This window comes from Kitasatospora sp. NPDC101235 (assembly GCF_044767505.1).
Lineage (GTDB): Bacteria > Actinomycetota > Actinomycetes > Streptomycetales > Streptomycetaceae > Kitasatospora.
The window spans coordinates 102474-159644 of the sequence record NZ_JBIWNZ010000003.1 but is presented as its reverse complement, the minus strand read 5'-3'; the positions used below and the strand labels follow the sequence as shown (position 1 = coordinate 159644).

At 74.1% G+C, this 57171-nt stretch carries 44 protein-coding genes and 1 pseudogene (1 of these 45 cut by a window edge); 32 read left to right on the top strand and 13 right to left on the bottom strand.

Translation table 11 applies throughout. The features are described 5' to 3' along the window. Both ACIRRH_RS06780 and ACIRRH_RS06775 read right to left on the bottom strand, forming a co-directional pair. Positions 1-1120 carry the 5' portion of an SAM-dependent methyltransferase gene (locus ACIRRH_RS06780; RefSeq protein ID WP_403062770.1) on the bottom strand. Its footprint begins 77 nt before the window's first position, so the window shows 1120 of its 1197 coding nt (coding positions 1-1120); its start codon is at positions 1118-1120; its stop codon lies beyond the left edge, outside the window. A gap of 112 nt (positions 1121-1232) precedes the next feature. Further along, positions 1233-1568 (bottom strand): hypothetical protein, encoded by a 336-nt coding sequence (locus ACIRRH_RS06775; protein ID WP_403062767.1) that lies wholly within the window; start codon positions 1566-1568, stop codon positions 1233-1235. A 252-nt stretch (positions 1569-1820) separates the two neighbouring features. Here ACIRRH_RS06775 and groES point away from each other — a divergent pair, with 252 nt between their 5' ends. The 3 genes from groES to ACIRRH_RS06760 all read left to right on the top strand — a co-directional run bounded on the left by groES (position 1821) and on the right by ACIRRH_RS06760 (position 5007). Then, positions 1821-2126 (top strand): co-chaperone GroES, encoded by a 306-nt coding sequence (gene groES / locus ACIRRH_RS06770; protein WP_014136232.1) that lies wholly within the window; start codon positions 1821-1823, stop codon positions 2124-2126. A gap of 116 nt (positions 2127-2242) precedes the next feature. Then, positions 2243-3874, top strand: a complete 1632-nt coding sequence (gene groL, locus ACIRRH_RS06765; RefSeq protein WP_224281825.1) for a chaperonin GroEL — start codon at positions 2243-2245, stop codon at positions 3872-3874. 134 nt (positions 3875-4008) lie between these two features. After that, on the top strand, positions 4009-5007 hold the full coding sequence (locus tag ACIRRH_RS06760) for a LysR family transcriptional regulator (RefSeq protein WP_224281824.1): 999 nt from the start codon (positions 4009-4011) through the stop codon (positions 5005-5007). Between the two features lie 99 nt (positions 5008-5106). On the opposite strand, the gene ACIRRH_RS06755 is transcribed toward ACIRRH_RS06760, so the two are convergent. Continuing rightward, positions 5107-5433: a WhiB family transcriptional regulator gene (locus ACIRRH_RS06755; RefSeq protein ID WP_049654358.1), complete on the bottom strand. Its 327-nt coding sequence runs from the start codon at positions 5431-5433 to the stop codon at positions 5107-5109. Positions 5434-5998: 565 nt separating this feature from the next. Between ACIRRH_RS06755 and ACIRRH_RS06750 the strand changes: the two genes are divergently transcribed. From ACIRRH_RS06750 to ACIRRH_RS06735, 4 genes are all read left to right on the top strand, one after another. Further along, positions 5999-6610 (top strand): response regulator transcription factor, encoded by a 612-nt coding sequence (locus tag ACIRRH_RS06750; RefSeq protein ID WP_014136228.1) that lies wholly within the window; start codon positions 5999-6001, stop codon positions 6608-6610. Positions 6611-6948: 338 nt separating this feature from the next. Then, complete coding sequence (gene shbA / locus ACIRRH_RS06745) at positions 6949-7665, top strand: RNA polymerase sigma factor ShbA (protein WP_363380997.1); 717 nt, start codon at positions 6949-6951, stop codon at positions 7663-7665. Positions 7666-7938: 273 nt separating this feature from the next. Continuing rightward, entirely contained in the window at positions 7939-9441 is a 1503-nt protein-coding gene (gene guaB / locus ACIRRH_RS06740) for an IMP dehydrogenase (protein WP_403062761.1), read from the top strand. Positions 9442-9599: 158 nt separating this feature from the next. Continuing rightward, positions 9600-10727, top strand: a complete 1128-nt coding sequence (locus ACIRRH_RS06735) for a GuaB3 family IMP dehydrogenase-related protein (RefSeq protein ID WP_403062758.1) — start codon at positions 9600-9602, stop codon at positions 10725-10727. 97 nt (positions 10728-10824) lie between these two features. Here ACIRRH_RS06735 and ACIRRH_RS06730 read toward each other — a convergent pair whose 3' ends face one another. Continuing rightward, entirely contained in the window at positions 10825-11388 is a 564-nt protein-coding gene (locus ACIRRH_RS06730) for a hypothetical protein (protein WP_403062755.1), read from the bottom strand. Between the two features lie 253 nt (positions 11389-11641). Between ACIRRH_RS06730 and ACIRRH_RS06725 the strand changes: the two genes are divergently transcribed. Beyond that, positions 11642-13528, top strand: coding sequence for a serine/threonine-protein kinase (locus ACIRRH_RS06725; RefSeq protein ID WP_403062752.1), 1887 nt, complete (start codon positions 11642-11644; stop codon positions 13526-13528). Between the two features lies 1 nt (position 13529). Here the strand turns inward: ACIRRH_RS06725 and ACIRRH_RS06720 are convergent, their stop codons facing one another. Continuing rightward, on the bottom strand, positions 13530-14063 hold the full coding sequence (locus tag ACIRRH_RS06720) for an SHOCT domain-containing protein (protein WP_403062749.1): 534 nt from the start codon (positions 14061-14063) through the stop codon (positions 13530-13532). A 58-nt stretch (positions 14064-14121) separates the two neighbouring features. Between ACIRRH_RS06720 and ACIRRH_RS06715 the strand changes: the two genes are divergently transcribed. The 8 genes and pseudogenes from ACIRRH_RS06715 (at position 14122) to ACIRRH_RS06680 (ending at position 26822) form a co-directional block, all read left to right on the top strand. Further along, positions 14122-15261 (top strand): protein kinase, encoded by a 1140-nt coding sequence (locus ACIRRH_RS06715; RefSeq protein ID WP_403062746.1) that lies wholly within the window; start codon positions 14122-14124, stop codon positions 15259-15261. 161 nt (positions 15262-15422) lie between these two features. After that, positions 15423-17189, top strand: coding sequence for a protein kinase (locus tag ACIRRH_RS06710; RefSeq protein WP_403062743.1), 1767 nt, complete (start codon positions 15423-15425; stop codon positions 17187-17189). Between the two features lie 96 nt (positions 17190-17285). Further along, positions 17286-18917: a succinic semialdehyde dehydrogenase gene (locus ACIRRH_RS06705; RefSeq protein WP_403062740.1), complete on the top strand. Its 1632-nt coding sequence runs from the start codon at positions 17286-17288 to the stop codon at positions 18915-18917. A gap of 90 nt (positions 18918-19007) precedes the next feature. Beyond that, on the top strand, positions 19008-20840 hold the full coding sequence (locus tag ACIRRH_RS06700) for a GMC oxidoreductase (protein WP_403062737.1): 1833 nt from the start codon (positions 19008-19010) through the stop codon (positions 20838-20840). A gap of 120 nt (positions 20841-20960) precedes the next feature. Continuing rightward, positions 20961-22949: a hypothetical protein gene (locus tag ACIRRH_RS06695; protein WP_403062734.1), complete on the top strand. Its 1989-nt coding sequence runs from the start codon at positions 20961-20963 to the stop codon at positions 22947-22949. Positions 22950-23950: 1001 nt separating this feature from the next. After that, positions 23951-25546, top strand: coding sequence for a glutamine-hydrolyzing GMP synthase (guaA, locus tag ACIRRH_RS06690; protein ID WP_224284305.1), 1596 nt, complete (start codon positions 23951-23953; stop codon positions 25544-25546). Positions 25547-25757: 211 nt separating this feature from the next. Continuing rightward, positions 25758-26300: pseudogene (locus tag ACIRRH_RS06685) on the top strand (DoxX family membrane protein); the annotation flags it as partial. 33 nt (positions 26301-26333) lie between these two features. Further along, positions 26334-26822: a Rieske 2Fe-2S domain-containing protein gene (locus ACIRRH_RS06680; RefSeq protein ID WP_403063667.1), complete on the top strand. Its 489-nt coding sequence runs from the start codon at positions 26334-26336 to the stop codon at positions 26820-26822. Between the two features lie 46 nt (positions 26823-26868). On the opposite strand, the gene ACIRRH_RS06675 is transcribed toward ACIRRH_RS06680, so the two are convergent. After that, positions 26869-27078, bottom strand: a complete 210-nt coding sequence (locus ACIRRH_RS06675; protein ID WP_403062731.1) for a hypothetical protein — start codon at positions 27076-27078, stop codon at positions 26869-26871. Beyond that, positions 27075-28529, bottom strand: coding sequence for a PspC domain-containing protein (locus ACIRRH_RS06670; protein ID WP_403062728.1), 1455 nt, complete (start codon positions 28527-28529; stop codon positions 27075-27077). Before ACIRRH_RS06670 ends, ACIRRH_RS06675 begins: the two co-directional genes overlap by 4 nt. A 263-nt stretch (positions 28530-28792) precedes the next feature. Between ACIRRH_RS06670 and ACIRRH_RS06665 the strand changes: the two genes are divergently transcribed. The 4 genes from ACIRRH_RS06665 to pcrA all read left to right on the top strand — a co-directional run bounded on the left by ACIRRH_RS06665 (position 28793) and on the right by pcrA (position 34261). Further along, entirely contained in the window at positions 28793-30127 is a 1335-nt protein-coding gene (locus tag ACIRRH_RS06665) for a PspC domain-containing protein (protein WP_403063664.1), read from the top strand. Then, on the top strand, positions 30120-30797 hold the full coding sequence (locus ACIRRH_RS06660; RefSeq protein ID WP_403062725.1) for a LuxR C-terminal-related transcriptional regulator: 678 nt from the start codon (positions 30120-30122) through the stop codon (positions 30795-30797). The genes ACIRRH_RS06665 and ACIRRH_RS06660 overlap by 8 nt, the downstream gene beginning before the upstream one ends. 229 nt (positions 30798-31026) lie before the next feature. Next, positions 31027-31572: a hypothetical protein gene (locus tag ACIRRH_RS06655; protein ID WP_403062722.1), complete on the top strand. Its 546-nt coding sequence runs from the start codon at positions 31027-31029 to the stop codon at positions 31570-31572. A gap of 76 nt (positions 31573-31648) precedes the next feature. Further along, positions 31649-34261, top strand: coding sequence for a DNA helicase PcrA (gene pcrA / locus ACIRRH_RS06650; RefSeq protein ID WP_403062719.1), 2613 nt, complete (start codon positions 31649-31651; stop codon positions 34259-34261). A gap of 4 nt (positions 34262-34265) precedes the next feature. Here the strand turns inward: pcrA and ACIRRH_RS06645 are convergent, their stop codons facing one another. Further along, positions 34266-35072 (bottom strand): M23 family metallopeptidase, encoded by an 807-nt coding sequence (locus tag ACIRRH_RS06645; RefSeq protein WP_403062716.1) that lies wholly within the window; start codon positions 35070-35072, stop codon positions 34266-34268. A 320-nt stretch (positions 35073-35392) separates the two neighbouring features. On the opposite strand from ACIRRH_RS06645, the gene ACIRRH_RS06640 reads away from it, so the two are divergent. After that, positions 35393-35797, top strand: a complete 405-nt coding sequence (locus ACIRRH_RS06640; protein ID WP_224285525.1) for a cobalamin B12-binding domain-containing protein — start codon at positions 35393-35395, stop codon at positions 35795-35797. Positions 35798-35890: 93 nt separating this feature from the next. Here the strand turns inward: ACIRRH_RS06640 and ACIRRH_RS06635 are convergent, their stop codons facing one another. Then, positions 35891-37480: a DUF5691 domain-containing protein gene (locus tag ACIRRH_RS06635; protein WP_403062713.1), complete on the bottom strand. Its 1590-nt coding sequence runs from the start codon at positions 37478-37480 to the stop codon at positions 35891-35893. A 197-nt stretch (positions 37481-37677) separates the two neighbouring features. After that, positions 37678-38970, bottom strand: coding sequence for an SWIM zinc finger family protein (locus ACIRRH_RS06630; RefSeq protein ID WP_403062710.1), 1293 nt, complete (start codon positions 38968-38970; stop codon positions 37678-37680). Positions 38971-39159: 189 nt separating this feature from the next. Between ACIRRH_RS06630 and ACIRRH_RS06625 the strand changes: the two genes are divergently transcribed. The 5 genes from ACIRRH_RS06625 to sucD all read left to right on the top strand — a co-directional run bounded on the left by ACIRRH_RS06625 (position 39160) and on the right by sucD (position 46244). Beyond that, a complete protein-coding gene (locus tag ACIRRH_RS06625) occupies positions 39160-40242 on the top strand; it encodes an AAA family ATPase (protein ID WP_224285279.1) in 1083 nt (360 codons plus the stop codon). After that, positions 40239-42605 carry a DUF5682 family protein gene (locus ACIRRH_RS06620; protein ID WP_403062707.1) on the top strand — a complete coding sequence of 789 codons (2367 nt, stop codon included), beginning with the start codon at positions 40239-40241 and terminating at the stop codon, positions 42603-42605. The genes ACIRRH_RS06625 and ACIRRH_RS06620 overlap by 4 nt, the downstream gene beginning before the upstream one ends. Before the next feature lie 72 nt (positions 42606-42677). Further along, the gene (locus tag ACIRRH_RS06615; RefSeq protein ID WP_403062704.1) at positions 42678-43859 is read left to right on the top strand and encodes a VWA domain-containing protein; all 1182 of its coding nucleotides are present in this window, start codon (positions 42678-42680) and stop codon (positions 43857-43859) included. A 303-nt stretch (positions 43860-44162) separates the two neighbouring features. After that, a complete protein-coding gene (gene sucC, locus ACIRRH_RS06610) occupies positions 44163-45335 on the top strand; it encodes an ADP-forming succinate--CoA ligase subunit beta (protein WP_224284842.1) in 1173 nt (390 codons plus the stop codon). 18 nt (positions 45336-45353) lie between these two features. Further along, the gene (gene sucD, locus ACIRRH_RS06605) at positions 45354-46244 is read left to right on the top strand and encodes a succinate--CoA ligase subunit alpha (protein WP_363381036.1); all 891 of its coding nucleotides are present in this window, start codon (positions 45354-45356) and stop codon (positions 46242-46244) included. A gap of 67 nt (positions 46245-46311) precedes the next feature. Here sucD and ACIRRH_RS06600 read toward each other — a convergent pair whose 3' ends face one another. Beyond that, positions 46312-48378, bottom strand: coding sequence for a LuxR C-terminal-related transcriptional regulator (locus ACIRRH_RS06600; protein WP_403062700.1), 2067 nt, complete (start codon positions 48376-48378; stop codon positions 46312-46314). 132 nt (positions 48379-48510) lie between these two features. Here ACIRRH_RS06600 and ACIRRH_RS06595 point away from each other — a divergent pair, with 132 nt between their 5' ends. Then, positions 48511-49914 carry a DUF6350 family protein gene (locus ACIRRH_RS06595; RefSeq protein WP_403062697.1) on the top strand — a complete coding sequence of 468 codons (1404 nt, stop codon included), beginning with the start codon at positions 48511-48513 and terminating at the stop codon, positions 49912-49914. Positions 49915-49932: 18 nt separating this feature from the next. Here the strand turns inward: ACIRRH_RS06595 and ACIRRH_RS06590 are convergent, their stop codons facing one another. Continuing rightward, complete coding sequence (locus tag ACIRRH_RS06590; RefSeq protein WP_403062694.1) at positions 49933-50583, bottom strand: hypothetical protein; 651 nt, start codon at positions 50581-50583, stop codon at positions 49933-49935. A gap of 401 nt (positions 50584-50984) precedes the next feature. On the opposite strand from ACIRRH_RS06590, the gene purN reads away from it, so the two are divergent. Further along, positions 50985-51650, top strand: coding sequence for a phosphoribosylglycinamide formyltransferase (gene purN / locus ACIRRH_RS06585; protein WP_403062691.1), 666 nt, complete (start codon positions 50985-50987; stop codon positions 51648-51650). A gap of 69 nt (positions 51651-51719) precedes the next feature. Beyond that, positions 51720-53297 (top strand): bifunctional phosphoribosylaminoimidazolecarboxamide formyltransferase/IMP cyclohydrolase, encoded by a 1578-nt coding sequence (gene purH, locus ACIRRH_RS06580; protein WP_403062688.1) that lies wholly within the window; start codon positions 51720-51722, stop codon positions 53295-53297. Between the two features lie 82 nt (positions 53298-53379). On the opposite strand, the gene ACIRRH_RS06575 is transcribed toward purH, so the two are convergent. Next, entirely contained in the window at positions 53380-54006 is a 627-nt protein-coding gene (locus ACIRRH_RS06575) for a hypothetical protein (protein WP_403062685.1), read from the bottom strand. A gap of 517 nt (positions 54007-54523) precedes the next feature. Here ACIRRH_RS06575 and ACIRRH_RS06570 point away from each other — a divergent pair. The 3 genes from ACIRRH_RS06570 to ACIRRH_RS06560 all read left to right on the top strand — a co-directional run bounded on the left by ACIRRH_RS06570 (position 54524) and on the right by ACIRRH_RS06560 (position 57031). Beyond that, entirely contained in the window at positions 54524-55378 is an 855-nt protein-coding gene (locus ACIRRH_RS06570) for a bifunctional methylenetetrahydrofolate dehydrogenase/methenyltetrahydrofolate cyclohydrolase (RefSeq protein ID WP_224282302.1), read from the top strand. 19 nt (positions 55379-55397) lie between these two features. Beyond that, positions 55398-55823, top strand: a complete 426-nt coding sequence (locus ACIRRH_RS06565; protein WP_224282303.1) for a DUF3017 domain-containing protein — start codon at positions 55398-55400, stop codon at positions 55821-55823. Positions 55824-56038: 215 nt separating this feature from the next. After that, positions 56039-57031, top strand: a complete 993-nt coding sequence (locus tag ACIRRH_RS06560; protein WP_403062681.1) for a malate dehydrogenase — start codon at positions 56039-56041, stop codon at positions 57029-57031. Positions 57032-57171 lie beyond the last annotated feature (140 nt).

Here is a 57171-nt window from a genome sequence, read left to right as displayed (position 1 = left end):
TGAGGATCACCGTGACGGTGTTCGGCCCGGAGGGCTTGAGCTGACGGCGCAGCTCCTCCGGGGTGATCGCCATCCCGCGCTTCTTGATCACCACCGTGCCGACCCCGCGCTCGCGCAGCAGCGCCTTCAGCTTCTTGATGTTGAACGGCAGCACGTCGGTGAGCTCGAAGGCGTGCGCGTACGGGGTGGCGACCAGCTCGTCCGAGGTCAGGTAGGCGATCTTCGGGTCGATCAGCCGACCGCGCACCTGCCCGGCCACCTCGGCCACCAGGTGCGCCCGGATCACCGCGCCGTCCGGCTCGTACAGGTAGCGCCCGACCGGGCCGGCCGGCGGGTCGGGCAGGTCGCCGCCGGTCAGGCTGGCGCCCTGCGGCAGCAGGGTGGCGCGGTGCGGGCTCGCGGCCCCGGTGCCGAACCAGAGCACCGCCTCCTTGACGTCGCCGTGGTCGGAGACCCACTCGGCCTCGGCGTCCTGCGGCACCGCCTCGTGCGGGATGCCCGGCGCGACCTTCAGCGCGCCGATCGGGGTCCTCCGGCCGGCCTCGATCGCCCAGGAGAGCGGCGGGGCGTACGCCTCCGGGTCGAACACCCGGCCGCGCGAGGTGCGCCGGGCCGGGTCGGTGAACACCGCGTCGTAACCGGTGACGTCCACCTCGGCGACGTCCGCGCAGCGCACCTCAACCAGTCCGGCCAGGCCCAGCGCGGCGGCGTTGGCCGCGGTGGCGGCGCAGGCCGCCGGGTCCTTGTCCACGGCCAGCACCTCGATGCCCGCCCGGGCCAGCGCCAGCACGTCCCCGCCGATGCCGCAGCACAGGTCCGCCAGCCGTCGTACGCCCAACGCGGCGAACCGCTGCGCGCGCCACTCGGCCACGCTGCGCCGGGTGGACTGCTCGACCCCGTTGGGCGTGAAGTACATCAGGTCGGCGTCCGCCCCGAACTTCGCCCGGGCCCGCTGCCGCAGCCGCGCCTGCCCGAACGCCGCCGACACCAGCTCCGCCGGGTGCTCCCGCCGCAAGCGGGTCGCCAGCGCCAGCTCCTCCTCGGGGGTGAACTCGCGCAACTCGGCGAGCAGGGCCTGGCCCTCGGGCGTCAGCAGCGGCTGGAGGTTCTCGATGTCCACGGGGCCATTCTCGCCGGTCAGGCGAGGAGGGCGCCCAGTGTGACGGCGACCGGCGGGAGCGGGGCGAGCAGCGCGTCCTTCACGCCGGCCGGCTTCGGCGGGCCGGACGTCGTCACCGCCACAGGACGCCCGAGGAGAAGACCACCGGCAGCAGGAACGGCGAGAGCGCGGCGGTGACCGGGAGGAACCGGTAGCCGGACCGCCGGGTGCGGAAGGCGACCACGAGGCCCACGGCCAGGGCGACGACCGGGGCGGCCAGCATCCCGATGCCCAGGAAGGCCCACATGAGCCCGTCCCCGTCGTCCCCGTGGCCGGGGCCGCTGCCGAGGCAGGCGACGAGGAAGAAGACGACGAACGGCAGTACGCCTCCCAGCAGGGGCAGTGCCAGCAGGGCGAGAGCCGCGTCCTTGGGCCGGGTCGGGCCGACACGCATCGGGATCGAGGTCATGGCAGGAGTCTGGCCGTCGGGCCCGGCGCCGCACATGAGTACGACTACTCATCCGCGAACCAGGGGTCCTCAGGGCGCGTCGTTGGCACTCTGGTTGACTGAGTGCTAACACGGCCCTATGGTCGTCCTTGGCACTCCCCACTGGGGGAGTGCTAACGCGAAGACGCGTGTCTGACCCCCGCGACGGCAGGCCCGCAGGTTCGCCACCTACCCGTTAGAAAACTCCCGTAATCTCCGAAGGGGAGCTCGGACGTGACCACCAGCAGCAAGGTTGCCATCAAGCCGCTCGAGGACCGCATCGTGGTCCAGCCGCTCGACGCCGAGACCACCACGGCCTCCGGCCTGGTTATCCCGGACACCGCCAAGGAGAAGCCCCAGGAGGGCGTCGTCCTGGCCGTCGGCCCGGGCCGCTTCGAGGACGGCCAGCGTCTGCCGCTCGACGTCGCCGTGGGTGACATCGTCCTGTACTCGAAGTACGGCGGCACCGAGGTGAAGTACCAGGGCGAGGAGTACCTGGTGCTCTCCGCCCGCGACGTTCTCGCGATCATCGAGAAGTAAGACGTCCCGACCCGCCCCGGATCCGTGTCCTCAGTGACAGTGGCCCGGGGCGTGGTTGTTGGTTCACGTAGTTCGGCGGCCGGTGGGCCGGCCGCAGCCCCGAGGGAATAGGGAACATGGCGAAGATCCTGCAGTTCGACGAGGACGCCCGCCGCTCGCTGGAGCGCGGTGTCAACAAGCTGGCCGACACCGTCAAGGTGACCATCGGCCCCAAGGGCCGCAACGTCGTCATCGACAAGAAGTTCGGTGCCCCGACCATCACCAACGACGGTGTCACCATCGCCCGCGAGGTCGAGCTGGACGACCCGTACGAGAACCTTGGCGCGCAGCTCGTCAAGGAGGTCGCCACCAAGACCAACGACGTCGCGGGTGACGGCACCACCACCGCCACCGTGCTGGCCCAGGCCCTGGTCAACGAGGGTCTGCGCAACGTCGCCGCCGGTGCCGGCCCGGCCGCCCTGAAGAAGGGCATCGACAAGGCCGTCGCCGCCGTCTCCGAGCACCTGCTCTCCGTCGCCCGCGAGATCGAGGGCAAGGACGACGTCGCCGCCGTCGCCTCCCTCTCCGCCCAGGACACCCAGGTCGGCGAGCTGATCGCCGAGGCGATCGACAAGGTCGGCAAGGACGGTGTCATCACCGTCGAGGAGTCGAACACCTTCGGCGTGGAGCTGGACTTCACCGAGGGCATGCAGTTCGACAAGGGCTACCTGTCGCCGTACTTCGTCACCGACGCGGAGCGGCAGGAGGCGGTCCTGGAGGACCCGTACATCCTGATCAACCAGGGCAAGATCTCCTCCATCCAGGAGCTGCTGCCGCTGCTGGAGAAGATCCTCCAGGGCGGTGCCTCCAAGCCGCTGCTGATCATCGCCGAGGACGTCGACGGCGAGGCGCTGTCGACCCTGGTCGTGAACAAGATCCGTGGCACCTTCAACGCCGTCGCCGTCAAGGCCCCGGGCTTCGGTGACCGCCGCAAGGCGATCCTCGGCGACCTGGCCGTCCTGACCGGTGGCCAGGTCATCTCCGAGGAGGTCGGCCTCAAGCTCGACCAGGTCGGCCTGGACGTGCTGGGCACCGCCCGCCGCGTGACCATCACCAAGGACGAGACCACGGTCGTCGACGGTGCCGGTGACGCCGAGGCCGTGGCCGGCCGCGTCGCCCAGATCAAGGGCGAGATCGCCGCGACCGACTCCGACTGGGACCGCGAGAAGCTGCAGGAGCGCCTGGCCAAGCTGGCCGGCGGCGTCTGCGTCATCAAGGTCGGCGCCGCCACCGAGGTGGAGCTGAAGGAGCGCAAGCACCGCCTGGAGGACGCCATCTCGGCGACCCGCGCCGCGGTCGAGGAGGGCATCGTCGCCGGCGGTGGCGCCTCCCTGGTCCACGCCGCCAAGGTGCTGAACGACGGCCTGGGCCTGTCGGGTGACGAGGCCACCGGTGTCGCCGTGGTCCGCAAGGCGCTGCACGAGCCGCTGCGCTGGATCGCCCAGAACGCCGGCCTGGAGGGCTACGTCATCACCTCCAAGGTCTCCGAGCTGGAGATCGGCCAGGGCTACAACGCCGCCACCGGCGAGTACGGCGACCTGGTGAAGGCCGGCGTCATCGACCCGGTCAAGGTCACCCGCTCCGCCCTGGAGAACGCCGCCTCGATCGCCTCCCTGCTCCTCACCACCGAGACCCTCGTGGTGGAGAAGAAGGAGGAGGAGGCCGACAACGGTCACGGCCACTCGCACGGCCACGGCCACTCGCACTGAGGCCCGAACCACTGACCGGAGGCCCGGTCCGCGCCCCGCGAGGGGAGGCGGGCCGGGCCTCCGGCCGTCCGCCCTTGACCTTTCAACTATCAGCGGAATTTTGCAGAACGCAAAGATTGCCTTATAACTAAGGCATGATCGAGGCCCGCCACCTGCGCGTCCTGCGTGCCGTCGCACGCACCGGCTCCTTCTCCGCCGCCGCCCGCGAGCTGGGGTGTACGCAGCCCGCCATCAGCCAGCAGATGAAGGCCCTGGAGAAGTCGGTGGACACCCCGCTGGTGGTCCGCTCGGGCCGCGGGATGCAGCTCAGCGAGGCCGGTCGGGTCCTGCTCAAGCATGCCACCGGAATCCTGGCCGGGCTCTGCGCCGCCGAGGAGGAGGTGGCCGCGATCGCCGGGCTGCGGGCCGGACGGGTGCGGCTGGTCTCCTTCCCGACCGCGAGCTCCACCCTGGTGCCGCCCGCGGTCGCCCGCCTGCGGGACGGCCATCCGGGGGTGCGCGTGTCGCTGGTCGAGGCGGAGCCGCCGGAGTCGCTGGCGATGCTGCGCGGCGGCGAGTGCGAGATCGCGCTGGCCTTCCGCTACCCGCAGTCCGACGGCGCCGTCGCGCTCCCGGCGCCCGCGCACGGTACGCCGCGCGAGGCCCGGGCCGAGGCCAACCTGGAGGCGCAGCAGCTGACCGCGGGGACCGACTGGTCCGATCTGGTGGCCACCCCGCTGCTGGACGACCCGCTGGTGGGCCTGCTGCCCGCCGCTCATCCGCTGGCGGGGCGGGGCGGGGCGGTGGAGCTGGCCGAGCTGGCGGGGGAGCAGTGGATCGCCGGCTGCCCGCAGTGCCGGGGGCACCTGGTGGAGCTGTGCGCCGGTGCGGGCTTCGAGCCCCGGATCGACTTCGCGACGGACGACTACCCGGCGGTGGTCGGCCTGGTGGCGGCCGGGCTCGGGGTGGCGGTACTGCCTCGGCTGGCACTTCAGTCGGTGCGCCCTGACGGCGTGTCGACGGTGCCGGTGCGGACGGCCTCCGGGGCACCCGCGGTGCGCCAGGTGGTCGCGCTGACCCTGCCGGACCTGGCCGAGGTGCCGGCCGTGGCGCTGATGCTGGAGCGGCTGGCGGGGGCGGCCGCCGATCGCTGACGGTGGGTGACGGGGCTGCCGCGGCCCTGCACGTACGGTGAGCCGACAGGCTGAGGCGTCACGAAGAAACGTTTCTTCACGACGCTCGTGGAGACGGGTCTAACGCTGGGCGACCGCCGGCGGGGCCAGGGGGACCTCGACCAGCCGGTGCCGCGAGCGCCCCAGCATCTCTTCGCGCTCGTCCTCGGTCATCCCGCCCCAGACGCCGTACGGCTCACGGACCGCCAGCGCGTGCGCCGCGCACTCGGCGATCACCGGACAGCGCATGCAGACCTCCTTGGCACTGGCCTCGCGCGAACTGCGTGCGGCCCCGCGCTCGCCCTCGGGGTGGAAGAAGAGCGAGCTGTCCACGCCACGGCAGGCTGCGGAGAGCTGCCAGTCCCAGAGGTCCGCGTTGGGACCGGGGAGGCGGGAGAAATCTGCCATGGCTCATTCCCTTCAGAGGCTGTCGGCCGTCCGGCCGGGCGTTCGGCGGGAGGCTGGCTGCCGAGCGGTGCGGCGGGGCTTCGATGCGCTGGTATGGACACCTGGAAATATGACTTAAGGCAACTCCATGGACAAGTCACCCACACACTGGCACAACAGTCAATGACCATACGAAAGCTATAAAAGCGGGCATAGTGGGCAACTGCTCCGCCGGGCGCGGGCGTGGCAATCGGGTGGCCGACGGGCGCGCGACGTGCCGAATCGGTGTGCGGGTCGCACGCCGACCGCGCGCGAGCTGCGGAAAAGTGCGGCGTGTGCACCGCGATGCAGCTGATCGGTAATGGGTTGGCCACGTACAGTGGTGGAGGTGGCCCCGAAGGCCGTAACTCATTCGAGTGACGGTCGTTGGAAGTGCGGAGGCGGTCAGCGGGCGCCGGACGTCGGAACGATCGCGGGCAGGTTGGGGCGATCGGCACGGAGTCTGTCGCCGATCGGCCGTGTCGGAGAGGTTCGTACCAGCCAGGAGGCTCAACGTGACGCGGATCAGCTGCGGAGGACGACGGTCATGACTTCCGTTCTCGTTTGCGACGATTCCCCGCTCGCCCGCGAGGCGCTTCGCCGCGCGGTCGCGACCGTACCCGGTGTGGACCGGGTCACCACCGCGACGAACGGGGAGGAGGTCCTCCGCCGCTGGGTGGCCGACCGCTCCGATCTCGTTCTGATGGACGTCCGGATGCCCGGCCTCGGCGGGGTCGAGACGGTCCGGCGACTGCTGTCCGCCGACCCGGGCGCGCGGATCATCATGCTCACCGTCGCCGAGGACCTCGACGGTGTCGCGCTCGCGGTGGCCGCGGGCGCCCGCGGGTACCTGCACAAGGACGCCTCGCGCGCCGAGCTGCGGGCCACCGTCACCCAGGCCCTCGCCGACCCGACCTGGCGGCTCGCCCCGCGCCGGCTGCGCAGCCCCGACATGGGGGCGGCGCCGACCCTGACGGCGCGTGAGATCCAGGTGCTGGAGGGCATGAGCCACGGCCGCAGCAACGCCGAGATCGGCCGCGAGCTGTTCCTCTCCGAGGACACCGTCAAGACCCACGCCCGACGGCTGTTCAAGAAGCTCGGGGCCTCCGACCGGGCGCACGCGGTGGCGCTGGGCTTCCGCTGGGGCCTGGTCCGCTGACCACCGGCGGCGCCGCCGGTTGCGGCGCGCCGTCGGCGGTTCCCGGAACGGGCGCAGCACGGGCGTGTGACGTTACGGTCCCGAGGTTGCACCATGGAGGAGTGGAGCACCTCGGGGACCAGCGGACAGGCACTGCGGCGAACCACGCAGCCGCAGGACACTCGGTGGACGGCGCGACGGACGGGACCACCACCGACGACGGCGGGGCGGGAGGCGGCACGGTGCAGGAGGGGCTGGTGGTGCGCGGCACGCCGTACGGTGCGGCACCGCATAACGTTCCGGTGCACAACTCCGGACGCGGTGCCGCGTTTTCCCACTCGACCAGGCACCATGGACCGATGCGCGACGACGTCGCCGGTGCGGCCGGCCAGGCGGACCCGGTGGAGGCCGAGCCCTCCGGTCCGGGCCACGATCCGTCGTACGCCGATCCCGGCGGTTCCGCCGGTGCGACCGGACCGGGCCGCCCGCCGGTGCTCGGACGGGGTGGCTCGCCGCTGGTGGGCGAGCTGGTCGCGGCCGCGGTGCGCGGCGAGGGCCCGGCGATCGACGCGCTGCTCGCCTACGTCCACCCGCTGGCGCTGCGGTACTGCCGCGCCAAGCTGGTCCGGCTGCCCGGCGGGGCCCGGCACCACGTGGACGACGTCGCGCAGGAGGTCTGCGTCGCGGTGCTCTGCGCGCTGCCCCGGTACAAGGACCAGGGGCGCCCGTTCGAGGCCTTCGTCTACGGGATCGCCGCGCACAAGATCGCCGATCTCCAGCGGGCCGCGATGCGCGGGCCCGGTTCGACCGTCGTGCCGCAGGACGACCTGCCGGAGGTGCCGGACGAGGCGCTCGGCCCGGAGGAGCAGGCGCTGCTGAGCAGCGACGCGGCCTGGGCGAAGGAACTGCTCTCCAACCTGCCGGCCCGTCAGCGCGAACTGGTGCTGCTGCGGGTGGCCGCCGGGCTGTCTGCGGAGGAGACCGGCGAGGTGCTCGGGATGTCACCGGGTGCCGTGCGGGTCGCCCAGCACCGGGCGCTCAGCCGGCTGCGGGCGCTCGCGGAGGAGTCCTCCTGATCCGTGCCGGTTGCGCCGGGTGCGCGCCGATTGTGAGGAATGGGCCACGGGGCGGGGTTGTTGTCAAGGGCACACGAGGACACATTCGCGGTGCCAGTACCATGGGGTATCGGCGCCTGGGCGGGTTGCCAAAGTTTCACGGGTGCGCGCGGGGTCCCCTTGGAGGATCCTCCCATTGCACCCGGCTTCGGCGGTCTGCGCGAGTGAGCGATGAATGCGCCCCCACCCTCAGGGCGTGAGCGGATTAGGCCGGCCACGGAAGGTACCCCCCAAATGTCTTACAACGCCGCAGGCGTACCCGAGAAGTTCGCCATGCTCGGGCTCACGTTCGATGACGTCCTGCTGCTGCCCGGGGCCTCCGAGGTGCTGCCGAACCAGGTGGACACCTCCTCCCGGGTCTCCCGGAACGTCCGCGTCAACATCCCGCTGCTCTCCGCGGCGATGGACAAGGTCACCGAGGCCCGGATGGCCATCGCGATGGCGCGCCAGGGCGGCGTCGGCGTGCTGCACCGCAACCTGTCGGTCGAGGACCAGGCCAACCAGGTCGACCTGGTGAAGCGCTCCGAGTCCGGCATGGTCACCGACCCGATCACGGTCGGCCCGGAGACCACCCTGGCCGAGGCCGACGCGCTGTGCGCCAAGTTCCGCATCTCCGGCGTGCCGATCGCCGACGAGGCGGGCAAGCTGCTCGGCATCGTCACCAACCGTGACATGGCCTTCGAGTCGGACCGCAGCCGCCAGGTCCGCGAGATCATGACCCCGATGCCGCTGATCACCGGCAAGGTCGGCATCTCCGGGGTCGACGCGATGGCCCTGCTGCGCCGCCACAAGATCGAGAAGCTGCCGCTGGTCGACGACGAGGGCCGGATCAAGGGCCTGATCACCGTCAAGGACTTCGTCAAGGCCGAGCAGTACCCGAACGCCGCCAAGGACGCCGAGGGCCGGCTGCTGGTCGGCGCCGCCGTCGGTGCCAGCGCCGAGGCGTTCGACCGGGCCCAGGCCCTGGTCGAGGCCGGTGCGGACTTCCTGGTGGTGGACACCTCGCACGGCCACAGCCACAACGCGCTGGCCTGGATCGCGAAGATCAAGTCCGCCGTCAAGATCGACGTCGTCGGCGGCAACGTGGCCACCCGGGACGGCGCCCAGGCGCTGATCGACGCCGGCGTGGACGGCGTCAAGGTCGGCGTCGGCCCCGGCTCCATCTGCACCACCCGCGTGGTCGCCGGCATCGGCGTCCCGCAGATCACCGCCATCTACGAGGCCGCCCAGGCCTGCCAGGCGGCCGGCGTGCCGGTCATCGGCGACGGTGGCCTCCAGTACTCGGGCGACATCGGCAAGGCGCTGGCCGCCGGTGCCGACACCGTGATGCTCGGCTCGCTGCTGGCCGGCTGCGAGGAGTCCCCGGGCGAGCTGCTGTTCATCAACGGCAAGCAGTTCAAGTCCTACCGCGGCATGGGCTCGCTGGGCGCCATGCAGTCCCGCGGCCAGGCGAGGTCCTTCTCCAAGGACCGCTACTTCCAGGGCGAGGTCACCTCCGACGAGAAGCTCATCGCCGAGGGCATCGAGGGCCAGGTGCCGTACCGCGGCCCGCTGGCGACCGTGCTCTACCAGCTGGTCGGCGGCCTGCGCCAGACCATGGGCTACGTCGGCGCCGCCACCGTCGCCGAGATGGAGAGCAAGGGCCGCTTCGTCCGGATCACCTCGGCGGGCCTCAAGGAGAGCCACCCGCACGACATCCAGATGACCGTCGAGGCGCCGAACTACTCGACCCGCTGACCCGCCGGACCAGAAGGGCCTGCTGCCGGACCACGGCGGCGGGCCCTTCGGGCTGTCCGGGCCGTGGGCCGTCGGGGCGGGACCAGCGGCAGTACGGGATACTGGGGTGCGGCCGGGGTGACCCGGCGGGCATGAGCAACAAAGCAGAAGGGCTCGAAGTGACTGAGATCGAGATCGGGCGAGGCAAGCGCGGCCGCCGGGCGTACGCCTTCGACGACATCGCCGTCGTCCCCAGCCGCCGTACCCGGGACCCGAAGGAGGTCTCGATCGCCTGGCAGATCGATGCCTACCGCTTCGAGCTGCCGTTCCTGGCCGCCCCGATGGACAGCGTGGTCTCGCCGCAGCAGGCCATCAGGATCGGCCGCCTCGGCGGTCTGGGCGTGCTGAACCTCGAAGGCCTGTGGACCCGCTACGAGGACCCGCAGCCGCTGCTGGACGAGATCGCCGCGATCACCGACGAGCCCACCGCGACCCGTCGGCTCCAGGAGATCTACGCCGCGCCGATCCGCGCCGAGCTGATCAAGCAGCGGATCCAGGAGGTCCGCGACTCCGGCGTGGTCACCGCCGCCGCGCTCTCGCCGCAGCGCACCGCCGAGTTCTCCAAGGCCGTGGTGGACGCCGGCGTCGACGTCTTCGTCATCCGCGGCACCACCGTCTCGGCCGAGCACGTCTCCAGCGCCGCCGAGCCGCTCAACCTCAAGCAGTTCATCTACGAGCTGGACGTCCCGGTGATCGTCGGCGGCTGCGCCACGTACACCGCGGCGCTGCACCTGATGCGGACCGGCGCCGCCGGCGTGCTGGTCGGGTTCGGTGGGGGTGCCGCCCACACCACTCGGAACGTTCTGGGCATCCAGGTGCCGATGGCCACTGCCGTGGCCGATGTGGCGGCGGCCCGTCGTGACTACATGGACGAGTCCGGCGGTCGCTACGTGCACGTGATCGCGGACGGTGGGGTCGGGTACAGCGGGGACATCCCGAAGGCGGTCGCCTGCGGCGCCGACGCGGTGATGATCGGTGCCGCGCTGGCCCGTGCCACCGACGCCCCGGGCAAGGGCTTCCACTGGGGCATGGAGGCCGTCCACGAGGAGCTGCCGCGCGGCAAGCGGGTGGACCTCGGCACGGTCGGCAGCACCGAGGAGATCCTGACCGGTCCCTCGCACACCCCGGACGGCACCATGAACCTCTTCGGTGCGCTGCGGCGGGCGATGGCGACCACGGGGTACACGGAGCTCAAGGAGTTCCAGCGGGTCGAGGTGACGGTCAACCCGGCGCCCGACCACCGCTGAGGCCTGGGTTTTTCGTGGTGAGGGAGGCCCCTGCCGGGGAGACGGTGGGGGCCTCTCGGCCTTCCGGGGCGGGGTGGGGGCTTTCGGGAACGGCGGGTCAACCGCGGGTGGCGGTGCGGCGGGTGAGCAGGAAGCCGCCGATGAGGGCGATGGCGTAGAAGGCGGCGTCGAGGGGGCGCAGGTCGGCGCGCCAGGTGGCGACGGTGTCGTGCAGCAGGCCGTGGGGGGCGCGGCCGTCGGCGTGGATCCGGCGGAGGTGCTCGATCAGCTGGCCGAGGAGGAGGGCGCCGGCTGCGAGGAGGGCGCCGAGCGGGGGGAGTAAGCGGCCCTGGCCGCCGAGGCGGCCGAGCGGGAGGGCGACCAGGCCGGCCGGGGCGATGGCCAGCCAGCCGAGGCTGTCGGCGGCGCGCAGGGGGGCGCTGCCGTAGGCGAGGCCGCCGAGCAGCATGGCGAGCAGGGCCAGGGCCACGGCCAGGGCGGTGCGGCGGCGGGGGACGGGGCGGGGCGCGGGTTCGGTGGGCTCGAAGCCGGTCACCGGGGCGCCCGGCATGCCGGGGGCGACGTAGCCCTCGGGGGTGGCCGGGACCGGTGCGACCGAGTAGTGCTGGGCGGTGAGCGGCCGGGTCGATGGGCCGTCAGTGCCCGGTGCGGGTGCGGTCATGGGCGTCGAATCCCCCCGGAAAGACGATGAGCTGCCGAACGGTAGCAGTGACCCGGACAGATCTTGGCGAGTTTTCGATCACAGATCGGGCACGGAGCGCCGTACCCGTTCCGGTTCGTCCCGGCTTGGGTCGGGGGGGCGGGTGGTCGAGGGCTCCCGGGACAGGGGATGATGGAGGCTTGGGCGCTCGGGACCCAGGTGGGCCGACGCGCCGTCACCACGACCGCCGGCAGCACATGGGGGAACGTTCCGAATGACCCAGGCGCAGGGTTCCACCGGCCGCCTCCTGGCCGGCCGCTACCGCCTGAACGGCGTGCTCGGGCGCGGCGGCATGGGCACGGTCTGGCGCGCCGAGGACGAGATGCTGGGCCGGACCGTCGCGGTCAAGGAACTGCGGATGAACGCCAGCGTCGACGAGGAGGAGAAGCACCGGCTGATCACCCGGACGCTGCGCGAGGCCAAGGCGACCGCGCGGATCCGGCACAGTTCGGCGGTGACGGTCTTCGACGTGGTCGACGAGGACGACCGGCCGTGGATCGTCATGGAGCTGGTCGAGTCCCGCTCGCTCGCCGACGTGGTGCGGGAGGACGGGCCGCTGACGCCCGGCCGGGCGGCGGAGATCGCGCTGGACGTGCTGGGCGTGCTCAGCGCGGCGCACGCGCTCGGCATCCTGCACCGGGACGTCAAGCCGTCCAACGTGCTGATCGGCGAGGACGGCCGGGTGGTGCTCACCGACTTCGGCATCGCCAGCGTGGAGGGCGACGCCTCGGTCACCTCCACCGGGATGCTGGTCGGCGCGCCCTCGTACATCTCGCCGGAGCGGGCCCGCGGGCAGAAGCCCGGGCCGCCGGCCGACCTGTGGTCGCTGGGCGGCACGCTGTACGCGATGGTCGAGGGCCGGCCGCCGTACGACCGGGGCTCGGCGCTGGCCACGCTGACCGCGGTGATGACCGAGGACCTGACCGCGCCGGTGAACGCCGGGCCGCTGCTGCCGGTGATCGAGGGGCTGCTGGCGAAGGACCCGGCCGAGCGGCTGGACGCCTCGCAGACCCGGTCGATGCTCAAGCGGGTGGTCGCGGAGGCGACCGCGCGGGCCGAGTCGACCACCGAGCACGCGGTGCCGGTGGAGAAGCCGGCCGAGGCGGCGCCGGCGCCTTCGAAGGCGGAGCCGGAGCAGCCCGAGGACGGCCGCAAGCGGGCTGTGGGCGGGCTGCTGGGGACGGTTCGGGTGGGGAGCCGGGCGCAGGGTGCGGAGCCGGCCGCGGAGGCCGCGGAGCCCGCCCCGGTCGAGCCGGGGCCGGAGCCGATCCGGCCGGTGACCAGTGAGTGGACGAGGGGTGCGACGCAGGCGGCCGGGGCCGACCCGCGCACCGGCCGGCGGCGGCTGGCCATCGCCACCGTGATCGTGGTGCTGCTGCTGATCGCCGGAGTGGTGGCGGTGATCCAGGCGGTCGGTGGGGACGGCGGTCCGAACGGCGGGGCCACGCAGAGCGCGGGTGCCACGGCGCCGGTGGCGACCGGTACGGAGCCGGTGCCGACGTCGGCACCGGCGGGCGAACCCGCGCCGGCGCCCGCCCAGCCGACGGGCGATCCGGCTGCGGTGCCGGACGCGCCCGTGCAGTCCGCCGCCGCGCCGGCGGCCCCCGTGCAGCCCCCGGCACAGGCCCAGCCCCCGGCACAGCCCGCGCCGGGCGCCGTGCCGGCCGGGTACCACGAGTACAAGGACCCGAGCGGCTTCTCGGTCGTGCTCCCGGACGGCCTGCAGCCGACCGGGTCGGAGGCCAACCGGCGGATCTTCAAGAACGCGGCCGACGGCAGCCAGCTGCGGATCGAGTGGACCACGTCGCCCGGTCCGAGCGCGGTTGCGGACTGGCAGGAGTCCGAGCCGGCCCTGATCGCGAAGGTCACCAACTACCAGCGGGTGAACCTGGCGGCGATCGGCTACCGGCAGTGGAGCAACGCGGCGGACTGGGAGTGGACCAGCGGCACGCCGAGGACGCACTCGCTCAACCGCGGCTTCGTGACCGGGACCCCGGCCAAGTACGGGTACTCGATCTACTGGATCGTCCCGGACACCGAGTGGGCCGCCCAGGCCCCGGTCCGGGACGTCGTCTTCAACAGTTTCCAGCCCGCGCCGTAGGTCAGACGATCAGGCGCTGCTTGGCGCGGGTGAACTCGTCCTCGGTGAGGGCACCGGAGGCGCGCAGGGCGGCCAGCCGTTCCAGCTGGCCGATGAGCTGTTCGCCGGTGGCGGCCTCGGCCGGTGCGGCGACGGGCACGGCCTTCGGGGTGTTGCGGGCGGCCCGGGCGCAGGCCCGGAGCTGCTCGGCGAAGAACTCGGCCTTGACCACGTCCTCGAAGCGGTGCGAGCCGGTGAGCGCCACCACCAGGAGCACTTCGCCGTTGAGCTTGGTGCGGGTCACGGTGACGTCGGTGACGGCGGCAAGCGGAACCGGTACCGGCGGTTTCCCGTCCTTCAGGAAGAGCAGCCGATGGGTGGTCAGCACGAGCACTCCCTTGCGGAAGTGCTCGGGGTGGCGCCCGGCGGTGGAGGCGACCGGCTTCTCGCCGTCGATGACGGTCGCCTCGACGGCGCGGACAGCCTCGACCTGGTTGGCTTTGCTGCGGTTTCCTGACGCCTCGAAGGCGGTGTCGATCAAATCAGTCCAGTCCATGGGATCGAGCCTAAGCGGAGCCGCTCAGTAGGCTGCTCGGTGAGTGAGAGGAACTGGCATGCGAGGCGGCCCCGGGCAGTTGCTGGCGGGGCGGTACCGGCTGACGGACCGTCCCGGACCGCTGCGCGCCCACGCGGTGGACGAGCGGACCGGTGAATCGGTGCTGCTGAGCGCCCTGGAGCTGCCGGCGCTGCTGACGGCGGGCCAGGACCCGGAGGAGGCGGCCGCGGCGCAGGCGGACCGGCTGGTGCGGCGGGTGGCGGCGGTCGGCTCGGCCGCGCCGGTGGCGCACCCGCGGCTGCTGCGCGGGGTCGGCGCGTTCGTCGAGGGCGAGCTGCTGTGGACGGTGGAGGAGCGGCCGGCCGGGCGGACGGTGGCCGAGCTGCTCGCCGACGGCCCGCTGCCGCCGTACCGGGCGGCCGAGTTGGCGGCGGACCTGGCCGGCGCGCTGCGGGCGCTGCACGCGGCCGGGCTCATCCACGGCAACGTGACCGCGGAGTCGGTGCTGGTCTGCGAGGACGGCGCGGCGATGCTCGGCGGGCTGCTCGCCGGGGTGGCGCAGGAGGCGCTGGCCGAGGAGCTCGGTGGGCCGGGCGGCCGGCGCCGGTACGAGGTGCGGGCCACCCTGGTCGGCCCGGTGGCGGAGCGCTGGCCGCTGGACGGCGGTCCGGCGGGCGACTGCTGGGCGCTCGGGGTGCTGGTGCAGCGGCTGGTCACCGGCCGCGCGCCGTACCCGGAGCGGGGCGTGCCGGAGCTGGTGACGGCCGTACGGGACGGGCGGCGCGAGCCCGCGGTGGTGTGCGGGCCGCTCGCGCCGCTGGTGGAGCGGCTGTTGCAGCCCGATCCGGTGCTGCGGCCGACCGCGGAGGCGGTGCGCGGGGAGCTGGCGGAGCTGCTGGCGGGGGCACCGGAGCCGGTCGACGGGGACCGGGTGACGCAGAGCCGGACCGGTGACGGGCCGGGGCCGAAGCCGGAGGCGCCGCCGGTGCCGCGGCAGCCGCGCCTGCGCGGCGGGAAGGCCGGGGGTTCCAGGGCCGGGGGGAGTGCCCGAAAAGGCGGGAACGGCGGGGACTTCGGGGCAGGAAGCGGGGCGAAACCGCCCCGGATACCCCCCTCTCTGCTGGGCCCGCTGTTGGTGGGTGGAGTGTTTGCGCTGCTGGTGCTGGGAATTGTCGCGGTGGTGCTGTTCGCAGGCTGACCGCCCGCCCGGAATCCGGCCTTCCGGTCCAGGGGGCGGGCGTGATTACCCGGGGCGGCAAGGTGCGCCTAATGTGTGCGTGGGATTTGTTCGAACAGTGGTCTGCACCAGGCCCTCCGTCGCGGTGACGGCAGGCGGAATGTGTGGGGGAGCGGGCGCAGATGGGCGTGCAGGACCGGCCGGAGGCGGCCGAGGCGGAGCGGTTGCTGGCCGGGCGGTACGAGCTCGGCGAGCGGCTCGGCCGGGGCGGCATGGGCACCGTCTGGCGGGCCTGGGACCGGATGCTCGACCGCGAGGTCGCGGTCAAGGAGCTGACCGTCAACCACCTGCCGGAGGAGGATCTCCAGATCCTGCACACCCGGATGAAGCGCGAGGCCAGCGCGGCCGCGCGGATCAAGCACCCCAACGTGATCACCGTGCACGACGTGCTGGAGCAGGACGGCCGGCCGTGGATCGTGATGGAGCTGGTGGACGGCCGCTCGCTGGCCGACGTGATCAGCCAGGACGGCACCCTGCAGCCGCGTGCCGTCGCCGAGGTCGGCAGCCAGGTGCTCGCCGCGCTGCACCGCGGCCACCAGCTGGGCGTGCTGCACCGGGACGTGAAGCCGGCCAACGTGCTGCTGGAGCGCGGCACCGGGCGGGTGGTGCTGATGGACTTCGGCATCGCGAAGTACGAGGGCTCGACGGAGCTGACCCGGCCGGGCGACCTGGTCGGCTCGCCGGACTACCTGGCGCCGGAGCGCGCCCAGGGCGAGCGGCCCGGGCCGGCCTCCGACCTGTGGGGCCTCGGGGCGACGCTGTACGCGGCGGTCGAGGGCCAGTCGCCGTTCCGGCGGGACTCGCCGATCACCACGCTCGCCGCGGTGGTCGACGAGCCGCTGCCGGAGTCGCGGCGGGCCGGGCCGCTGGGGCCGGTGCTGGCCGCGCTGATGGCCAAGGACCCGGACGAGCGGCCGACCGCGGACGAGGCCGCCCGGATGCTGGCCGAGGTGCAGGCCGGGCACACGATGGGCCTGAAGTCGGTCCCGGCGGTGCGCATGCCCACCCAGTCGGTGCCGGTGGTGGACCGCAGCGAGGGCCGGGGGCTGGTGGCGGAGCCGGCCGAGGGCTCCGAGGAACCGACCGAGCCGAAGGCCTCCGGGCCCGCCGTCCCCGCCGGACCGGGCACCGCCGGACCGGACACCGCCGGACCGGACACCGCAGGGGGCGAGCAGGCCGCCGCCCTGGCGCGCACCGGGCCCGTCGCGCCGGTGCCGCACTCCGTCACGCCCGTGCGCGGACCGGCCAAGCGCCGCAACCTGCTGAAGATCGCCGGCATTGCGGTGGCCGTGGGCCTGCTGGCCGCCGCGGGCACCTTCCTCACCACCCGGCACGTGGTGGGCGGCGGCGGCGCGGACGACGACCCGACGCCGACGGCCGTCGAGTCCACCGGGCCCGAGCCCACCAGCGACGCCACCCCCGCGGTGGCGCCGCCCAGCGGCTACCACTGGGTCGACGACCCGGCCGGCTTCCGCTTCCCGCTGCCGAACGGGACCCCGGCCTGGCAGCGGATCAGCTCCGGGGACAACCAGATCTTCTACACCCCCGACGGCAAGGTGCACTACCTGCAGTTCGCCGTCACCGTCGGCCAGTCGGTCAAGCCGCTGGAGCACATGCGGCAGATGGAGGCCAGCCTCTCCAAGGCGCTCAAGGACTACAAGCAGCACCGGATGGCCAGCGCGGCGGTGAAGGGCCAGGAGGCGGCGGTCTGGGAGTTCAGCTACCTGGCCAAGGAGGGCGGCCGCCGGCGCGCGATCGAGACCGAGTTCATCAGCCAGGACGGCACCAGCTACGCGATCTACTCGTCCAGCCCGGAGAAGGGCAGCGAGTGGAACGAGGCCGAGCAGCGTTTCTACGCGGTGCTCAACAGCTTCACGCCGACCCGCTGACGGGCGTCGGGCAGGGGCGCCCGCTTTCACCCGACTGCGGCAGATTTTTGTTACCGGCGGGTACCGGACCGGCTGCCGAGCGCCTAGGCTGCGCGTATGTCGGACCTCACAGCAGATGCAGTGGCCACCGAACACCCCGGCGCCGGCAATCCGGCGGCCCCCGGTGGCGGCCGGACGGTCGCCGCGGCCGTCCCGCCGTCCCTGGTCGCCAGGCTCGCCGCCGGCGTCACCGCCACCGGCGAGCCCGACCTGGTGGAGACCGTCGCCCCGCTGACCGGCGAACGGCTGGCCAGCCTGCCGCAGTCCACCCCGGCCGACGTCGAGGTCGCCTTCCAGCTGGCCCGCCGCGCCCAGGCGGCCTGGTCCGCGCTGCCGGTGCGCCGCCGGGCCGCCGTCCTGCTGCGCTTCCACGACCTGCTGCTCAGGCGGCAGGACGAGGTGCTGGACCTCATCCAGGCGGAGACCGGCAAGGCCCGGCTGCACGCCTTCGAGGAGGTGCTGGCCGTCGCCATGGCCGCCCGGCACTACGGGCGGGCCGCGCACGGGTACCTCAAGGACAAGCGGCGCGGCGGCGCGCTGCCGTTGCTCACCCACGCCGTCGAGGCCCGCCGCCCCAAGGGCGTGATCGGCCACATCTCGCCGTGGAACTACCCGCTGGAGCTGTCCATCGGTGACGCCCTGCCCGCCTTCGTGGCCGGCAACGCGGTGGTCAACAAGCCCGACACCCAGACCGCGCTGACCGCGCTGTGGGCCCGCGAACTGCTGGTCGAGGCCGGGCTGCCGGCCGACCTGTGGCAGGTCGTGATCGGCGACGGCCCGGTGATCGGCCCCGCCGTGGTGGAGCACGCCGACTACGTCTCGTTCACCGGCTCCACCCGGACCGGCCGTGACGTCGCCCAGCGCGCCGCCGCCCGGCTGGTCGGCGCCTCGCTCGAACTCGGCGGCAAGAACGCCATGCTGGTGCTCGCCGACGCCGACCTCGACGCGGCCGCCGCGGGCGCCGTGCGGGCCTGCTTCTCCTCCGCCGGTCAGCTGTGCATCTCGATCGAGCGGCTGCTGGTGCACCGCTCGGTGGCCGACGAGTTCCTGGAGCGCTTCGCCGCCCGCACCCGGGCGCTGCGCCTCGGCGGGGGTCTCGCGTACGGGGCGGACATGGGCTCGCTGGTCTCCGTCCGCCAGCTGGAGACCACCACCCGGCACGTGGACGAGGCGGTCAAGGCGGGTGCCACGGTGGTGGCCGGCGGGCGTGCCCGGCCCGACCTCGGCCCGTTCTTCTTCGAGCCGACCATCCTCGACGGCGTCACCCCGGACATGGCGGTCTGCGCCGAGGAGACCTTCGGTCCGGTCGTCTCCCTCTACCGCTTCGACACCGACGAGGAGGCGGTGGCCGCCGCCAACTCCACGCCGTACGGCCTGAACTCCAGCGTCTGGACCAGGGACCTGCGGCGCGGCCGGACGGTCGCGGCCCGGCTGCGCACCGGCACGGTGAACGTCAACGAGGCCTACGCCGCCGCGTACGGCTCGGTCGGCTCGCCGATGGGCGGCATGGGCGACTCCGGGCTGGGCCGCCGGCACGGCGCCGAGGGCATCCTGCGCTTCACCGAGGCGCAGACCATCGCGACCCAGCGGCTGCTGCCGATCGCGCCCTCGTTCGGCCTGGACGACAAGCAGTTCGCCGCCGTGATGACCGGCGGGCTGCGGGCGCTCAAGGCGCTGCGCTTCAAGTAGGCCTCGGCGGCACACCGGGCCCCGCACTTCCGGCGGGGCCCGGCTCGCGGTACCCACAGGCAGGTTCACCCGGCGAAGGAGCGGTGGCAGATGGTGCAGTCCGGCGGTGCGGCGGAGTTCGACTACGACGTGGTGGTGGTCGGGTCCGGCTTCGGCGGATCGGTCGCGGCCCTGCGGCTGACCGAGAAGGGCTACCGGGTCGCCGTCCTGGAGGCCGGCCGGCGCTTCGACCGGGACGAACTGCCCAGGAACTCCTGGGACCTGCCGAACTACCTGTGGGCGCCGCAGCTCGGGCTGTACGGCATCCAGCGCATCCACCTGCTGGCCAACGTGCTGATCCTGGCCGGCGCCGGGGTCGGCGGCGGCTCGCTGAACTACGCCAACACCCTGTACGTGCCGCCGAAGGCCTTCTTCGAGGACCGCCAGTGGCGCCACATCACCGACTGGCAGCAGGAGTTGGCGCCGTTCTACGACCAGGCGCAGCGGATGCTCGGGGTCCGGCTCAACCCGACCCTCACCCCCTCCGACGTCCACCTGAAGGCGGCCGCCGAGCGGATGGGCGTCGGCGACACCTTCCACATGGCGCCGGTCGGGGTCTTCTTCGGCGACGGCGGGGACGCTGGGGGCACCTCCCGGACGGAGTCCGGGGGAGGCAGCGCCAAGGCGGCGCCCGGGGGCGAGGTGGCCGACCCGTACTTCGGCGGCGCCGGCCCGGCGCGCAAGGCCTGCGTGGAGTGCGGCGAGTGCATGACCGGCTGCCGGCACGGCGCCAAGAACATGCTCACCGAGAACTACCTCCACCTGGCCGAGCGGGGCGGCGCGGAGATCCACCCGCTCACCACGGTGGCCCGGATCCGGGAGATCGGCGGGGCCGACGGGAATCGCGGCTACGCCGTGGACGTGCGCCGCACCGACGCGCGCTCGAAGACCGACCGGGTGAAGGCGGGCGCGCGGACCATCACCGCGGCCCGGGTGGTCGTCGCGGCCGGCACCTACGGCACCCAGTCGCTGCTGCACCGGATGCGGGACGGCGGCCACCTGCCCAGGATCTCGGAGCGCCTGGGCGAGCTGACCCGCACCAACTCCGAGGCCCTGGTCGGCGCGCAGACCACCGACCGGCGCTACGGCACCAAGGCGGACTTCACCAAGGGCGTGGCGATCACCTCCTCGATCCATCCGGACGCCAACACCCACATCGAGCCGGTCCGCTACGGCAAGGGCTCCAACGCGATGGGCGCGCTGTCCATCGCCCAGGTCAGGGGTGGTGGAACGATCCCGCGCTGGCTGCGCTACCTGGGCAACTCGGCGCTCCACCCGGTGACCTTCGCCCGCTCGATGAACCAGCGCCGCTGGTCCGAGAGGACGATCATCGGCCTGGTGATGCAGTCGCTGGACAACTCGATCACCGTCTCGCTGAAGAAGGGCCCGCTCGGCAAGGCCCGGCTCACCTCCACCCAGGGCCACGGCGAGCCCAACCCGACCTGGATCCCGGCCGCCGAGCAGGGCGCCCAGGCGCTGGCCGACGAGATCAACGGCTTCCCGGGCGGCACCGTCGGCGAGATCTTCGACATCCCGATGACGGCACACTTCCTGGGCGGCTGCCCGATCGGCGACGCCCCCGAGACCGGCGTGGTGGACCCGTACCACCGGCTGTACGGCTACCCCGGGATCAGCGTGGTGGACGGTTCGGCGGTCTCCGCCAACCTGGGCGTCAACCCCTCGCTCACCATCACCGCGCAGGCCGAGCGCGCCATGTCGATGTGGCCGAACAAGGGCGAGGCGGACCCGCGCCCGGCCCAGGGCGAGGAGTACCGGCGGGTGGCGGCGGTGGCGCCGCTGCGGCCGGCCGTGCCCGAGGGCGCGTTCGGCGCGCTGCGGCTGCCGCTGCTGCCCGTCCCGGAGGTCCCGAAGAAGCGCGGCTGAACCCGGTCCGGCAGGCCAATCCGCTTGCCCCGGTTCCCGGTTGACATCCGTTCGGGTCCGATGGGATAAACGGGCTCCCTGGGGCGGCCAGGGACTCGTCGAGCGGGGGGAACGCGGGCCATGGCCAACTGCACAGCGTGCGGGGCGACTTCGGAGGAGGGGTCGCCCGCCTGCGGGTCGTGCGGGCGGCCGTTCGCGCCCCCGCCGCCCGCCGTCCCGCCGCCCGCCGTCCCGCCGCCGGCCGTCCCGCCGCCGGCCGTCCCGCCGCCGGCCGTCCCGCCGCCGGCCGTCCCGCCGCCGGCCGTCCCGCCGCCGGCCGTCCCGCCGCCTCCGCCGGGTGCGGCCCCGTCCGTCCCGCCGCCCGCCGTCCCGCCGCCCGGGTACGCACCGCAGCCGGGATACGGGCCGCCGCCCGGGTACGGACCGGCCGCCGCGCCCCCGCCCGCCCTGGGCAGCTGGGGCGCCGGGCAGTCGTACGACAAGCCGTCGGCCTTCCAGCGCCTGCTGACCGCGGCGGACTGGCGTCCGGCGGTCAAGGCGGCCGTCGCGCCGACGCTCGTCCTGCTGGCCGCCGCGCTGATCGCGGCGATCCCGAGCGACTACCGGTACGAGTACCGGTTCCAGTCGGCCGGCTTCGGCGAGCGCTTCGGCTCGACGCTGTCGATGGCCCTGAACGCGCTCGGCGCACCGTTCCGGCTCGGGTACCAGAGCCCGCTGAGCCAGGACCGGACCGACCGGCTGGAGATCGCCCTCCGGGTGCTGCCGATGACCGTCACCGTGCTCTGGTGCCTGGCGCTCTGGCTCGGCCTGCGGGCCGGGCTGCGCCGGCGCAAGGCGGTGGAGGGCCAGCTCACCCGGGGCCAGGCCGCCGGCGAGGCGATCCGCACCGCCCTGGTCCTCGCGGCGGTGAGCGGACTGCTCGGGCTGGTCGGCAGCACGGACTGGCACCCCGCGGGCAGCACCGTGAAACCCGACTACTTCGGCTCCGGCGGCCAGAAGCCCGGCAGGCCGCTGATCACTGCGGACTCCGGCTGGCTGGAGGCGGCCGCCTGGACCGCAGTGGCGGCCGCTCTGCTGGCCTTCGTCGTCTACGGCACCGACGCGCTGCGCTGGGCCGCCTGGCGCAGCCGCGCGGTGCGCGGCTGGGCGGTGTCCGCGCTGGCCGCCGGGCAGACGCTGGCGGTCTCGGTGGGGCTGTCCTCGGTGACGGCCTTCGTGTTGGTCGCGGCCAACAGCGAGAGCGGTGCGCAGACCGGGATCTCGCTGGCCTTCCTGCCCAACCTCGGCCTCAGCCTGCTCGGCTTCGGCTCGGGCGCGACGTTCCGGACGCACTCCGGCCTGTCCGGCGGCGGCGACTCCCGCAGTGACGGCTCCTGGGGCGACCGCAGCGCCGAGGCCGACTTCTCCTTCTTCGACCTGCACGACCTGACCGGCGACTGGCGCTGGGCCGGTCTGCTCGCGCTCGCCTCGGCACTCCTGCTGGGCTGGGCGGCGTTCCGGCGCGGGCTGGACGCGGCCGACCGGCTGCGCCTGGCGGCCGTGCACGCCGGGGCGCTCACCCTGCTGATGACCGTCTGCGGGGCGCTGCTGACGCGGACCATGTCCACCTCGGGCTGGGTCGGCTCGGGGCGGATGGAGTTCTCCGAGGAGGAGTCGGTCGGGCTGGTGTTCCTGAGCGTGCTGGTGGCCAACGCGGTCTGGGCGCTGGCCGGCGCGCTGCTGGTGCCGCCGCTGCTGGCGGCCGTCCGCGGCCGGGGCGCGGGCGCGCCGAGCGGCGCCGTGCCGTACGCCGAGTCCCCGTTCGCTCCGGCCCGGGGCGCCGCGCCGTACCCGGCGGCGGTGCCGCCGGAGGTGCCGTACGCGACGCCGCCGCACGGCGTCCCGGCCCAGGACGGGCCGGTGCCCGCCGGCCCGGGGCAGGGGGCTGCGGGGTACGGCGTGCCGCCGCAGGCCGCCGCGCCGCAGGACGCGCCGTTCGCCTCCGGGAGCGGGGTGAGCGAGGTGCTCGCCTCGCACGAGGCGTCGGCCGCCCCGGCCGGCGGGGCGCCGGTGCCGCCGCCCCCGGCCGAGGAGCCGGTCGACCCGAGCGTCTGGCGCAAGCACCCCTGAGTCCGCGGCCACGGACGTACGGGGGCATACGGGGGCGCAACGGGAAAGGGCAAAGGGCCCCGCGGGGGAACGGGGCCCTTTGTCGGTCAGCACTCGGCGTCAGGGCCGCGCCGGTGCTGGGGTGACGGCGCCGGGGGAGGAGCGCCGTCGTGTCGGTTGGCTTCGGGGTGCGCCGTGCGGCTCCGGCGTGGGTGGCCGGCCGCACGGGGCGCGCACGCCCGTGTGCGGCGGGTCGGCGCGCGGGTCTGCGCTGGTCCCGCGCTCACGGAGCGTGAGCTGAAAACCGCTTGCCGCCTCCCTGCGGCGCGGCTGCGGAGGACACGTCACGGACCTCCTCGGTGAGCCGTGAGGCGCCGGGAGAACCGCTTACAACGAGCATCGTGATGGACGAGGGGCTCGCTCTGCAACCGGTTCGGCACAGTTGGGCAGAGAGCATTTCCCGCCGGGACCACCGTCGATGATCACGGTGCGTAGTGGTTCTGGTGGTTGCGGCGCACGGGGACGCGCGTAGCGGCGCGGGTCGTTCGGGGGCGTGCGCCGGGCGTGCACCGATCGGACCGGGGGTGCGACGGCCGGTCCCGGGCGTCCCCGGACTCCGGCCGTCCCACCTCTCGGCCCAGTCGCGGCCGGGGTCGCTGTCCCCTGCTGGCCGGCCGCGGCACCCGCGCACGGTCCCACGGAGCCGTGCGCCCGGCGGGCCGGGCGGCGGCACCACGTGCGCCGGTGGACTGGGATGGAGCTCCACGCGTGGTCCTGCTGCCGTACGGCGGTGCCCCCGCGGGGACGGGCGGCGCGTCTGGCGGACGCGGCGCGGCCGTACGTTCGTCAGAAGCAACGAACCGCCGCCCCACCCGGTCACGGTTCATTGGACGGGCAGACGAGTGAAACCGGACAGCCCGGTAGAATCGGTGTTCAGACACCCCACACCGTCCGCCGCCGCTGCCCCCGCCCGGGAGGCGGCCAACGCGCGACACCTCGATACCGCTGCCGGAAGGCCGTCTGTGTCCTCTGCAATTCCCGTCCAGTCCGCGCCGGACAACGACCCCGTCCTGGTGGTCGACTTCGGCGCCCAGTACGCCCAGCTCATCGCCCGTCGGGTACGTGAGGCGCGGGTCTACAGCGAGATCGTGCCGAGCAGCATGCCGGTCGCCGAGATGCTCGCCAAGAACCCCAAGGCGATCATCCTCTCCGGCGGCCCGTCGTCGGTCTACGAAGAGGGCGCGCCGCAGATCGACCGCGCGATCTTCGAGGCCGGTGTCCCGGTCTTCGGCATGTGCTACGGCTTCCAGCTGATGGCCAAGACGCTCGGCGGCACCGTCGACAACAACGGCGCCCGCGAGTACGGCCGCACCCCGCTGACCGTCTCCCGCACCGGCTCCACCCTGTTCGAGGGCGTCCCGGCGCAGCACTCGGTGTGGATGTCGCACGGCGACGCCTGCTCCGCCGCCCCGGAGGGCTTCGCCGTCACCGCCTCCACCGACCTGGTCCCGGTCGCGGCCTTCGAGAACGACGAGGCCCGGCTGTACGGCGTCCAGTACCACCCCGAGGTGCTGCACTCCGACCACGGCCAGCAGGTCCTGGAGCACTTCCTCTACCGCGGCGCCGGCATCGCCCCGACCTGGACCACCGGCAGCGTGGTCGAGGAGCAGATCGCCCTGATCCGCGAGCAGGTCGGCGACAAGCGCGCGATCTGCGGCCTGTCCGGCGGCGTGGACTCCGCGGTCGCGGCCGCCCTGGTCAACAAGGCCATCGGCGACCGGCTGACCTGCGTCTACGTCGACCACGGCCTGATGCGCAAGGGCGAGACCGAGCAGGTCGAGAAGGACTTCGTGGCCGCCACCGGCGTCCAGCTGAAGGTCGTCGACGCCTCCGAGCGCTTCCTGAACGCGCTGAAGGGGGTCACCGACCCCGAGGAGAAGCGCAAGATCATCGGCCGTGAGTTCATCCGGGTCTTCGAGCAGGCCCAGGCCGAGATCATCGCCGAGGCCGGCGAGCACGGCGAGTCGGTCGACTTCCTGGTCCAGGGCACCCTGTACCCGGACGTGGTGGAGTCCGGTGGCGGCACCGGCACCGCCAACATCAAGTCCCACCACAACGTCGGCGGCCTGCCCGAGGACCTCCAGTTCCAGCTGGTCGAGCCGCTGCGCAAGCTGTTCAAGGACGAGGTCCGGATGGTCGGCCAGGAGCTGGGCCTGCCGGAGGAGATCGTCCAGCGCCAGCCGTTCCCGGGCCCGGGTCTGGGCATCCGGATCGTCGGCGAGGTCACCAAGGAGCGCCTGGACCTGCTCCGCGACGCCGACGCGATCGCCCGCGAGGAGCTGACCGCGGCCGGCCTGGACCGCGAGATCTGGCAGTGCCCGGTCGTGCTGCTCGCCGACGTCCGCAGCGTGGGCGTGCAGGGCGACGGCCGCACCTACGGCCACCCGATCGTGCTGCGCCCGGTCTCGTCCGAGGACGCCATGACCGCCGACTGGTCGCGCCTGCCGTACGACGTGCTGGCGAAGATCTCCACCCGGATCACCAACGAGGTCCGCGACGTGAACCGCGTTGTCGTCGACGTCACCAGCAAGCCGCCGGGCACCATCGAGTGGGAGTAGCACTCCCGCCGGCCGCCGGGGCGCGTTCTCGTCCTGGGGCCGATGCCTGAACGGCCGCGCCGTCGTTCCCCCATCAGGGAACGACGGCGCGGCCGTTCGTGGTGCGTACGCCGTCCTCCGGGAGGGGCTTCCCGCCGAAAGCGGCCGGGAGCGGGCAGAATGCGGACCGGACCCGTCAGGCAGTGGCGGGCGGCGAGGGAAGGTGTGAGGGATGACGGAGGCCAGCAACTCGGTGCCGGCCGGTGGGGGAGCGGCCGGCCGGGCCGACCGGGCAGCGCAATGGCGGGCGCTCGCGTCGACGTACGCGCTGCTGCCGCTGCGGATCTTCCTCGGCGTCACCTTCGTCTACGCCGCCCTGGACAAGCTCTCCGACGCCCACTTCCTGGCCGGGGCGGGCGACCCGGCCTCCTTCGTCTCGCAGACCCAGGCCGCCAAGGCGGGCGGCAGCCCGATCTCCTTCCTGCTCGGCCCCGCCCTCGACCACCCGACCCTGTTCGCGCTCGCCATCGCCTTCGGCGAGCTGGCGGTCGGCCTCGGCACCCTGCTCGGCCTCTGGGGCCGGGCCGCCGCGCTCGGCGGTGCGCTGCTCGGCCTCAGCCTGTGGCTGACCGTCAGCTGGAGCGTCACGCCGTACTACCTCGGCAACGACCTGGCCTACGTGATGGCCTGGACCCCGCTGCTGCTGGCCGGCACGCCGTACCTGTCGGTGGACGGCTACCTGGCCCGCCGGGCCGAGCGGGACCGCGCGCGCGGGCTGGGCGAGGACCACGTCAAGCGCCGGGCCCTGGTGGACGGCGGGATCGCGGCTGTCGCGATCGGCGGGGCCGGGCTGCTCACCGGCTCGCTGACCCGGACCTTCGGCCGGGACGGGTCGGCCGCCGCCAAGCAGTCGGCGGCTCCGGACTCCGCCGCCCCGGTCTCCGCCGCCCCGGTTTCTGCCGCCCCGGTCTCCGAGGCCCCGGCACTGGCCCCCGCGGTGCCCGCCGCGAGTGTGCCGGTCGGCGGCTCGGCCCAGGTCAAGGACCCGGTCACCGGTGACGCCGTCTACATCGTGCAGCCCAAGGCGGGCCAGTACTGCGCGTTCTCCGCGGTGTGCACCCACACCGGCTGCGCCGTGGACGCGCCGAAGGACGGCCGGCTGTACTGCCCCTGCCACGGCTCCCGGTTCGACGCCGCGACCGGTGCGGTGCTCAACGGGCCGGCGGTCAAGCGGCTGCCCAGGTACGCCGTCAGCAAGAACGGGGACCAGCTGATCCTGGGCCCGCAGCAGAGCTGAGGACCCAGGGCCGGCCAGGGCTTCTCCTCGCGGTCGTCCCGCGCGGTCATTCCTCGCGGTCCGGCCGGCCGCGCCGGGCCACCGCCGCGACCGCGCCGGCCAGGCCGCCGACGCCGAGCACGATGAAGGCGACCGGGATGACGATCCGCCCGTTCACCGACTGGTCGTTGAGCGCCGCGACCAGGTAGAGCACGGCGATCACGGTGAACAGCGCGCCCGCGATCAGCGAGAACAGGTCGAGCCGGTGCTTCCTCACTGCTGGACCACCTTGATGTTGCCGAGCCCGATTCCGAGTTCGAGATTGAGGGTGCCCTTGGCCGGCTGCCCGCCGGCAGGGCCGATCAGGTAGTTGTGCCGCCCGGTGCTGTCGTTGCGCTCACCGGGGACGGTGACGTTGCCCAGGCCGACCCGGGCCACCAGGTTCACCGTCACGTCGTCCGGCACGGTGACGGTCATGTCGCCGGTGCCGAGGTCGACCTTGGTGGCGAGGGTGGCCCCGGCCGGGTCGACCGCGGACAGGTCCAGCCTGATCTGCCCGGCGCCCAGGTTGTACCGGTCGTGCAGGTCGGCCGCCGAGACGACGGTCCAGTCGCGCTCACCGACCGCGTTGCGCATGGAGTCCGGCGAGTGGCCGACGAAGGCCAGCGCCAGGGTGAGCAGCAGACCGGTCACCGCCAGCCGGCGGGCCCGGCCGAACTTCGCACCGACCAGCAGCGTCAGGCCCACCACCAGCAGTGCGGTGGCCAGCACCGTCGCGCCCAGCACGGTGGGGTTGTGGTGGTCGGAGGAGGCGGCCCAGACCGCGGCGCCCGCGCCGACCGCCAGCAGGAAGCCGAAGAAGCCGAGCGCCGAGCGCTCCCGGGGGTGCCGTACGGCGGCGGGCTCGGGGCCGCGCTTCGCACGCTCCTTGCGCAGCGGGTCGCCCTGCGGCAGGTCGGCGCGCTGCCACCAGGGCTGGGCCGGGCCGCCGACCGGCGGCACCGGGGTGCCGAACGGCGGGGTCGGGGTGGCCGAGGTGGCGCCCCCGTACGGGTTGCGCTCGGGGTGGCGCGGGTCCCACAGGTAGCCGCCGGCACCGGGGGCCGGGCTGTCGGCGGGGACCTTCCCGGCGGCCCGGGCGGCGGCGTGCTCGGTCCGGGCCGACTCGTCCTGCTCCGGCCGCGGCCACCGGTAGGCCCCGGCGTCGCCGGTGATCCCGGGGCTCTCGGGCTCGGGGAAGTGGCGGTCGTACGGGCCGCCGCGGCGGGGCTCGCGCCCCCGGCCCCGGCGGCGCTCCGGGTCGTAGCGCACCGCCAGGAAGACCAGGGCGGCGAGCAGCAGCAGCGGGAAGATCTGGTCCCCGTCGCCCATCGAGGAGAAGAACACCCCGGTGCCGATCACGGTCAGCAGCACGGCGCCGACCGACTGGCCGTCCACCCGCCCGGTGAGCACCCGCTGGAGCTCGGTGCGCCCGCCGCGGCCCTTGGCCTCGTCGTCGGTCGGGACGATCAGCCAGGCCAGGCCGTACAGGAACAGCCCGAGGCCGCCGGAGAGGCAGAGCACCACCGTGACGATCCGGAAGACCACCGGGTCGATGTCCAGGTGCCGCCCGAGGCCGCCGCAGACGCCGGCCACCACGCGGTGGTGCTCGGCCCGGGTCAGTGGCGGGCGGTCCGGTTCCGGCTGGGCGGCGGGCCCGGCCTCCTCGATGCGGGGGTCCTCGGTCATGGGCACCATCCTTCCGGCAGGGGGTGGTCCGGCCCAACCGGGGCGACCCCTGTCCGTACCCTGACTTGTCCCTGATACGGGATGGGGACACACCCTGATGCGCCCGCGGCTGCGCGCGTGGAACCATCGGTGGCGTGGCAGCCCCCGGTACCGATCCCCGATCCATCGCCCCCGACACCGCGTCGTCGGCCGGCGCCGACCCGAGCGCGCCCGACGGCGGGAGGCCGCCCTACCGGCGGCTCTACCGCAGTCCGCAGGGACGGATGCTGGGCGGGGTCGCGCACGGCCTGGCGGTGCACCTCGGGCTGCCGGTGCGATGGGTGCGGCTCGCCTTCGTCGTGCTGTTCTTCGCGCAGGGGATCGGCGCGCTGCTGTACGCCGCGTTCTGGTTCGTGGTGCCGATCGGCATCGGCGAGCCCTCGCAGCGCGGCGGAGCCCAGTGGGTGTACCTCAACGGGGTGTTCGTCCCGGCCTCGCCCGGGATGCCGGGCGGCCTGCTGAGCAAGGGCGTCCAGGCCGGCGGCTGGGTGGGCCGGATGCGCCAGCTGCTCCAGCACACCCTGCAGGGCGAGCCGGTGGCCGCCCCCGCGGAGGGCGAGGAGGCCGCGCCGGCCGGCAAGGGCGGGCAGGGCGGCCTCGGCCAGCTCGCCGCCCTGGTGATGACGGTGATCGGCCTGATCGCCCTGCTCAACGTGCTTGGCCTGCAGACCGCCAAGCCGTACACCTGGCCGCTGCTGGCGATCGGCGTCGGCGTGGCGCTGGTCTGGCGGCAGGCCGACGACTCGCGCTGGCAGCGCTGGTTCGGCATCGAGGAGGGCGAGAAGCGGCGCGGCGCCTACACCCGGGTCGGCGCGGGCGTACTGCTCGCGGTGGCCGGCACCATCGCGCTGCTCGCGATGCAGGGCAGCGGCTCCACGCTCGGCTCGGTGATCGAGGCCTCGCTCGCGGTGCTGGCCGGCGTGCTGGTGCTGCTCGGCCCGTACGGCCTGCGGCTCTGGCAGGACCTCGGGGCCGAGCGCACCGCCCGCATCCGTGCCCAGGAGCGGGCCGAGATCGCCGCGCACATCCACGACTCCGTGCTGCACACCCTGACCCTGATCCAGCGCCGGGCCGAGGACCCCAAGGAGGTGCTGCGGCTGGCCCGCTCGCAGGAGCGCGAGCTGCGGCTGTGGCTGTACCGCCCGGAGGCCGCCGCGGAGGCCGCGCCGGACACCATGGCGGAGACCCTGCGGGCCGCCGTCGCCGAGGTCGAGGACCGGCACGGCGTCCAGGTCGAGCTGGTGATCGTCGGCGACTGCCCGATGGACGAGAGGATCGCGGCACAGATGCAGGCCGCGAGGGAGGCGACCGTCAACGCGGCCAAGTACGGTGGCGGGGGACCGGTCCAGGTCTACGCCGAGGTGGAGGGGAGGACGGTGTCGGTGTTCGTCCGCGACCACGGCCCCGGCTTCGACCCCGACACGGTGCCCGAGGACCGGATGGGCGTACGGGAGTCGATCATCGGCCGGATGAAGCGCAACGGCGGCACCGCTCGGGTGCGGCCTGCGGCGGGCGGCGGCACCGAGGTCGAGCTGGAGATGGAGAGAACGGATGACTGAGACAGCTCCGGAGCGCACGGCGCGGGTCGTGCTGGTGGACGACCACCGGATGTTCCGGACGGGGGTCAGGGCCGAGATCGGCCGTACCGAGGTGACCGGCATCGACGTGGTCGGCGAGGCCGACGACGTGGACTCGGCGGTCCGCGTGGTCGCCGGGACCAGGCCGGACGTGGTGCTGCTCGACGTCCACCTGCCGGGCGGCGGCGGCGTCGAGGTGCTGCGCCGCTCGGTCGGGGTGATGGGCGAGCAGGGAGGGGTGAAGTTCCTGGCGCTGTCGGTGTCGGACGCCGCCGACGACGTCATCGGCGTCATCCGCGGGGGCGCGCGCGGCTACGTCACCAAGACCATCACCGGCACCGACCTGGTGAACGCGATCTTCCGGATCGCCGACGGCGACGCGGTGTTCTCGCCCCGGCTGGCCGGCTTCGTGCTGGACGCCTTCGCCGCCACCGACACCCCGCCGGTGGACGAGGACCTGGACCGGCTCACCCAGCGCGAGCGCGAGGTCCTGCGGCTGATCGCCCGCGGCTACGCCTACAAGGAGATCGCCAAGCAGCTCTTCATCTCGGTGAAGACGGTCGAGAGCCACGTCTCCGCCGTCCTGCGCAAGCTCCAGCTGAGCAACCGCCACGAGCTGACCCGCTGGGCCACCGCCCGCCGCCTGGTCTGACGGCCTCGATTCCGTACCCGCTGTAGTCTCCCGGTGGCCCGGCGATGTCGGGCCACCGGGAGGGGGAGACATGGGGGACGCAGCCAGGGCCGATCCGACCGGCCTGGCGAACGTGGGGGAGAAGACGCAGGAGAGAGCGCTTCCCGGTCATCGGCAAGATCGCGAGCGGCCGCGGGAAGACGATCCCCCGGCAGGACCTCAGGTGGTGGTCCGGGCGTGGTGGGGGCCCGTGACGGCGGTCCTCCTGGCACTTCTGGCCGGCTGGCTCTTCTGGCCGGAGCCCGACGCACCGGTCATGCCGGTCGAACAGGCACAGCACCGGATCGAGGCCGAGCTCGCCGATGTGGCCGGGGCGCTTCACCCGGGCCTCCAGTGGACCGAGGCGAGGTACGGCAGTGACGCGGACACCACCGGGTTCTGCGGCACCTCCGGGTGCGAGAAGACAGGCCGGGCGGAACTGGCGGCCGGGCAGGTGGCCCGGGTCCGGGTCTCCGACGACCGGCGCAGCGAAACGCTCGACAAGGTCCAGGCGGTCTGGGCCGGAAAGGGCTATGCGGTCACGCGCACCTGGTACTCGCTGGAGGTGAAGGAGGACCGGAACCCGCGCTTCAGCCTCCGGTTCTCCGTCGAACAGGGCGGCTGCGCGAGGTTCGCGGCCTCCCAGTACGACGTCAAGGACACCACCGGGCCCGACGGATCCGGCGGGTTCGCCCAGGGACCGAAGGACTCCGCCGGCCAGTGCGCGACCGTCGACGACCCGTACTGGTCGCACTGACGCCGTCGAGCCCGTCCGGTCCGGATCCTGCGGAGCGGGCGGGCTTGTCGGTGGGTGGCCATAGACTCGATGTGCCATGAGTAGCCTCTTTGACGACCTTCCGCTCCCCGGTTTCGAGGCACCCGCCGCCGGGTCGAAGCAGCCCGACGCACCCATCGACGAGGAGCCCCTGCCGTTCGAGGACGACGTCCCGTACGACGCGTACGAGGAGGCCATCCCGGACGGGCTGTTCCAGACCGACCATGCCGCCGAGGCGGAGCGGGACGCCTGGTACCGCAACGGCGCCGCGCGGACGGTGGTGGACCCGGCGCAGCTGCTGGAGGGGATGAACGACCCGCAGCGCGAGGCGGTGCTGCACGCGGGCTCGCCGCTGCTGATCGTGGCCGGCGCCGGCTCGGGCAAGACCCGGGTGCTGACCCACCGGATCGCCTACCTGCTGGGCGCCCGCGGGGTGCAGCCGGGGGAGATCCTGGCGATCACCTTCACCAACAAGGCGGCCGGCGAGATGCGCGAGCGCGTCGAGGCGCTCGTCGGCCCGCGCGCCCGGGCGATGTGGGTCTCCACCTTCCACAGCGCCTGTGTGCGCATCCTGCGCCGCGAGTCCAAGCAGCTGGGCTTCACCTCCAGCTTCTCGATCTACGACTCGGCCGACTCGCAGCGGCTGATGTCGCTGGTCTGCCGCGACCTCGACCTGGACCCGAAGCAGTTCCCGCCGAAGTCCTTCACGGCGAAGGTCAGCAACCTCAAGAACGAGCTGATCGACGAGGAGACCTTCGCCGACCGGGCCGCCAACCCGATGGAGAAGAAGCTCGCGGAGGCGTACGCGCTCTACCAGCGGCGCCTGCGCGAGGCCAACGCGCTGGACTTCGACGACATCATCATGACGACGGTGAACCTGCTGCAGGCCTTCCCCGACGTCGCCGAGCACTACCGGCGCCGGTTCCGGCACATCCTGGTCGACGAGTACCAGGACACCAACCACGCCCAGTACACGCTGGTGCGCGAGCTGACCGGCGGCTCGGTGGCGGACGCCCCCAGGCGCACCGTGGACGGTGAGCTCGTGAACCCGGCGGCCGGGCGCCTGGCCGAGGTGCCGCCGGCCGAGCTGTGCGTGGTCGGTGACGCGGACCAGTCGATCTACGCCTTCCGCGGTGCGACCATCCGCAACATCCTCCAGTTCGAGGAGGACTACCCGAACGCGACCACGATCCTGCTGGAGCAGAACTACCGCTCCACCCAGACGATCCTGAGCGCCGCCAACGCCGTCATCGAGCGCAACGCCAACCGCCGCGAGAAGAAGCTGTGGACGGCCGGCGAGCACGGCGAGAAGGTGATCGGCTACGTCGCGGACGACGAGCACGGCGAGGCCCAGTTCATCGCCGACGAGATCGACCGGCTCACCGACAAGGCCGAGGCCAAGCCGGGCGACGTCGCGATCTTCTACCGGACCAACGCCCAGTCCCGGGTGTTCGAGGAGGTGTTCATCCGGGTCGGCCTGCCGTACAAGGTGGTCGGCGGGGTGCGCTTCTACGAGCGCAAGGAGGTCCGGGACGTCCTGGCGTACCTGCGGGTGCTCTCCAACCCGGAGGACACCGTGCCGCTGCGCCGGATCCTCAACGTGCCCAAGCGCGGCATCGGCGAGCGGGCCGAGGCGATGATCGACGCGCTCGCCGCGCGGGAGCGGATCTCCTTCGCCCAGGCGCTGGTGCGGGTCGACGAGGCGTACGGGATGGCCGCGCGCTCGGCCAACGCCGTCAAGAAGTTCAACACCCTGATGGCCGGGCTGCGCCAGGTCGTCGAGTCGGGCGCGGGCCCGGCGGCGGTGCTGGAGGCCGTCCTGGAGGAGACCGGCTACCTGGCCGAGCTCCAGGCCTCCACCGACCCGCAGGACGAGACCCGGGTGGAGAACCTCCAGGAGCTCGCCTCCGTCGCGCTGGAGTACGAGCAGGACCCGGGCGAGCGGCCGGACGCCGGGGAGGAGGGCACGCCGCCGGTCGGCTCGCTGGCCGACTTCCTGGAGCGGGTCGCGCTGGTCGCCGACTCCGACCAGATCCCGGACGAGGACGAGGACGGGCAGGGCGTCATCACGATGATGACCCTGCACACCGCCAAGGGCCTGGAGTTCCCGGTGGTCTTCCTGACCGGCATGGAGGACGGGATCTTCCCGCACATGCGGGCGCTCAACCAGGTCAAGGAGCTGGAGGAGGAGCGCCGGCTCGCGTACGTCGGGCTCACCCGGGCCCGCGAGCGGCTGTACCTGACCCGCTCGGTGCTGCGCAGCGCCTGGGGGCAGCCGGCGTACAACCCGGCCTCGCGGTTCCTGGAGGAGATCCCGGAGGCGCTGGTGGAGTGGAAGCGCACCGGGGCGGCCCAGGCGCCGGTCCAGCGCGGCTACTCCTCGGGCTCGTCCTGGGGCAAGTCCTCGTCCGGGGGCGGGAGTTCGCGTTCCTCGTCGGCGGCCGCGTCGCCGAAGGCGGGCTGGGGGCAGTCGGCGCGGCGTGGCGGCCAGATGGTGGAGCGCGAGGCCGTCTCGCTGGCGGTCGGCGACCGGGTCACCCACGACAGCTTCGGGCTGGGCACGGTGGTGGCCGTCACGGGCGTCGGCGACCGGGCCCAGGCCACCGTCGACTTCGGCACCGACGGGCGCAAGCAGCTGCTGCTGCGCTACGCGCCGGTGGAGAAGCTCTGATCCGCTAGCGCGGGTCCAGCCCGTTCGAGAGGAACCAGGGCAGCGGGTCGATCGGCCCGCTGCCCGGCGGCCGGATCTCGAAGTGCAGGTGCGGGCCGGTGCTGTTGCCGCTGCTGCCGACGAAGGCGATCACGTCGCCCTGCTTCACCGGGCCCTTGCGCACCTTGTACGCCCGCAGGTGGCAGTACCAGGCCTCGGTGCCGTCGGGCATCTTGATGATCGTCATGTAGCCGTAGAACGGGTTCCACTGGGTCCGAAGGGTGCCGTCGGTCACGGCGTAGACCTCGGAGCCGCCGTCCACCGGGAAGTCGATGCCGGTGTGCCGGTTGGCCCAGTGGGTGCCGGCCTCGCCGAACAGTTCGCCGAGGCCGTGCCGGGCGACCGGCATGGCCACCTTGGGCTTGGCCGGCTCGGGCGTCGGCTCGGCGGTGGGCTGCGCGGTGGGGGCCCCGGCAGGAGCCTCGGTGGGCTGGGCGCCCGCCAGCGGCGTGCGGGCGTCGCCGCGCGAGGCCTGGGCCCGGGCGCCGGCCGCGACCGCCTGGGCGGCCGCCGCCTGCGCGGCCGCGGTGTCCTGCGCCGCGGCCTGCGGCACCTGCCCGGAGGCCTGGGCGCGCTGCTGGTCGGCCTCCCCCTGCACCGTGATCGCCGCCGCCGCGGCCACCCCGAGCGCGGCCACCGACGGCAGCGCGACCCGCAGCAGCGCCGTCCGGGTGGCCGCCTTGGCGGCGCCGCGGCGCTGGGCACGGGACTGCTCGCGGGCCGCGAGGCGCAGCTCCGCACGGGTCGGACGGGCGGCTGCATCGGGAGCCATCGGGGGCTGCCTCCTCGGTGGGCCTCGGACGTCGTCGGTCGAGGGAAATCAGCCGTGACTGTAGCTCCATCGCCGACGCCCCGGAAAACCCCGCGGATGTCAAGGGGGCGGCCGGGGGTCTGTGCGGAGGTTGCGGGGAGGCGGGGTATACCCGTTGGTAGCAAGGCCCGGAGCTGTGACTTTGCCCTCCTCTTCGGAGGCGGCACGGTCAACCGCGCCCGGTGGCGCTAACCTCCCCTCAGGTTGTTATTGACCGTTAACCGCGCCGGCGGCCCGCGAGGCCCGGTCGGATGGTGGACGACGAGGTCCAGGAGGCAGTCATGAGTGTGTCGGGGCCGATCCGTGTGGTGGTCGCCAAGCCCGGGCTCGACGGTCACGACCGTGGTGCCAAGGTCATCGCGCGCGCCCTGCGCGACGCCGGTATGGAGGTCATCTACACCGGCCTGCACCAGACGCCCGAGCAGGTCGTCGACACCGCGATCCAGGAGGACGCGGACGGCATCGGGCTGTCGATCCTCTCCGGCGCCCACATGACGCTGTGCGCGCGGGTGCTGGAGCTGCTGAAGGAGCGCGACGCCGAGGACATCAAGGTCTTCTGCGGGGGGATCATCCCGGACGAGGACATCGCCGAGCTCAAGGCGATGGGCGTCGCGGACATCTTCACCCCGGGCACGCCGACCCGGGACGTGGTCGCCTGGGTCGAGTCGAACCTGCGGGCCGGCTGAGCCACGGCGCGTCGAGCGGGCCGGTCCTTCCCGGGGCCGGCCCGCTCCGTCGTCCCGGCCTGCTCCCTCGTTCAGGGGCGCGGGAGCCCCGGGTCAGCCCGCCAGTTCCGCGAGCATCGCCGCCCGGAAGCGCAGGGTGCCGGCCAGCCGGGTGAAGGTCTCGGACCAGGCGGAGTCCGGGGCGGCCCCGGCGGCCAGCTCCTCCACCGCGGCGGCCGTCTCCGGGGCGAGCGCGCGCTCCGTCATCCCGAGCACCCCGCTGTGGCTCCACGGGTACGCCCCGGAGGCCGCCGCCCGGGCCAGGGCGGTCACCACGGCGGTGGACAGCGGTGGCGTCCACGGGGTGGTGCAGGCGCCGAGCAGCTGGAAGGCCTCGCCCAGCCCGTGCACCTCGATGAACGCGGCCGTCCAGGCGGCCCGCTCCTCGGGCGGCAGGACGGCCAGCAGCTTGGCCGGGGCGCCGGTGGCGCGCGGCGCCCGGGCCCGCGTACCGCGCCCGGGCGGGACGGGGGCCGGACCGAGCAGCGCCCGGGCCCAGTCGGCGTCCTGCTGGCGGACGGCGGCCCGGGCCCAGGCCTCCCGCAGGTCGTCGGCCCAGCTGCTGCTGGTCTCGTCGATGCTGTCGCCGGCCCGCAGGGCGAGCAGCTGCTCGGGGGCCAGCCCGGTGCTCTCCGGCCAGACCGACAGCGGTGCGGCGGCCACCACCTCGCCGAACCACCAGGCCCGTTCGCCGCGCCCGGTGGGCGACTTGGGCGCGATCCCGTCGCGCTGCATCTGCGCGTCGCACTCGGCGGGCGGGGTGACCAGCAGGTGCGTGCCGGTGCCGGCGAGCCGGACCGCGGCCCGCGCCCGATCGGCCATCCGGCGGGCCAGCGCGGAGCCGGGCAGGGTGGAGAGCAGTTCGGCGGCGGTGGCCCGGACGTTCTTGCTGCGGTCGCCGAGGGCGGCCTCCAGGAACGGCTCGTCGGCGGGGGACAGGCCGTCCTGGAGGGCGTCCAGGAAGAGCAGGCGGTCCTCGGCGCGCTCGGTGGACCAGGTGCCGCGCAGCAGTTCCAGGCCGGCCGCGGGATCGCGGCGGCGCACCAGCGTGAGGTGGGTGACCCGCTCGGCGAACAGGCCCTCGTGCCAGAGCCGGTCGTCCGTGGGCTGTTGCGGTAGCTCAGGGGTGGTGGTGCGCAGCACGAACCGCCAGTCGGGGTTCTGCTCGGCCAGCCAGCGGCCCAGCGGACCGGCCAACGCCACGGCGTCGGCGCGCAGTTCGCTGCGGGCGCGGGCGGCGTCGAGCAGGCCGGGTATCAGCGCGGCGGGCGGGCGCAGGCCCCGGGCCCGGGCGGTGCCGAGCCACTGCGGCAGCAGCTCGGCCAGGTTGGCCAGGGTGCCGCCGCCGCTGCTGCCGGTCCGCCCCGAGAGCAGGACGGCCAGTCGGCGGGCGGCCGGTTCGGGCAGCTCCGGGCGGGTGTCCTCGGCGGCGGGCGGGCCGGGTGGCTCGGCGGCCGGTACGGGCAGTGCGCCGGCCCGGCGGCGGACGGCGGCCAGCGCGGCCAGCTCCAGCAGGGCGGTGGCCGGATCGCCCTGGTCGACGGCGTCGGCGAGCGGCAGGGCGGTGGCCGGGAGCGGGCGGCGGTCGGTGCCGAGCAGGGCGCTGGTGTGCAGGGTCTCCCACGGGTCCTGGGTGATCGTCATGCCGAGTTCTCCTGGGCGTGTCTTGTGGGTTTCGTCGGGTCAGGCCGCGGCGTCAGGGGGCGTGCAGCGCAGCGCGGAGGTGGAGTCACTGCGGTGGGGCACCTCCCGCCGCCGGGCCGGAGGCCACGGGTGACCGACGGCAACGCGGAGAGGTGCGTGCCATGGCGTCGCGGGCCCGGCAGGCATCCACAGGACACCTAGGCGTTGGTGAGGCCGACCGGGCGCCGGCCGGCGGCCCAGGCCGTGACCGGGGCGAAGCCCTGGTGGCCGTACTCGCCGAAGACCGTCAGCGGGCGGCCGGTGGAGACCGCGGCCAGCCGCCACAGCGCGGCCTCCGGGACGGTCGAGGTGCGGACCGCAACGGTGTGGTGGCCGTCCGTCAGGAACCAGCCGTCCGGCGTGCGGACCGGGACGACGTCGCCGAGGACGGTCGGCCGGCTCTCCAGCCACGGGTCGTCGGCGACGGCGGTGCCGTAGCCGGCCACCGCCTCGGCGACGGTGAGTCCGGCGGGCGGGTCGGCTGGGCCCGGCTCGGGGGCGCCGTAGCGCTCGCCGAGGGTGGCGCGCAGCGGGTGGGCGGCGGGGAAGTAGGCGAGGTCGGCCTCCACCAGGCGGCCGGTGGGCAGGGCGAGGGCGGGGGCCTGGCCCTGGTGGCCGAAGGACAGCAGTACGGCCGGGCGGCCGGTCTTGGCGCCGCGCAGCCAGACCCGGCGGGTGGTGAGCCGCTCGTCCGTGGTGTCGCGGGTGCCGAGCACCAGCCAGCGGTCGCGGATGGTGGGGCCCGCCTTGCTGGTGTCCGCGGGGTAGCCGACCCGGGTGCGGACGGTGGCGGCCAGCTCGGCCGGCAGCTCGTCCATCCGGGTGGCGGCGGTGGCCAGCAGGTGCAGCATCGCGTACTCCTCCAGCAGCCGCTCCTGCGGCAGCGCGTCCAGCTCACGGACCCGGGTGGCCAGGCCGGGGGCCTGCGCGTCGACCATCCGGGCGGCGACCTCCTCCCAGGGGCCGGCGGTGGACTGGTCGGCCAGGCCGTGCCGGATCCGGTCGGCCAGCCGCAGCCGCAGCTCGGCCGCGCCGGCCGCGACCCGGGCGCCGCGCTGGGCGGCCCGGCGGCGGGCGGCCTCCGGGTCGGCCTGCTTCTCCACGCGCTTCTCCACGCGCTCCCGGCGGGACTTGAGCCACTCGGCCACCCAGTCGGCCGGTTCGCCGGCCGGGACGGCCTCCGGGGATCCGCTCCACAGCAGGAGGAGCCCGAGCGCGTGCTTGCACGGGAACTTCCGGCTGGGGCAGCTGCACTGGTAGGCGGGCGTGGCGAGTTCGATCGCGGTGCGGTACGGCGTGCGGCCGCTGCCCTTGCACTCGCCCCAGAGCGCGGTGCCGTCGGTGCCGGTGCCGGACCACGGCGCGGGCGCGGAGAGCTTGCCCGCCGCCTTCTGCGAGGCGGCGTCAGGTGCCAGGGACAGGACGTGTTCGGTGCTCCAGCGTTCCTCCATGCGACCGACCGTAGGCGGCGGCACTGACAGCGGCTGACGGCCCGTCCGCAGCCCTCGCCGGGCCGGCGGCCGATGTCAGTGGCCCGGTGCAGGGTGGTTCCCACAGGCCGGGACGCCGACCTGGCTCCCCCCGATCACCCTGCCGCCCGGGGCACCCGTGTGCCCGGCGGCCGACCCGAAGGAGCCCCCATGACCGACGTTCTGCGGCAGCACGCCGAGGACGCCTTCGCCGGTGAACTGGCCGCGCTGGCCGCGCAGGACGACCGTCCGCGCCCCGAGCGCTGGAAGCTCTCGCCGTGGGCCGTGGCGACGTACCTGCTCGGCGGCGAACTGCCCGACGGCACCCGGATCACCCCCAAGTACATCGGTCCGCGCCGGGTCGTCGAGGTCGCCGTGACGACCCTGGCGACGGACCGCGCGCTGCTGCTGCTCGGCGTGCCGGGCACCGCGAAGACCTGGGTGTCCGAGCACCTGGCCGCGGCGATCAGCGGCGACTCCACGATGCTGGTGCAGGGCACCGCCGGCACCCCCGAGGAGGCCGTCCGGTACGGCTGGAACTACGCCCAGCTGCTCACCCACGGGCCCAGCCGGGACGCCCTGGTGCCCTCGCCGCTGATGCGGGCGATGGCCGACGGCAGGATCGCCCGGGTCGAGGAGCTCACCCGCATCCCGGCCGACGTGCAGGACAGCCTGATCACCATCCTGTCCGAGAAGACCCTCCCGGTGCCGGAGTTGGGCTCCGAGACGCAGGCGGTGCGCGGCTTCAACGTGATCGCCACCGCCAACGACCGTGACCGCGGCGTCAACGAGCTGTCCAGCGCGCTGCGCCGCCGCTTCAACACCGTGGTGCTGCCGCTGCCGGGCTCGCTGGACGAGGAGGTCGACATCGTCACCCGTCGGGTCAACCAGCTCGGCCGCTCCCTGGAGCTGCCCGAACTGCCCGGCGGCGCCGAGGAGATCAGGCGGGTGGTCACCGTCTTCCGCGAGCTGCGGGCCGGGATCACGGTGGACGGCCGCACGAAGGTCAAGACCCCGAGCGGCACCCTCTCCACCGCCGAGGCGATCTCGGTGGTGACCAACGGACTCGCTCTGGCCACCCACTTCGGCGACGGCGTGCTGCGCGCCGGGGACGTGACGGCCGGGATCCTCGGCGCCGTCGTGCGCGACCCGGTGGCGGACCAGGCGGTCTGGCGCGAGTACGTCGAAGGGGTGGTGCGCGAGCGCGACGGCTGGAAGGACTTCTACCGCGCCGCCCGCGAGGTGACGGTATGACAACCTCCGAGGTCGCCCTGCTGGGCATCCGTCACCACGGTCCCGGCTCGGCCCGGGCGGTGGCCGCCGCGCTGGCGCAGTGGCGGCCGGACGCGGTGCTGATCGAGGGCCCGCCGGAGGCCGACGGGATCGTCCACCTGGCCGCCGAGAAGGACCTGGTCCCGCCGGTGGCCCTGCTCGCCCACGCGGTGGACGACCCGGCGAAGGCCGCCTTCTGGCCGTACGCCGAGTTCTCCCCGGAGTGGGTGGCGATCCGGCACGCCGTGGAGCACGACCTGCCGGTCCGCTTCATCGACCTGCCCGCCGGGTACGGCTTCGCACCGGCCCCGGAGGAGGACGCCGCCCCGGAGGACACCGCTGAGGAGGACGGCGCCGAGGAGGACGGTGCCGAGCCGGTCGCCGACCCACTGGCGCTGCTCGCCGAGGCGGCCGGGCACGACGACGCGGAGCGCTGGTGGGAGGACGTGGTCGAGCACCGCGCGCCCGGCGGCGACGCGCTGGCGCCGTTCGCCGCCGTCGCCGAGGCGATGGGCGCGCTGCGCGCCGAGGGCCTCGGCGGGTCCCGCCGGGACCTGCTGCGCGAGGCGTACATGCGCCAGCAGGTCCGTGCGGCCCGCCGCGCCGGGCACCAGCGGATCGCCGTGGTCTGTGGGGCCTTCCACGTCCCCGCGCTGGAGCGGATGCCCACCGTCGCCCACGACCGGGCGCTGCTCGCCGGGCTGCCGAAGAAGGTGCGGACGGACGTCACCTGGGTGCCGTGGACGCACCGCCGGCTCTCCCAGGCCACCGGCTACGGCGCGGGCGTGCAGTCGCCCGGCTGGTACCACCACCTGTTCACCACCGACGGCGACCCGGTGCCGCGCTGGCTCACCCGGGCCGCCGACCTGCTGCGCGCCGAGGACCACCCGGTCTCCTCCGCGCACGTGATCGAGGCGGTCCGGCTCGCCGAGACGCTGGCCGTGCTGCGCGGCCGCCCGCTCGCCGGGCTGACCGAGACCCTGGACGCCGTGCGCGCGGTGCTCTGCGAGGGCTCGGACGTCGCCCTGGAGCTGGTCCGGGACCACCTGGTGGTCGGTGACGCGCTCGGCGAGGTCCCGGACGCCGCTCCGGCGGTGCCGCTCCAGCGCGACCTGACCCGGTTGCAGCGCTCGCTGCGGCTCAAGCCCGAGGCCGCGCCGAAGGACGTCGACCTCGACCTGCGCAAGGAGACCGACGCGGCCCGCTCCCGGCTGCTGCACCGGCTGCGGCTGCTGGGCGTGGACTGGGGCGTGCCCGCGCGCTCCTCGGTGAACTCGACCGGGACGTTCCGGGAGAGCTGGCGGCTGTGCTGGCAGCCCGAGTTCGCGGTCCGGATCGCCGAGGCCGCCCAGTGGGGCACCACGGTCGAGGAGGCGGCGGCCAACAAGGCCGTCGGCACCGCCCGCGCCGCCGAGGAGCTCGCCGAGCTGACCGGCCTGGTGGAGACCTGCCTGCTGGCCGGGCTGTCCGGCGCACTGCCCGCCGTGATGCGGGTGCTCGCCGACTGCGCGGCCCTGGACGCCGACGTCGCGCACCTCGCGGGCGCGCTGCCCGCACTGGTCCGCGCGCTGCGCTACGGCGACGTACGCGGCACCGACCACGGCGCGCTCGCCGAGGCGGCCTCGGGCCTGGCCGAGCGGATCTGCGTCGGTCTGCCGCCCGCCTGCGTCGGCCTGGACGCGGAGAGCGCGGCGGCGATGCGCGGCCGCCTCGACGAGGTGCACGGCGCGATCGGCCTGCTGACCGCCGGCACCGACACCCCGGCCGACGCCCCGGCCGGCACCGCGCCGGACCCCGACGGCCTGGCCGGCCTGGCCGATCGCTGGGCCGCCGCCCTGCGCTCGCTGGCCCGCCGCGAGCCGGCCGGCGGACCGGCCACCGGCGCCCCCGGGCTGCTGCGCGGCCGGGCCGTGCGGCTGCTGCTGGACGACGGCCGGCTCGACTCCGAGGAGGCCGGGCGACGGCTCCGGCTGGTGCTCTCCATCGCCAACGCCCCGGCGGACGCGGCCGGTTGGGTCGAGGGCTTCCTGACCGGCGGCGGCGCCCTGCTGCTGCACGACCCGCGGCTGCTCGCCCTGCTGGACGAGTGGCTGACCGGGGTGAGCGGCGAGGTCTTCACCGACGTCCTGCCGCTGCTGCGCCGCACCTTCGCCGGACTGGAGGCGGGCGTGCGCACCACCATCGGCGGCCGGGTCGCGGCCGGCCCGCTCGGCGAGCCCCCGGCCGCGCAGGCCGCTGCAGGCGAGCTGGACCGGGCCCGCGCCGACGCCGCCGTCCCCGTGGTGGCCCTGCTGCTCGGGGTCCGTCCGAAGATCCCCCGGCAGGCTGCCGGCCGCGACACCTGACACCCGCCGCAGTGACGCTCACCGCACTGAACACCTGCCCCACCGCAGGACCCGCTGAAGGAGGAGGACGAGATGGCAGCGCCCACGACCGACGAACGGCTGCGCCGCTGGCGGCTGGTGCTCGGCGGTGAGGCCGACGGCACCGGCTGCACCCTGCGCGGCCGCGACGCGGCGATGGACGGCGCCCTCGCCGCGCTCTACCGGGGCGCCCCCGAGGAGGGCGGCCGGTCCGGCCGCACCGGCCGTCGCAGCGCCGGGCTGGGCGGCTCGGCCCCGCAGGTGGCCCGCTGGCTGGGCGACATCCGTGAGTACTTCCCGTCCACCGTCGTGCAGTTGATGCAGCAGGACGCGATCACCCGACTCGGCCTGGACCGGCTGCTGCTGGAGCCGGAGATGCTGGAGGCCGTCGAGCCGGACGTGCACCTGGTCGGCACCCTGCTCTCGCTCAAGCACGCGCTGCCCGAGACCACCCGGGAGAGCGCCCGCGCGGTGGTCGGCAAGGTGGTCGCCGACCTGGAGCGCCGGCTCGCCGACCGCACCCGGGCCACGCTCGGCGGCGCCCTGGACCGCAGCGCCAAGGTCAACCGTCCCCGCCACCGCGACATCGACTGGGACCGCACCATCCGGGCCAACCTGAAGAACTACCTGCCCGAGCACGGCACCGTCGTCCCCGAGCGGCTGGTCGGCTACGCCCGTGCCCAGCGCGCCGTGAAGAAGGACGTCATCCTCTGCATCGACCAGTCCGGCTCGATGGCGCCCTCGGTCGTCCACTCGGCGGTCTTCGGCGCGGTGCTCGCCTCGATGCGCACCCTGGACACCCGGCTGGTCGTCTTCGACACCTCGGTGGTCGACCTCACCGAACAGCTCACCGACCCGGTCGACGTCCTGTTCGCCACCCAGCTCGGCGGCGGCACCGACATCAACCGGGCGCTCGCCTACTGCCAGTCGAAGATCACGAGGCCCTCCGAGACCGTCGTGGTGCTGATCAGCGACCTGTACGAGGGCGGCATCCGGGACGGCATGCTCAAGCGGGTCGCCGCGATGAAGGCGGCCGGCGTCCAGTTCATCGCCCTGCTCGCGCTCTCCGACGAGGGGGCCCCGGCGTACGACCACGCGCACGCCGCCGCCCTGGCCTCGCTCGGGGCGCCGGCCTTCGCCTGCACCCCGGACGCGTTCCCGGAGATCATGGCGGCGGCCATCGAGAAGCGCCCGATCCCGCAGCATCTGATGAAGGGGGCTGCACAGGGGGTCTGAAGGGTTCACCCGAACGCGCTAATCCGCTCGATCGGTGGACCGGCCGCCCGGCCCCGTCCCTCCGGGCCTTCTGTGACGGTTCTCACCCAAGACGGGCAGGCCTCGGGCGGAACAGTCCCGTCCCACGGGGATAACCTGCCAGACGGACGTGACGCGCGTGTTGATTGACGTGTGCGCCCGTGGCTGTGTGGGCCGCAAGGCCGTACCTCTGCGTACCCGCACCGCCCCGACGACCCGCAGCGAAGATCCTGCCGTGGCACGCTCGTAGAGACACAATCCGCGACCACGAACAAGGACAAACACGTGGACCTGTTCGAGTACCAGGCGAGGGACCTCTTCGCCAAGCACGGCGTGCCCGTGCTTGACGGCGATGTCATCGAGACCGCCGCAGACGCTGCCGCCATCGCGGAGCGCTTCGGCGGCCGCGCCGTCGTCAAGGCTCAGGTGAAGGTGGGCGGCCGAGGCAAGGCCGGCGGCGTCAAGCTCGCCGCCGACCCGGCGGACGCCGTCGCCAAGGCCGAGCAGATCCTCGGCATGGACATCAAGGGCCACACCGTTCACAAGGTGATGCTGGCCCAGACCGCGGACATCAAGGACGAGTACTACGTCTCGTTCCTGCTGGACCGCACCAACCGCACCTTCCTGGCCATGGCCAGCGTCGAGGGCGGCGTGGAGATCGAGGTCGTCGCCGAGCAGAACCCCGACGCGCTCGCCAAGATCCCGGTCGACGCCAACGAGGGCTGCACCCCGGAGAAGGCCGCCGAGATCGTCGCCGCGGCGAAGTTCCCGGCCGAGGTCGCCGACCAGGTCGCCGAGGTCCTGCAGAAGCTGTGGACCGTCTTCATCAAGGAGGACGCCCTCCTCGTCGAGGTCAACCCGCTGATCAAGTCCGGCGACGGCAAGATCATCGCGCTCGACGGCAAGGTCTCCCTGGACGAGAACGCCGAGTTCCGTCAGCCGGAGCACGAGGCCCTGGAGGACAAGGCCGCGGCCAACCCGCTGGAGGCCGCCGCCAAGGCCAAGGGCCTGAACTACGTCAAGCTCGACGGCCAGGTCGGCATCATCGGCAACGGCGCGGGCCTCGTCATGAGCACCCTCGACGTGGTCGCCTACGCCGGTGAGAAGCACGGCGGCGTCAAGCCCGCCAACTTCCTCGACATCGGTGGCGGCGCCTCCGCCGAGGTCATGGCGAACGGCCTGGAGATCATCCTCGGCGACCCCGACGTCAAGTCGGTCTTCGTCAACGTCTTCGGTGGCATCACCGCCTGTGACGCGGTCGCCAACGGCATCGTGCAGGCCCTGGAGCTCCTCGCGAGCAAGGGCGAGAACGTCACCAAGCCGCTGGTCGTCCGCCTGGACGGCAACAACGCGGAGCTGGGTCGCAAGATCCTCGACGACGCCAACCACCCGCTGGTCCAGCGCGTGGACACCATGGACGGCGCCGCTGACCGCGCCGCCGAGCTGGCCAACAAGTAAGGAAGGGGACTTAACACCATGGCTATCTTCCTTACCAAGGACAGCAAGGTCATCGTCCAGGGCATGACCGGCGCCGAGGGCATGAAGCACACCCGCCGCATGCTCGCCTCCGGCACCCAGATCGTCGGCGGTGTCAACCCGCGCAAGGCCGGCACCACGGTCGACGTCGACGGCACCGAGATCCCGGTCTTCGGCTCCGTCGCCGAGGCGATGGAGAAGACCGGGGCCGACGTCTCCGTCCTCTTCGTGCCGCCGGCGTTCACCAAGGCCGCCGTGATCGAGGCCATCGACGCCGAGATCGGCCTGGCCGTCGTCATCACCGAGGGCGTCCCGGTGCACGACACCGCCGCCTTCTGGGCGCACGCCGGTGCCAAGGGCAACAAGACCCGCATCATCGGCCCGAACTGCCCCGGCCTGATCAGCCCCGGACAGTCGAACGCCGGCATCATTCCGGCCGACATCACCAGCTCCGGCAAGATCGGTCTGGTCTCGAAGTCGGGCACCCTGACCTACCAGCTCATGTACGAGCTGCGGGACATCGGCTTCTCCTCGGCCGTGGGCATCGGCGGTGACCCGGTCATCGGGACCACCCACATCGACGCCCTCAAGGCCTTCCAGGAGGACCCGGAGACCGAGATCATCGTCATGATCGGTGAGATCGGTGGCGACGCCGAGGAGCGTGCCGCGGCCTACATCGCCGAGCACGTCACCAAGCCGGTCGTCGGCTACGTCGCGGGCTTCACCGCCCCCGAGGGCAAGACCATGGGCCACGCCGGCGCCATCGTCTCCGGCTCCTCGGGCACCGCCCAGGCCAAGAAGGAGGCCCTTGAGGCCGCCGGTGTCAAGGTCGGCAAGACGCCGTCCGAGACCGCCCGCCTGGCCCGCGAGATCATCGCCGCCCAGGGCTGATCCCGCCCCGCGCGTGACGAGCGCCCCCGCCCTCCCCGGGCGGGGGCGCTCGTCGTCTCCGGTGCGTTCAGTGCCCGCTCGGCCCCGTCGTGCAGGGCAGCGGCGACCACGGCCGGCAGGCCACCGGGCCCTGCGGCGGGGGAGCGCCGATCCGGCCCGCCGGCAGCAGCCCCCAGCGCGCGGCCGCCTGCGGGTGCGGCTCCACCAGGACGGCCTCCCGGCCGGGCGCCGGACTGCACCAGATGCTGGTGATGCCGTTCGGCGCCCCGCCGGGCAGCAGCGGCACGCCCGGCTCCGCCGTCTGCGCCCCGGTCACGGGCAGGCACAGCGCGGGCGTCGGCGGGACGGTCGACCGGAACAGCACCGCCGGGCGCACCCCCGTCAGGGTCGCCAGCGTCGCCCCGCCCACCGCGACCGTCAGCAGCGCGGCCGCGCCCGTCCGGCTCGCCGTACGGAGCCGGTGCCGGGCCCGCAGCACCCGCACCGGCGTCCGGTGCGGCTCCGGGCAGCCGCGCACCGCCGCCCGGTGCAGCAGCCCGCTCAGCCCGTCCGCGAAGCCCGGTGCCGCCGGGTCCGGCCCGACCAGCTCCGGCACCCACTGCGCCAGCGCCGTACGGGCGGCCCACACCCGTCCCTCGGCCGCCGCCTGCGTGGACTCCACCTCCACCGAGACCGCCGCGGCCGGCAGCCCCAGCCCGTCGTGCAGCACCAGCGCCCGGCGCTGCGGCCGGGACAGCTGCTTGAGCGCCTTCAGCAGCGCCCGGTCCCGGTCGGTCAGCCGGTCGTGGTCCGGCAGCACCGCCTGCGCCTCGTCGGCCGGACGCACCTTGATCCGCCGGTACGGCAGCCCCCACACGTGCGCCCGCCGGGGCCCGCCCCGGTGCCACGGGGACAGCGCCAGCTCGCAGGCGCGCACCCGTACCCACCCCTCCGGGCTCCCCGAGGCGACCACCGCACCCCAGTGCCGCCGGGCCTCCCCGAACGCCCGCCGCACACAGTGCACCGCCCGGTACCGGTAGGCGGTCAGCAGGAACACCTGCTGCACCAGGCGGGTGTGCGCGGTCTCGTAGAGCTCCTCGAAGCTCACCGCCGGGGGCTCCGCGTCGAGGTCGTCGTCCGCACCCGCGGGAGCGGCGGCGGCCAACGCCGCCCGGCCGGGGCCGGCGGACGGGGGCGTGGCGCGGTCGCGGTCGGCCGGGTCCTGGGCGTGTGCCGGGGGTGAGGCGGTGGTGTTGCGTTCCTCCTGTGCGGACCGGGCCTGCCGGGCCCGGTCGGGGCCGGCGGGCTGCGTGCGCCCGCCGTCCGTCCCCTGCGTGGCCGGGGCCAGGGGCGGTGTGTCGCCGCGGCCGGCGGCCGTGCCGGCGGGGGCTGCCGGCGCACTGCCACCGCCCGCGTTCGCGGTGCTCTCCGGCCGAGCCTGTCCGGGGCCTGCGGGGGCCACCGGCTCGCGGCTCGCGTCGGACGGCCGGCGCTGCCCGCCGCCCGCCGCCGGTGCGGCCTGGCACGCCGGGGGTGTGACGGCGCGTTCCGGCTGGTCGACGGGCGTGCGCTGGTCCTGCGCGCGCCTCGGGGCGGCGCACTTCCTGGTGGCCGACGGCGTGCCGGCGGCCCGGCGCGGCTTCTCGGCCGGAGCCTCGGGGACTGCGCCGCCGTTCACGTCCCGCGCAGGCCGGGCGGCCACCCGCGCGCGCTCGCCCGGGGCCACCCGCCGAGTGCCGTCGGAGGCTCCCGGGGCGGGCTTCCCGGCGGCTGCCAGCGCTGCCGGTACGGGACCGGGGGCAGCCGGGGCCGGTCCCGGGCCGGCCGGGTCGAGGCCTGCGAGGTCCGCCGGGTGCCCGGTCGGGCCGGGGCCCGAGGGGTGCGGCAGCGTGCCGGCCAGCAGGGCGAGGGCCTCCGCCTCGGTGCGGGTGCCGAGCTTGCGCAGGGAGCGCCGGAGGTAGCTGCGGGCGGTGGCGGGGGTGACACCGAGGGCGGCGGCGGTGTGGGGGAGGTCGTGGCCGGCCACGAGGTGGGCCAGGGTCTGGGCCTCACGGGGGGTCAGTTTCCGCTGCGGGCGGCCCGCTTCGGTTGCGCCGTGGGCGCGCTTGCGGTGGCGCTCCGGGGTGGGGGAGCCGGCGGTGGGTGGCGTGGTCATCAGACGCTCCGGGCCGGGGCACCGGCGGCTTGGGGGTGGGGTCTGAAAATGCGCATAAGCCAATAATCTGGGACACGGCGGCGGTTTGGCGCTTCACGGAGCATGGCGAGTCGCCTTGGCACCATGTGGCGCATGACGCAGCTGATGGGCCGTCCGATCCTGGAGTCACCCGGCGAGTTGGGCGGACGACCCGCACTGGCCGACCTGTTGACAGGAGTGCGGACGGCGCTGGTCGGCCTGGCGGCGGTCGGGGTGCCGCTGCTCGGGCTCTGGGTGGTGACGCCGTACGCGGACGGCGGCGCGGCCGCTGTCACCCGGTTGACGGAGGTGCTCTGGCTGCTGGGCCACGGCGCGCCGGTGCTGCGCGGGGCGGCGGACGCTCCGCTGAGCGTCACTCCGCTGCTGCTCGGCGCCCTGGCCGTGGCCCGGCTCTACCGGGTGGGCGCCGGGGTGGCGGCGCGGCGCGGGCTGCGCTCGCGCTGGGGCGGTCCGGTGGCGGTGTGGGCGGGGTACTGCATGGTGGCCGTCGCGGTGGCGCTGCACTGCGTGGGCGCCGGGCTGTTCCGCAGCCGGGTGCTGCTGGACGTCCTGGTGGTGGCGCTGGTGGCGGGTCTGGCGACGGCTGCCGGAGCCCGCTCGGTGACCGTCCTCGAGGTACCGGCCAGCTCCCTGCTGGACCGGCTCCCGCCGCCGTTCCGTCCGGCCGGCGGCGGGCCGGTGGTGCGGGCCGCGGCGCTGGCGGCCGGGGCCGGGCTGGTCGCGGCGGGCGGACTGCTGGTGGTGTTCTCGGCGGTGCTGGACGCGGTGGCCGGCGGCGGGCGCGGGATGGCTCTGCTGGGGGGCGGGTCCGCCGCGCTGTCGGGGCTGCTGCTGCTCGCGGTGGCGCTGCTGCCGAACGCGGTGCTGTGGGGCGCGGCGTACGCGCTGGGTCCCGGCTTCGCGGTGGGCGCCGGGACGGTGGTGTCGCCGGCCGGTACCGTGCTGGGCCCGGTGCCCGAGTTCCCGTTGTTCGCCCTGCTGCCGGCGGACGGACCGGGTGGCTGGCGGCTCGCGGCGCTGGCGCTGCCGCTGCTGGCCGGGGTGGTGCCGGCGGTGCTGCTGGGCCGAGCGGCGGCGGGCCGGCGGCTTCCGGCCGCCGGGTCCGGGCCGGGGCCCGAGCCCTGGCCGTCGGCCGCGACGGTGGTGGCCGCGCTGGCGGCGGCGCTGTCGGTCGGGGCCGGGGCGGCGCTGCTGGGCTGGCTCTCCGGCGGGGCGCTGGCCGGGATGCGGCTGGCCTGGGTGGGGCCGGTGCCGTGGTCGGGCCCGGCGGCGGCGGGCTGGCTCGCGCTGGTCGCCGTTCCCGGCGCGCTGCTGGTGCGGTACCGCGTGCTGGGCCCGGCGGACGGCGGGGGCGTGTGCGCCCGGCTCGCGCGGCGGGTCCGCCGGGGTGTGCTGGAGCTGCGCGCCCGTACGAACGCCCTCGTGGCGCGGCTTTCCGGACCGGGCGTCCGCACCGCCGACGAGCCGGGCCCCGACGATCGGGACCCGGACGTCTGAGCGGACCCGGCGGTCCGACTACTCGGCGTTCCCGGTGAAGTCCACGTACCACTGCGGCGCGTACCGGTCGCAGTTCTGGGCGCCGACGGTGGTCAGCGAGTCCTGGACGCAGGTGACGTAGTCGCGGTAGTGGTACCCGAGGCCGATCACCGAGGTGGCGACCACGATGGTCATCGCGCCGGTCAGGATGCCGGCGAGCGCGGCCGGGGTGAGCGGGTTCGGTGCCGGGGCCGCGGGGACCGGTCCACCCGGCCCGGCGACCGCGGTGGCGGCCGGGGCCGGCCGCCGGTCCCGCAGCGCGCCGACGCCCCAGACGATGCCGAGCGCCCCGACCAGCAGGGCGATCCAGTGGAGCCCCGCGAACAGGCAGACGAGTGCGAACGGCCCGGCCAGCGCGGCGTTGCGGGCCTTGCGGTGGGCCGGATCGGCGAGGTCGAGCCGGGGCGGCTGCGGGGCCGGCGGCCGCTGACCGGGGCGGCCGTCGCCGCCGGGGCCCCACGGCGGCGGCAGCTGGGGGCGCTCGCCGCCCTGGCCGTCGGGGCCCCCTTGCCCGTCGGATCCGTGGCCCCCGCCGGCCCAGGGGCTGCGCGGCTGCCACGGCTGGTCCGGGGCATCCGCCGGCGGCGGCGCGAAGGGGTTGCGCTCGCCGGTGTCGTCGCCGCTGCTCATGGGTTCAGCCATTCCTTCTCGCTCGGAGCTCGTTCGGAGGTTCTCGCGTCGGAGCGGTCTCCCGCGCCCCAATGATCCCGCAGCCGTCCGGCGGGTCGGCGGCGGCCCGTGCCACGGGGCCGGGCGGGCCGTCGCGGGCCGTTGCGGGCCGGGGGCAACTCCGGTGCGGTGGGCCGGAGGAGATCCCCGTCTCAACTACGCGCGTAGCGCCGCCGGGAGGGTGCGGAGGCCGTCCGACCAGCCGTTATCGTGGTGACGGTCAGCAGCCCACAGAGGTTCCCCGGGGCCCGCGTCGCGGCGGGTTTCCCTGGAGTTCCCCCTCGCTCGACCTGCCGTTCGTAGTGGCCCCACCGCCGGTGGACGTACCAGCGGACGGCGCCCGACCTACGGAGAAACGCGCAGTGGCCGCCGCCCCCGCCCAGCACTTCCCACCCCGTACGCCCGGACCGGCCCGCCTGGTGGTGCTGGTCTCCGGCTCCGGCACCAACCTGCAGGCGCTGATCGACGCCGTCGCCGATCCGGCCTACGGAGCCGAGATCCTCGCCGTCGGCGCGGACCGGGACGGGATCGCCGGCCTGGAGCACGCCGAGAAGGCAGGCCTGCCGACCTTCGTCCACCGGGTGAAGGACCACCCGGACCGGGCCGCCTGGGACCGCGCGCTGACCGCCTCCGTCGCCGAGTACCAGCCGGACCTGGTGGTCACGGCCGGCTTCATGAAGATCCTCGGCCCCGAGTTCATCACCGCCTTCGCCGGGCGGATCGTCAACACCCACCCCGCACTGCTGCCCGCCTTCCCCGGCGCCCACGGCGTCACCGACGCGCTCGCGTACGGGGTGAAGGTCACCGGCTGCACCGTCCACCTGGTCGACTCCGGCGTGGACACCGGGCCGATCATCGCACAGGGCGTCGTCGAGGTCGTCGACGCCGACCACGCCGATGGCGGCGAAGCGCTGCACGAGCGCATCAAGACTGTCGAGCGAAAGCTGCTCGTCGACGTCGTGGGCCGGCTGGCCCGCGAAGGTCACCGCATCGAGGACCGAAAGGTATGGATTCCGGCACATGAGTGAGCGCAGCGAACGAGTCATCGAGGAAGGTGCCTGGCGCGCAGCGCCCGCCGAGCGCAGCGAGGTGGGAGCATGAGTGCCAGCTCCACCACCACGCCCGTTTCGGAGAACGTCCGTCCGATCCGTCGTGCGCTGATCAGCGTGTACGACAAGACCGGTCTGGAGGAGCTGGCCCAGGGCCTGCACGCCGCCGGGGTCTCCATCGTCTCCACCGGCTCCACCGCCGGCCGGATCGCCGCCGCCGGTGTCCCGGTGACCGAGGTCTCCGAGCTGACCGGCTTCCCGGAGTGCCTGGACGGGCGCGTGAAGACGCTGCATCCCCGCGTGCACGCCGGCGTGCTGGCCGACCTGCGGCTGGAGTCGCACCGCGCGCAGCTGGCCGAGCTGGGCGTCGAGCCCTTCGACCTGGTCGTCGTGAACCTCTACCCGTTCAAGGCCACCGTCGCCTCCGGCGCCACCCCGGACGAGTGCGTCGAGCAGATCGACATCGGCGGCCCGAGCATGGTCCGCGCCGCCGCCAAGAACCACCCGTCGGTGGCCGTCGTGGTCGACCCGGCCCGCTACGGCGACGTGCTGAAGGCGGTGCGGGAGGGCGGCTTCGACCTGGCCACCCGCAAGCGCCTGGCCGGTGCCGCGTTCGCCCACACCGCCGCGTACGACGTGGCCGTCGCCTCCTGGTTCGAGGCCGGCTACGCGCCGAGCGACGAGAGCTTCCCCGAGTTCCTGGGCGCGACCTGGGAGCGGCAGAACGTGCTGCGCTACGGCGAGAACCCGCACCAGGGCGCCGCGCTGTACAGCGACGGCACCGGCGGTCTGGCCGGCGCGCAGCAGCTGCACGGCAAGGAGATGTCGTACAACAACTACGTCGACACCGACGCCGCCCGCCGCGCCGCCTACGACCACACCGAGCCGGCCGTCGCGATCATCAAGCACGCCAACCCGTGCGGCATCGCGACCGGCGCCGACGTCGCCGAGGCGCACCGCAAGGCGCACGAGTGCGACCCGGTCTCCGCGTACGGCGGCGTGATCGCCGTCAACCGCCCGGTCACCGTCGCGCTGGCCGAGCAGATCGCCCCGATCTTCACCGAGGTCGTCGTGGCCCCCGGCTACGAGGAGGGCGCCCTGGAGGTGCTCACCCGCAAGAAGAACCTGCGGGTGCTGCTCGCCCCCGAGGCCCCGGCCAACCGCCAGGAGGTGCGCCCGGTCTCCGGCGGCGTGCTGCTCCAGGACGCGGACCGGGTGCACGCCGAGGGCGACGACCCGGCGAACTGGACCCTCGCCACCGGTGAGGCGCTGACCGCGGAGGAGCTGGCCGAGCTGGCCTTCGCCTGGCGGGCCTGCCGGGCCGTCAAGTCCAACGCGATCCTGCTGGCCAAGGACGGCGCCTCGGTCGGCGTCGGCATGGGCCAGGTCAACCGGGTGGACTCCTGCAAGCTCGCGGTCGAGCGGGCCGGCGAGCGCGCCAAGGGCGCCTACGCGGCCTCGGACGCCTTCTTCCCGTTCGCGGACGGCCCGGCGATCCTGATCGCTGCCGGCGTCAAGGCGATCGTCCAGCCCGGTGGCTCGATCCGCGACGAGGAGGTCGTCGCGGCGGCCGCCGAGGCCGGCGTGACCATGTACTTCACCGGTGCGCGGCACTTCTTCCACTGATCCCGCCGACGGCGTGACGGTGTGACAGAGCGGCCCGGCCCCCTCCGAGGAGGGAGCCGGGCCGCTCTGTCGTGCGGGCCGGTCAGTAACGCGGCCGGTTGAACCAGTTGACGCCGTCCCGGGAGGCCATGGCGACGATCCAGAGGACGCAGATCGCGATCCACAGCACGCCGACCACCACGCCGAACCCGCTGCCCGCAGCCGTGCCCTGGGCCTGGCCGGCGCCGGTGATCGCGCTGACCGTCACGAGCAGGCCGAGCAGCAGGAACACCGAGGCGTACACGATGGTGGTGATCCGGGTGGCCGGGCCGCCCTTGCCGAACTTCACCCCGAGCGTGATCGAGAGCACCGCGGCGAGCAGGTAGACGATCCCGAAGACCAGCAGGATGCCGGCCGCCGCGTTGCCGAAGATCGCGGTGTCGCTGTCGGTGCTGTGCTGGTTGGCGACCGTCTTGGTGCCCGCGGCCGCGATCAGCAGGATGCCCGTGATGATGATCTGCACGCCACCGATGACGAACAGCAGCACCCGCGAGGTCATCACCAGGCCCGGCATGGACGGCGGGGCCACCGGTGCGTACCCGTAGGCCGGGGCGGCCTGCGGGTAGCCGTACGCGGCGGCCGGCGGCGGCGGGGCCTGCTGCGGGTAGCCGTAGCCCGGGGCGGCCGGCGGCTGGCCGTACGGGTTGTTCGGGTCGGGCGGGTAACTCATGGGTGCCTCCGGGCAGTTACGGGGACGCGGGGACGCGGGGACGGGACGCTGACGGCCCGGTGCCGGTCGGTGAGCGGATCACCGACCGAAGGGGACGTTAGCGGAGCGGGGTGACAACCCGGCGGCGGTGACGGGCGCCGCGGCTCGGCAGCGTGGTGAGCGTCAGGGGCGCGAGCCGGCCGACGGGTACGGCGCGGGCGGGACGGTGCCCCCGCGGTCGGACTGCTCGTTCTGCTGTGGTCGGCTCACTGGTTCTTTCCCCCGGGTACAACGCTCCGCCGCGAGGGCCGTCGGCCCGTCACCGGGCCGGTTCGCGGCGGGAATGCGCTTATCGTCATCCGGACGACGGCGCCCTGTCCAGCCGGTTCAGCGTGCCGCGCCAAGACTGTGGCGCAACCGCAACGTGCGGCGGGCCTTCGTACCCATCCGTTCACCCGCCCGTCCGTCCGTCCGGGGCCGTCCCGCGCCGGTCGGGCCCTCGGTGCGCAGACCCCCGGCGATCCGGGAGAATGGGGTCATGACTGCCCAGATTCTCGATGGCAAGGCCACCGCCGCCGCGATCAAGTCCGAACTCGCCGCCCGCGTGGCGGCCCTCAAGGCGAAGGGCGTCACGCCCGGCCTCGGCACCGTCCTGGTCGGTGACGACCCGGGCAGCCGCTGGTACGTGAACGGGAAGCACAAGGACTGCGCCGAGGTCGGCATCGCCTCGATCCAGCGCGAGCTGCCCGCCACCGCCACCCAGGAGGACGTCGAGAACGTCGTCCGCGAGCTCAACGCCGACCCGTCCTGCACCGGCTACATCGTCCAGCTGCCGCTGCCCAAGGGCCTGGACCAGAACCCGGTCCTGGAGCTGATGGACCCGGACAAGGACGCCGACGGCCTGCACCCGACCTCGCTCGGCCGGCTCGCCCTGGGCATCGAGGGCCCGCTGCCGTGCACCCCGCTCGGCATCGTCGAGCTGCTGCGCCGCCACGACGTCGAGATCAACGGCGCCGAGGTGGTCGTGGTCGGCCGCGGCATCACCGTCGGCCGCTCGATCGGCCTGCTGCTGACCCGCCGCAGCGAGAACGCCACCGTCACCCTGTGCCACACCGGCACCCGGGACCTCGGCGCCCACCTGCGCAAGGCCGACATCATCGTGGCCGCCGCCGGCGTGCCGCACCTGGTGAAGCCGGAGGACGTCAAGCCGGGCGCGGCGGTGCTGGACGTGGGCGTCAGCCGCAGCGAGGGCAAGATCGTCGGCGACGTGCACCCGGGCGTGGCCGAGGTGGCCGGCTGGATCTCCCCGAACCCCGGCGGCGTGGGCCCGATGACCCGCGCGATGCTGCTCAACAACATCGTCGAGGCGGCCGAGCGCCGCGCCGGCATCTGACACCCCAGGGACGGCGAGCATGACTGAACCGAGCCCGGCACGGACCCGCCGCAGGCCGGTCAAGACCACCGGCACCGTGCCGCCCGAGGGCTCGGCCGCGGCCCTCGGACGCGATCACGCGCTGCCGGTGCGGCAGTGGCCGATCACGTTGGTCCTGCTGGTCGTCGGCGCCGGCCTCGCGGTCACCTGGTTCGCGGACTCCAAGGACGGTTTCAAGTACGGGCTGCTGGTCCTCGGCGGCGGCGTGCTGCTCGGCGCGGTGCTGCGGCTGGTGCTGCCCGAGGTCGGGATGCTGGCGGTGCGCAGCCGCTTCACCGACGTGATCGTGCTGAGCTTCCTGGGCACCTCGATCGTGCTGCTGACCCTGGTGGCGCAGCCGAACCCGTGGCTGCAGATCCCGTTGCTGGACAACATCGGCCAGCTGATGGGCCGGCCCAGGCACTGATCCGCAGGCCTGCGACGGCCTCCGCCCGGCGCCATGGAAATCCATGGCCCGGGCGGGGGCCGTCCTTATTTTTGTGACGCATCAGCCACGCCAGGACACCCGGCGTACGCTTCCCTTTGCGATAACCTGACGCCGGTCTCTCGACGTCGAGAGATCATCCTGGCTCCAGTGCCGGTGTGCCTGGGGCGCCTGGCGATTTGCTGGAGAAGGTAGAAATGACCCGCACCCCCGTCAACGTCACCATCACCGGAGCTGCCGGCCAGATCGGCTACGCGCTGCTCTTCCGCATCGCCTCGGGCCACCTGCTCGGTGCCGACGTGCCGGTGAACCTGCGCCTCCTGGAGATCCCGCAGGGCCTCACGGCCGCCGAGGGCACCGCCATGGAGCTCGTCGACTGCGCCTTCCCGCTGCTGCGCGACATCACGATCACCGACAACCCGAACGAGGCCTTCGACGGCGCCAACGTCGCGCTGCTGGTCGGCGCCCGTCCGCGCACCGCGGGCATGGAGCGCGGCGACCTGCTCCAGGCCAACGGCGGCATCTTCGGCCCGCAGGGCAAGGCCATCAACGACCACGCCGCGGACGACATCAAGGTCCTGGTCGTCGGCAACCCGGCCAACACCAACGCCCTGATCGCCCAGCGCAACGCCCCGGACGTCCCGGCCGAGCGCTTCACCGCGATGACCCGCCTGGACCACAACCGCGCCGTCGGCCAGCTGTCCGCCAAGACCGGCGCCCTGGTCTCGGACATCAAGCGCGTCACCATCTGGGGCAACCACTCCGCGACCCAGTACCCGGACATCTTCCAGGCCGAGATCGCCGGCAAGCCGGCCTTCGAGGCCGTCGGCGCCGACCAGGCCTGGCTGGAGAACGACTTCATCCCGACCGTCGCCAAGCGCGGCGCCGCCATCATCGAGGCCCGCGGCGCCTCCTCGGCCGCCTCGGCCGCCAACGCCGCCATCGACCACGTGTACACCTGGGTCAACGGCACCGCCGAGGGTGACTGGACCTCCATGGGTGTCGTCTCCGACGGCTCCTACGGCGTCCCGGCCGGCCTGATCTCCTCCTTCCCGGTCACCACCAAGGACGGCAAGTTCGAGATCGTCCAGGGCCTGGAGATCTCCGACTTCTCGCGCGCCCGCATCGACGCCTCGGTCAACGAGCTGACCGAGGAGCGCGACGCGGTCCAGGAGCTGGGCCTCATCTGAGCCCGCCCCGCACGGCTTCACCGGCGGGGCGCCCCCCCCCCCCCCGGAGGGGGGGGGCCGCCCCCCGGGCGGGGCGGGGGGCGGCGCCCGGGTGGGCCCCCGCCCCGGCCCGCCGCGCCCCAAAGGCGCCCGGGTGTACG

Bases quoted from the DNA above. Each gene is read 5' to 3' on its own strand.
- ACIRRH_RS06775 (WP_403062767.1), bottom strand. From the start codon at position 1,568: ATGACCTCGATCCCGATGCGTGTCGGCCCGACCCGGCCCAAGGACGCG.
- groL (WP_224281825.1), top strand. From the start codon at position 2,243: ATGGCGAAGATCCTGCAGTTCGACGAGGACGCCCGCCGCTCGCTGGAG.
- ACIRRH_RS06760 (WP_224281824.1), top strand. From the start codon at position 4,009: ATGATCGAGGCCCGCCACCTGCGCGTCCTGCGTGCCGTCGCACGCACC.
- ACIRRH_RS06755 (WP_049654358.1), bottom strand. From the start codon at position 5,433: ATGGCAGATTTCTCCCGCCTCCCCGGTCCCAACGCGGACCTCTGGGAC.
- ACIRRH_RS06750 (WP_014136228.1), top strand. From the start codon at position 5,999: ATGACTTCCGTTCTCGTTTGCGACGATTCCCCGCTCGCCCGCGAGGCG.
- shbA (WP_363380997.1), top strand. From the start codon at position 6,949: ATGCGCGACGACGTCGCCGGTGCGGCCGGCCAGGCGGACCCGGTGGAG.
- guaB (WP_403062761.1), top strand. From the start codon at position 7,939: ATGTCTTACAACGCCGCAGGCGTACCCGAGAAGTTCGCCATGCTCGGG.
- ACIRRH_RS06730 (WP_403062755.1), bottom strand. From the start codon at position 11,388: ATGACCGCACCCGCACCGGGCACTGACGGCCCATCGACCCGGCCGCTC.
- ACIRRH_RS06725 (WP_403062752.1), top strand. From the start codon at position 11,642: ATGACCCAGGCGCAGGGTTCCACCGGCCGCCTCCTGGCCGGCCGCTAC.
- ACIRRH_RS06720 (WP_403062749.1), bottom strand. From the start codon at position 14,063: ATGGACTGGACTGATTTGATCGACACCGCCTTCGAGGCGTCAGGAAAC.
- ACIRRH_RS06715 (WP_403062746.1), top strand. From the start codon at position 14,122: ATGCGAGGCGGCCCCGGGCAGTTGCTGGCGGGGCGGTACCGGCTGACG.
- ACIRRH_RS06710 (WP_403062743.1), top strand. From the start codon at position 15,423: ATGGGCGTGCAGGACCGGCCGGAGGCGGCCGAGGCGGAGCGGTTGCTG.
- ACIRRH_RS06705 (WP_403062740.1), top strand. From the start codon at position 17,286: ATGTCGGACCTCACAGCAGATGCAGTGGCCACCGAACACCCCGGCGCC.
- ACIRRH_RS06700 (WP_403062737.1), top strand. From the start codon at position 19,008: ATGGTGCAGTCCGGCGGTGCGGCGGAGTTCGACTACGACGTGGTGGTG.
- ACIRRH_RS06695 (WP_403062734.1), top strand. From the start codon at position 20,961: ATGGCCAACTGCACAGCGTGCGGGGCGACTTCGGAGGAGGGGTCGCCC.
- ACIRRH_RS06670 (WP_403062728.1), bottom strand. From the start codon at position 28,529: ATGACCGAGGACCCCCGCATCGAGGAGGCCGGGCCCGCCGCCCAGCCG.
- ACIRRH_RS06665 (WP_403063664.1), top strand. From the start codon at position 28,793: ATGCTGGGCGGGGTCGCGCACGGCCTGGCGGTGCACCTCGGGCTGCCG.
- ACIRRH_RS06660 (WP_403062725.1), top strand. From the start codon at position 30,120: ATGACTGAGACAGCTCCGGAGCGCACGGCGCGGGTCGTGCTGGTGGAC.
- pcrA (WP_403062719.1), top strand. From the start codon at position 31,649: ATGAGTAGCCTCTTTGACGACCTTCCGCTCCCCGGTTTCGAGGCACCC.
- ACIRRH_RS06645 (WP_403062716.1), bottom strand. From the start codon at position 35,072: ATGGCTCCCGATGCAGCCGCCCGTCCGACCCGTGCGGAGCTGCGCCTC.
- ACIRRH_RS06640 (WP_224285525.1), top strand. From the start codon at position 35,393: ATGAGTGTGTCGGGGCCGATCCGTGTGGTGGTCGCCAAGCCCGGGCTC.
- ACIRRH_RS06635 (WP_403062713.1), bottom strand. From the start codon at position 37,480: ATGACGATCACCCAGGACCCGTGGGAGACCCTGCACACCAGCGCCCTG.
- ACIRRH_RS06630 (WP_403062710.1), bottom strand. From the start codon at position 38,970: ATGGAGGAACGCTGGAGCACCGAACACGTCCTGTCCCTGGCACCTGAC.
- ACIRRH_RS06625 (WP_224285279.1), top strand. From the start codon at position 39,160: ATGACCGACGTTCTGCGGCAGCACGCCGAGGACGCCTTCGCCGGTGAA.
- ACIRRH_RS06620 (WP_403062707.1), top strand. From the start codon at position 40,239: ATGACAACCTCCGAGGTCGCCCTGCTGGGCATCCGTCACCACGGTCCC.
- ACIRRH_RS06615 (WP_403062704.1), top strand. From the start codon at position 42,678: ATGGCAGCGCCCACGACCGACGAACGGCTGCGCCGCTGGCGGCTGGTG.
- sucD (WP_363381036.1), top strand. From the start codon at position 45,354: ATGGCTATCTTCCTTACCAAGGACAGCAAGGTCATCGTCCAGGGCATG.
- ACIRRH_RS06600 (WP_403062700.1), bottom strand. From the start codon at position 48,378: ATGACCACGCCACCCACCGCCGGCTCCCCCACCCCGGAGCGCCACCGC.
- ACIRRH_RS06595 (WP_403062697.1), top strand. From the start codon at position 48,511: ATGACGCAGCTGATGGGCCGTCCGATCCTGGAGTCACCCGGCGAGTTG.
- ACIRRH_RS06590 (WP_403062694.1), bottom strand. From the start codon at position 50,583: ATGAGCAGCGGCGACGACACCGGCGAGCGCAACCCCTTCGCGCCGCCG.
- purH (WP_403062688.1), top strand. From the start codon at position 51,720: ATGAGTGCCAGCTCCACCACCACGCCCGTTTCGGAGAACGTCCGTCCG.
- ACIRRH_RS06575 (WP_403062685.1), bottom strand. From the start codon at position 54,006: ATGAGTTACCCGCCCGACCCGAACAACCCGTACGGCCAGCCGCCGGCC.
- ACIRRH_RS06570 (WP_224282302.1), top strand. From the start codon at position 54,524: ATGACTGCCCAGATTCTCGATGGCAAGGCCACCGCCGCCGCGATCAAG.
- ACIRRH_RS06565 (WP_224282303.1), top strand. From the start codon at position 55,398: ATGACTGAACCGAGCCCGGCACGGACCCGCCGCAGGCCGGTCAAGACC.
- ACIRRH_RS06560 (WP_403062681.1), top strand. From the start codon at position 56,039: ATGACCCGCACCCCCGTCAACGTCACCATCACCGGAGCTGCCGGCCAG.